This window comes from Ewingella allii (assembly GCF_044430645.1).
GTDB classification, from domain to species: Bacteria; Pseudomonadota; Gammaproteobacteria; order Enterobacterales; family Enterobacteriaceae; genus Ewingella; species Ewingella allii.
Genome location: NZ_JAWUDN010000001.1, coordinates 288358 through 346028, shown reverse-complemented (window position 1 = coordinate 346028; position 57671 = coordinate 288358). Strand labels below are relative to the sequence as shown.

Annotated in this window: 54 protein-coding genes, 4 tRNA genes and 3 other RNA genes (1 of these 61 running past the window's edge); 19 read left to right on the top strand and 42 right to left on the bottom strand. The window is 54.2% G+C overall.

Annotation, left to right across the window (positions count from 1 at the left end):
* The first annotated feature begins 52 nt into the window (after positions 1-52).
* From SBO83_RS01655 to SBO83_RS01640, 4 genes are all read left to right on the top strand, one after another.
* On the top strand, positions 53-1096 hold the full coding sequence (locus SBO83_RS01655) for a zinc-binding dehydrogenase (RefSeq protein WP_396130251.1): 1044 nt from the start codon (positions 53-55) through the stop codon (positions 1094-1096).
* Between the two features lie 56 nt (positions 1097-1152).
* Positions 1153-1845 (top strand): DJ-1/PfpI family protein, encoded by a 693-nt coding sequence (locus SBO83_RS01650; RefSeq protein WP_396130250.1) that lies wholly within the window; start codon positions 1153-1155, stop codon positions 1843-1845.
* A 57-nt stretch (positions 1846-1902) separates the two neighbouring features.
* Positions 1903-2385: a kinase inhibitor gene (locus tag SBO83_RS01645; RefSeq protein ID WP_396130249.1), complete on the top strand. Its 483-nt coding sequence runs from the start codon at positions 1903-1905 to the stop codon at positions 2383-2385.
* 106 nt (positions 2386-2491) lie between these two features.
* On the top strand, positions 2492-3805 hold the full coding sequence (locus tag SBO83_RS01640; protein ID WP_396130248.1) for a putative acyl-CoA thioester hydrolase: 1314 nt from the start codon (positions 2492-2494) through the stop codon (positions 3803-3805).
* A 71-nt stretch (positions 3806-3876) separates the two neighbouring features.
* On the opposite strand, the gene SBO83_RS01635 is transcribed toward SBO83_RS01640, so the two are convergent.
* Positions 3877-5397 carry a methyl-accepting chemotaxis protein gene (locus SBO83_RS01635; RefSeq protein ID WP_353501390.1) on the bottom strand — a complete coding sequence of 507 codons (1521 nt, stop codon included), beginning with the start codon at positions 5395-5397 and terminating at the stop codon, positions 3877-3879.
* A 271-nt stretch (positions 5398-5668) separates the two neighbouring features.
* Positions 5669-6670, bottom strand: coding sequence for a 6-phosphogluconolactonase (gene pgl, locus SBO83_RS01630; RefSeq protein WP_396130247.1), 1002 nt, complete (start codon positions 6668-6670; stop codon positions 5669-5671).
* Between the two features lie 193 nt (positions 6671-6863).
* Between pgl and SBO83_RS01625 the strand changes: the two genes are divergently transcribed.
* Positions 6864-7685: a pyridoxal phosphatase gene (locus SBO83_RS01625; protein WP_396130246.1), complete on the top strand. Its 822-nt coding sequence runs from the start codon at positions 6864-6866 to the stop codon at positions 7683-7685.
* A gap of 15 nt (positions 7686-7700) precedes the next feature.
* On the opposite strand, the gene SBO83_RS01620 is transcribed toward SBO83_RS01625, so the two are convergent.
* The 5 genes from SBO83_RS01620 to SBO83_RS01600 all read right to left on the bottom strand — a co-directional run bounded on the left by SBO83_RS01620 (position 7701) and on the right by SBO83_RS01600 (position 12045).
* Entirely contained in the window at positions 7701-9065 is a 1365-nt protein-coding gene (locus tag SBO83_RS01620; protein WP_396130245.1) for a Fic family protein, read from the bottom strand.
* Positions 9066-9139: 74 nt separating this feature from the next.
* On the bottom strand, positions 9140-10201 hold the full coding sequence (gene modC, locus SBO83_RS01615; protein WP_396130244.1) for a molybdenum ABC transporter ATP-binding protein ModC: 1062 nt from the start codon (positions 10199-10201) through the stop codon (positions 9140-9142).
* On the bottom strand, positions 10201-10890 hold the full coding sequence (gene modB, locus SBO83_RS01610; RefSeq protein WP_034788571.1) for a molybdate ABC transporter permease subunit: 690 nt from the start codon (positions 10888-10890) through the stop codon (positions 10201-10203). Before modB ends, modC begins: the two co-directional genes overlap by 1 nt.
* Positions 10887-11660, bottom strand: coding sequence for a molybdate ABC transporter substrate-binding protein (modA, locus tag SBO83_RS01605; RefSeq protein WP_396130243.1), 774 nt, complete (start codon positions 11658-11660; stop codon positions 10887-10889). Before modA ends, modB begins: the two co-directional genes overlap by 4 nt.
* 214 nt (positions 11661-11874) lie before the next feature.
* A complete protein-coding gene (locus SBO83_RS01600) occupies positions 11875-12045 on the bottom strand; it encodes an AcrZ family multidrug efflux pump-associated protein (RefSeq protein WP_396130242.1) in 171 nt (56 codons plus the stop codon).
* A 192-nt stretch (positions 12046-12237) separates the two neighbouring features.
* Between SBO83_RS01600 and modE the strand changes: the two genes are divergently transcribed.
* The 8 genes from modE to gpmA all read left to right on the top strand — a co-directional run bounded on the left by modE (position 12238) and on the right by gpmA (position 20552).
* A complete protein-coding gene (gene modE, locus SBO83_RS01595; RefSeq protein WP_396130241.1) occupies positions 12238-13020 on the top strand; it encodes a molybdenum-dependent transcriptional regulator in 783 nt (260 codons plus the stop codon).
* Positions 13021-13144: 124 nt separating this feature from the next.
* Entirely contained in the window at positions 13145-14614 is a 1470-nt protein-coding gene (modF, locus tag SBO83_RS01590) for a molybdate ABC transporter ATP-binding protein ModF (protein WP_396130240.1), read from the top strand.
* Between the two features lie 242 nt (positions 14615-14856).
* Positions 14857-15873: a UDP-glucose 4-epimerase GalE gene (galE, locus tag SBO83_RS01585; protein WP_396130239.1), complete on the top strand. Its 1017-nt coding sequence runs from the start codon at positions 14857-14859 to the stop codon at positions 15871-15873.
* 30 nt (positions 15874-15903) lie between these two features.
* Positions 15904-16953, top strand: a complete 1050-nt coding sequence (gene galT / locus SBO83_RS01580) for a galactose-1-phosphate uridylyltransferase (RefSeq protein WP_396130238.1) — start codon at positions 15904-15906, stop codon at positions 16951-16953.
* Positions 16953-18101, top strand: a complete 1149-nt coding sequence (galK, locus tag SBO83_RS01575; RefSeq protein ID WP_396130916.1) for a galactokinase — start codon at positions 16953-16955, stop codon at positions 18099-18101. Before galT ends, galK begins: the two co-directional genes overlap by 1 nt.
* Positions 18095-19141 carry a galactose-1-epimerase gene (galM, locus tag SBO83_RS01570; protein WP_396130237.1) on the top strand — a complete coding sequence of 349 codons (1047 nt, stop codon included), beginning with the start codon at positions 18095-18097 and terminating at the stop codon, positions 19139-19141. The genes galK and galM overlap by 7 nt, the downstream gene beginning before the upstream one ends.
* 171 nt (positions 19142-19312) lie before the next feature.
* Entirely contained in the window at positions 19313-19645 is a 333-nt protein-coding gene (locus tag SBO83_RS01565) for a PsiF family protein (protein ID WP_353501380.1), read from the top strand.
* 154 nt (positions 19646-19799) lie between these two features.
* Positions 19800-20552, top strand: a complete 753-nt coding sequence (gene gpmA / locus SBO83_RS01560) for a 2,3-diphosphoglycerate-dependent phosphoglycerate mutase (RefSeq protein WP_185688281.1) — start codon at positions 19800-19802, stop codon at positions 20550-20552.
* An 87-nt stretch (positions 20553-20639) separates the two neighbouring features.
* On the opposite strand, the gene aroG is transcribed toward gpmA, so the two are convergent.
* Complete coding sequence (gene aroG / locus SBO83_RS01555) at positions 20640-21692, bottom strand: 3-deoxy-7-phosphoheptulonate synthase AroG (RefSeq protein WP_396130236.1); 1053 nt, start codon at positions 21690-21692, stop codon at positions 20640-20642.
* A 226-nt stretch (positions 21693-21918) separates the two neighbouring features.
* Here aroG and SBO83_RS01550 point away from each other — a divergent pair, with 226 nt between their 5' ends.
* The 4 genes from SBO83_RS01550 to zitB all read left to right on the top strand — a co-directional run bounded on the left by SBO83_RS01550 (position 21919) and on the right by zitB (position 27155).
* Positions 21919-22257 carry a protein YbgS gene (locus tag SBO83_RS01550; RefSeq protein WP_396130235.1) on the top strand — a complete coding sequence of 113 codons (339 nt, stop codon included), beginning with the start codon at positions 21919-21921 and terminating at the stop codon, positions 22255-22257.
* 151 nt (positions 22258-22408) lie between these two features.
* Positions 22409-23017: a response regulator gene (locus SBO83_RS01545; RefSeq protein ID WP_396130234.1), complete on the top strand. Its 609-nt coding sequence runs from the start codon at positions 22409-22411 to the stop codon at positions 23015-23017.
* A complete protein-coding gene (locus SBO83_RS01540; RefSeq protein WP_396130233.1) occupies positions 23014-26202 on the top strand; it encodes an ATP-binding protein in 3189 nt (1062 codons plus the stop codon). Before SBO83_RS01545 ends, SBO83_RS01540 begins: the two co-directional genes overlap by 4 nt.
* Before the next feature lie 8 nt (positions 26203-26210).
* A complete protein-coding gene (gene zitB, locus SBO83_RS01535; protein ID WP_396130232.1) occupies positions 26211-27155 on the top strand; it encodes a CDF family zinc transporter ZitB in 945 nt (314 codons plus the stop codon).
* Positions 27156-27220: 65 nt separating this feature from the next.
* Here zitB and pnuC read toward each other — a convergent pair whose 3' ends face one another.
* The 28 genes from pnuC to sdhC all read right to left on the bottom strand — a co-directional run bounded on the left by pnuC (position 27221) and on the right by sdhC (position 49848).
* Positions 27221-27943, bottom strand: coding sequence for a nicotinamide riboside transporter PnuC (pnuC, locus tag SBO83_RS01530; RefSeq protein ID WP_396130231.1), 723 nt, complete (start codon positions 27941-27943; stop codon positions 27221-27223).
* Between the two features lie 37 nt (positions 27944-27980).
* Positions 27981-29042, bottom strand: a complete 1062-nt coding sequence (gene nadA / locus SBO83_RS01525; protein ID WP_396130230.1) for a quinolinate synthase NadA — start codon at positions 29040-29042, stop codon at positions 27981-27983.
* Positions 29043-29307: 265 nt separating this feature from the next.
* Positions 29308-29429, bottom strand: a non-coding RNA gene (locus SBO83_RS01520) — RtT sRNA.
* A 14-nt stretch (positions 29430-29443) separates the two neighbouring features.
* Positions 29444-29519, bottom strand: a tRNA-Lys gene (locus SBO83_RS01515).
* 78 nt (positions 29520-29597) lie between these two features.
* Positions 29598-29719: non-coding RNA, RtT sRNA (locus SBO83_RS01510), on the bottom strand.
* 14 nt (positions 29720-29733) lie between these two features.
* Positions 29734-29809, bottom strand: a tRNA-Lys gene (locus SBO83_RS01505).
* Positions 29810-29854: 45 nt separating this feature from the next.
* Positions 29855-29930: transfer RNA gene (locus SBO83_RS01500), tRNA-Lys, on the bottom strand.
* 45 nt (positions 29931-29975) lie between these two features.
* Positions 29976-30097, bottom strand: a non-coding RNA gene (locus SBO83_RS01495) — RtT sRNA.
* A gap of 14 nt (positions 30098-30111) precedes the next feature.
* A tRNA-Lys gene (locus SBO83_RS01490) sits at positions 30112-30187 on the bottom strand.
* Between the two features lie 184 nt (positions 30188-30371).
* Positions 30372-31166, bottom strand: a complete 795-nt coding sequence (cpoB, locus tag SBO83_RS01485; RefSeq protein WP_396130229.1) for a cell division protein CpoB — start codon at positions 31164-31166, stop codon at positions 30372-30374.
* A 9-nt stretch (positions 31167-31175) separates the two neighbouring features.
* On the bottom strand, positions 31176-31685 hold the full coding sequence (pal, locus tag SBO83_RS01480) for a peptidoglycan-associated lipoprotein Pal (RefSeq protein WP_140470458.1): 510 nt from the start codon (positions 31683-31685) through the stop codon (positions 31176-31178).
* Positions 31686-31730: 45 nt separating this feature from the next.
* The gene (gene tolB, locus SBO83_RS01475; protein WP_353501371.1) at positions 31731-33023 is read right to left on the bottom strand and encodes a Tol-Pal system beta propeller repeat protein TolB; all 1293 of its coding nucleotides are present in this window, start codon (positions 33021-33023) and stop codon (positions 31731-31733) included.
* Positions 33024-33155: 132 nt separating this feature from the next.
* Positions 33156-34430: a cell envelope integrity protein TolA gene (gene tolA / locus SBO83_RS01470; protein WP_353501370.1), complete on the bottom strand. Its 1275-nt coding sequence runs from the start codon at positions 34428-34430 to the stop codon at positions 33156-33158.
* Between the two features lie 128 nt (positions 34431-34558).
* Positions 34559-34987: a colicin uptake protein TolR gene (gene tolR / locus SBO83_RS01465; RefSeq protein ID WP_034788505.1), complete on the bottom strand. Its 429-nt coding sequence runs from the start codon at positions 34985-34987 to the stop codon at positions 34559-34561.
* A gap of 11 nt (positions 34988-34998) precedes the next feature.
* On the bottom strand, positions 34999-35688 hold the full coding sequence (gene tolQ / locus SBO83_RS01460; RefSeq protein WP_034788502.1) for a Tol-Pal system protein TolQ: 690 nt from the start codon (positions 35686-35688) through the stop codon (positions 34999-35001).
* On the bottom strand, positions 35685-36089 hold the full coding sequence (gene ybgC / locus SBO83_RS01455) for a tol-pal system-associated acyl-CoA thioesterase (RefSeq protein ID WP_396130227.1): 405 nt from the start codon (positions 36087-36089) through the stop codon (positions 35685-35687). Before ybgC ends, tolQ begins: the two co-directional genes overlap by 4 nt.
* A 150-nt stretch (positions 36090-36239) precedes the next feature.
* Positions 36240-36533: a cyd operon protein YbgE gene (gene ybgE / locus SBO83_RS01450; RefSeq protein ID WP_353501369.1), complete on the bottom strand. Its 294-nt coding sequence runs from the start codon at positions 36531-36533 to the stop codon at positions 36240-36242.
* Positions 36533-36652: a cytochrome bd-I oxidase subunit CydX gene (gene cydX, locus SBO83_RS01445; protein WP_072009860.1), complete on the bottom strand. Its 120-nt coding sequence runs from the start codon at positions 36650-36652 to the stop codon at positions 36533-36535. Before cydX ends, ybgE begins: the two co-directional genes overlap by 1 nt.
* A gap of 27 nt (positions 36653-36679) precedes the next feature.
* Entirely contained in the window at positions 36680-37819 is a 1140-nt protein-coding gene (gene cydB / locus SBO83_RS01440; RefSeq protein ID WP_353501368.1) for a cytochrome d ubiquinol oxidase subunit II, read from the bottom strand.
* A 14-nt stretch (positions 37820-37833) separates the two neighbouring features.
* Positions 37834-39402 (bottom strand): cytochrome ubiquinol oxidase subunit I, encoded by a 1569-nt coding sequence (gene cydA, locus SBO83_RS01435; RefSeq protein ID WP_396130226.1) that lies wholly within the window; start codon positions 39400-39402, stop codon positions 37834-37836.
* 692 nt (positions 39403-40094) lie between these two features.
* Complete coding sequence (gene sucD / locus SBO83_RS01430) at positions 40095-40967, bottom strand: succinate--CoA ligase subunit alpha (protein WP_396130225.1); 873 nt, start codon at positions 40965-40967, stop codon at positions 40095-40097.
* The gene (sucC, locus tag SBO83_RS01425; protein ID WP_034788478.1) at positions 40967-42133 is read right to left on the bottom strand and encodes an ADP-forming succinate--CoA ligase subunit beta; all 1167 of its coding nucleotides are present in this window, start codon (positions 42131-42133) and stop codon (positions 40967-40969) included. The genes sucD and sucC overlap by 1 nt, the downstream gene beginning before the upstream one ends.
* 89 nt (positions 42134-42222) lie before the next feature.
* Entirely contained in the window at positions 42223-43449 is a 1227-nt protein-coding gene (gene odhB, locus SBO83_RS01420; RefSeq protein ID WP_034788475.1) for a 2-oxoglutarate dehydrogenase complex dihydrolipoyllysine-residue succinyltransferase, read from the bottom strand.
* Between the two features lie 21 nt (positions 43450-43470).
* A complete protein-coding gene (gene sucA, locus SBO83_RS01415; RefSeq protein WP_396130224.1) occupies positions 43471-46278 on the bottom strand; it encodes a 2-oxoglutarate dehydrogenase E1 component in 2808 nt (935 codons plus the stop codon).
* Between the two features lie 333 nt (positions 46279-46611).
* Positions 46612-47328, bottom strand: coding sequence for a succinate dehydrogenase iron-sulfur subunit (locus tag SBO83_RS01410; RefSeq protein ID WP_034788470.1), 717 nt, complete (start codon positions 47326-47328; stop codon positions 46612-46614).
* 19 nt (positions 47329-47347) lie between these two features.
* Positions 47348-49114, bottom strand: coding sequence for a succinate dehydrogenase flavoprotein subunit (gene sdhA, locus SBO83_RS01405; RefSeq protein WP_034788466.1), 1767 nt, complete (start codon positions 49112-49114; stop codon positions 47348-47350).
* A 3-nt stretch (positions 49115-49117) separates the two neighbouring features.
* The gene (gene sdhD, locus SBO83_RS01400) at positions 49118-49465 is read right to left on the bottom strand and encodes a succinate dehydrogenase membrane anchor subunit (protein ID WP_396130223.1); all 348 of its coding nucleotides are present in this window, start codon (positions 49463-49465) and stop codon (positions 49118-49120) included.
* Positions 49459-49848, bottom strand: a complete 390-nt coding sequence (sdhC, locus tag SBO83_RS01395) for a succinate dehydrogenase cytochrome b556 subunit (RefSeq protein WP_034788669.1) — start codon at positions 49846-49848, stop codon at positions 49459-49461. Before sdhC ends, sdhD begins: the two co-directional genes overlap by 7 nt.
* 914 nt (positions 49849-50762) lie before the next feature.
* Here sdhC and SBO83_RS01390 point away from each other — a divergent pair.
* Positions 50763-52049 carry a citrate synthase gene (locus tag SBO83_RS01390; RefSeq protein WP_353501366.1) on the top strand — a complete coding sequence of 429 codons (1287 nt, stop codon included), beginning with the start codon at positions 50763-50765 and terminating at the stop codon, positions 52047-52049.
* Positions 52050-52106: 57 nt separating this feature from the next.
* Here SBO83_RS01390 and nei read toward each other — a convergent pair whose 3' ends face one another.
* From nei to pxpB, 5 genes are read right to left on the bottom strand one after another with little or no spacing between them, the layout of a single operon-like run.
* Entirely contained in the window at positions 52107-52901 is a 795-nt protein-coding gene (gene nei / locus SBO83_RS01385) for an endonuclease VIII (RefSeq protein ID WP_396130222.1), read from the bottom strand.
* Positions 52901-53551 carry a pyroglutamyl-peptidase I gene (pcp, locus tag SBO83_RS01380; protein WP_396130221.1) on the bottom strand — a complete coding sequence of 217 codons (651 nt, stop codon included), beginning with the start codon at positions 53549-53551 and terminating at the stop codon, positions 52901-52903. Before pcp ends, nei begins: the two co-directional genes overlap by 1 nt.
* Before the next feature lie 19 nt (positions 53552-53570).
* On the bottom strand, positions 53571-54317 hold the full coding sequence (gene pxpA, locus SBO83_RS01375) for a 5-oxoprolinase subunit PxpA (protein WP_396130220.1): 747 nt from the start codon (positions 54315-54317) through the stop codon (positions 53571-53573).
* On the bottom strand, positions 54307-55236 hold the full coding sequence (gene pxpC / locus SBO83_RS01370) for a 5-oxoprolinase subunit PxpC (RefSeq protein WP_353501362.1): 930 nt from the start codon (positions 55234-55236) through the stop codon (positions 54307-54309). The genes pxpA and pxpC overlap by 11 nt, the downstream gene beginning before the upstream one ends.
* Positions 55230-55886, bottom strand: coding sequence for a 5-oxoprolinase subunit PxpB (gene pxpB, locus SBO83_RS01365; RefSeq protein ID WP_396130219.1), 657 nt, complete (start codon positions 55884-55886; stop codon positions 55230-55232). The genes pxpC and pxpB overlap by 7 nt, the downstream gene beginning before the upstream one ends.
* 246 nt (positions 55887-56132) lie before the next feature.
* On the opposite strand from pxpB, the gene SBO83_RS01360 reads away from it, so the two are divergent.
* Positions 56133-57584, top strand: coding sequence for an MFS transporter (locus SBO83_RS01360; protein WP_396130218.1), 1452 nt, complete (start codon positions 56133-56135; stop codon positions 57582-57584).
* Positions 57585-57600: 16 nt separating this feature from the next.
* Here SBO83_RS01360 and SBO83_RS01355 read toward each other — a convergent pair whose 3' ends face one another.
* Positions 57601-57671, bottom strand: partial view of a type 2 GTP cyclohydrolase I gene (locus tag SBO83_RS01355; RefSeq protein WP_396130915.1) — the end only. 673 nt of this gene lie beyond the right edge of the window; 71 of the gene's 744 nt are visible here — the last part of the coding sequence; its start codon lies beyond the right edge, outside the window — the gene reads right to left on this strand; it ends in the stop codon at positions 57601-57603.

Below are 57671 nucleotides of genomic sequence, written 5' to 3'. Positions count from 1 at the left end.
GTTGCCATTTGGTAGTGGTTTTCACCAAACAATCATCAGAATAGGAGTTTGTATGTCTCAGAATTCAGCAGTAAACCGCCGCTTTGTGCTGGCTTCGCGCCCGAAAGGTGCCCCGACGCCAGAGAACTTCCGTCTGGAAGAGCAACCAGTACCTGAGGCCAAAGAAGGCGAGCTGGTGCTGCGCACCCTCTACCTCTCTCTCGATCCCTATATGCGTGGCCGCATGAGCGACGCCCCCTCTTACGCCGCGCCGGTACAAATCGATGCGGTAATGACCGGCGGCGCGGTATCTGAGGTTGTCAGCTCGAAAAGTCCTGACTTTAAGCCTGGCGATATCGTTTTGGGCAGCACCGGCTGGCAAGACCATCCGGTGGTCAAAGCCAAAGAGGTGAAAAAGCTCGAAGGCCCGGCAGAAAAGCACCCTTCTCTGGCACTGGGCGTTCTGGGTATGCCAGGCTTTACGGCATTTATGGGGTTACTGGACATTGGCCAACCTCAGGCCGGCGAAACCGTGGTCGTCGCGGCCGCCACTGGGCCTGTGGGTTCACTGGTGGGCCAGATTGCTAAAATTAAGGGCTGTAAAGTGATTGGTATCGCCGGCGGCGAGGATAAATGTCGCTACGCGGTCGAGCATTTTGGCTTTGATGAGTGCCTCGATCATCGCGCACCGGATCTGGATAAACGCCTGAAAGCCGCCTGCCCGGACGGTATCGACGTCTATTTCGAAAACGTCGGTGGCGCGGTCTTCGACGCCGTACTGCCCCTGCTCAACACCAAAGCGCGCATTCCAGTCTGCGGGCTGGTTTCCCAATACAATGCGACGGAGCTGCCTGATGGCAAAGACCGCGTTTCACTGCTCGCCAGCACGATTTTAAGAAAGCGTATTCGCATGCAGGGCTTCATCATCTTTGATGACTATGGCCATCGTTATCCAGAATTTGCCAAGCAGATGGGCGAATGGTTTGCAGCCGGAAAAGTGAAATTCCGCGAAGACGTGGTGGATGGCTTAGAGAATGCGCCTCAGGCGTTTATCGGCCTGCTGGAAGGTAAAAACTTCGGCAAACTCGTGGTTCGCGTCGCGAAAGACAAAGCGTGATAGCGAAGTAATGACCATAGCCGGGCCACGGCGTGACCGGACCCGCAGGAGGTAACATGAAATTACTGATTGTATTAACGTCACACGACAGGCTCGGCGATACCGGCAAGAAAACCGGTTTCTGGCTGGAAGAGTTCACCGCCCCCTATTACCAGTTTCTGGATGCAGGGGCCGAGCTGACGCTGGCGTCGCCAAAGGGCGGGCAGCCGCCGCTAGACCCGAAAAGCGATGAGCCGGAGGCGCAGACAGAAACCACCGACCGGTTTCGTCAGGATAAATCAGCCCAGCGCGCGCTGGGCAATACGGTGAAATTATCCACGGTGAAAGCCGATGATTTTGATGCAGTGTTTTATCCCGGCGGCCACGGCCCGCTGTGGGATCTGGCTGAAGATGCTGATTCCGTGAAGCTGATTGAGTCTTTTTGGGCGGCGGGCAAGCCCGTTGCCAGCGTGTGCCACGCGCCCGGCGTGCTGCGTGATGTAAAAGACCAGCACGGGCTGCCGCTGGTGAAAGACAAACGCGTCACCGGTTTCAGTAATAGTGAAGAAGACGCGGTTGGCCTCACTGACATCGTGCCGTTTTTGGTCGAAGATGAATTGAAGAAAAACGGCGGCGATTACAGCAAAGCGGCCGACTGGCGGCCTTACGTGGTGACTGACGGCAATCTGATCACCGGGCAAAATCCGGCCTCCTCGGCCAGTGTCGCGCAGGCGCTATTGAAGCTGCTGGGTGGCGAAATCGCTAAATGAGCCAAGGCCGGGTCATGCCATTTTTAGGCTTTTTATCATCAAGAACAGGAGGAACGTATGACCTTTACTCTAACCAGTAACGACCTGAAAGATGGCGAGAAAATGCCGGAAGCTCAGGTGTTCAACGGCATGGGTTATCAGGGACAAAACATCTCGCCACACTTGGCGTGGAGCGGCGCACCGGAAGGCACCAAAAGCTTCGCCATCACCTGTTATGACCCGGACGCTCCTACCGGCTCCGGCTGGTGGCACTGGGGCGTGGCGAACATCCCCGCCGACGTGAGCGAACTGGCGCAAGGCGCGGGTTCCGGCAAAGCGGAATTGCCTCACGGCGCGGTGCAAACCCGCACTGACTTCGGCAAAGCGGGCTACGGCGGCGCGGCACCTCCGCAGGGCGAGAGCCATCGTTATCAGTTCACGATTTATGCCTTAGACGTCGACTCGCTCGAAGTGGACGAAAACGCCAGCGGCGCCTATCTCGGCTTCAATATACACTTCCATACAATAGGCAAATCTTCGCTGACGGTGTTATATAGCTGAATTGTGGTACATTGCGCTGTTGCCCAGAATCACTCGAGTTGCATCAGGCAGTTTGAAGGTTGACGGGTAGAAAATATGAGTAACTTTTATCAAGGAGTCAGACCCAGTGAAATTAACTACCCTGTCGCGCGCCTGCGCTATTTTGTCAGCCAGCCTGGTTCTGGCCGCTTGTAGCAGCAGTCACGAAGGTGTTTCAACCCAAGTTGCTCCGGGCACAGCCGCCAACCCAATTCTTAGCCCAGACGAAGCGGCGAACTTTACCGCCAAAAACTATCTGGCCTTCGGCGGGCGCTCTCTTCAGGTTCAGCAGCAGGGTTGGTTCCCGTCTGTCAGCGATATTTCTGCCGCGAAAACTAACTTCGTGGTAGGTACCCAGATGGGCGCCGACGGCGCAGCTTACACCAGCATTCAGCAAGCCGTTGAAGCCGCCCTGCGCGTGCGTAACCACGGCGAGCGCGTGTTCATCAAAATCCTGCCAGGCACCTACACCGGCGCGGTTTACATCCCGGCTGGCTCACCGCCAATCACCCTGTTCGGTGCTGGCAACAGCGCGGGCGACGTGGTGATCCAGCAAGGTCTGGAAGCATCGGCTACCCCTGCGGTGTACCGCGCGACGGTCAACCCGAATGGCCAGTTCATTCCCGGCAACCGCAGCGAATACATGTTCAAAGATTGTAGCGATCAGCAGTCTGACACCATCGGCGCGGGCTGTACGGCCACCGTCTGGGCACAGAGCAGCAGCCTGCAATTGCAGAACCTGACCGTGACCAACAGCCTGTTGGATACAGTAGACGCGGGTGACCATCCGGCGGTGGCTCTGCGCACCGACGGCGACAACATCGTGCTGGACAACGTGCGCATCATTGGCCGCCAGAACACCCTGATGCTGACCACCGCGAACATCAAAAACCAGCCTAACAACAGCCGTTATAGCCGTGCTTACGTGCATAACAGCCTGATTGAAGGTGACGTGGATTACGTGATTGGTCGCTCAAGCGCGGTATTCGATCGCGTTGAGTTCCACACCGTGAGCAGCCGTGGCGTGAAGCAAGCCTCCATCTTCTCTCCAAATACCCCGGCCAACGTGCCTTACGGCTTCCTGGTGACCAACAGCACCCTGACTTCTGATCGCGGTTTTGAAGGTCAGGCGGCGAAAGCCCAGTTGGGACGTGCATGGGATCAAGGCGCTGAAAACGGCGGTTATGTGCCGGGCACCACGCCAAACAGCCAGGTTGTTATCCGCGATAGCCAAATCGACAGCGGCTACAACCAAGTCAACCCGTGGGGCGATGCCGCCGTGTCTGGCCGCGCCTTCGCTGGTAACGTGCCGAAAGATGAAAAACAGGCGCGTGACCTGAATGACGTGAACTTCAACCGTCTGTGGCAGTTCAACAACGTGATCACCGCGCCGGCTAAATAAGCCCGCGAGGATCGAAAAAAGCCGCTGAGTAGATGCTCAGCGGCTTTTTTATTGGCAGAATTCAGAAGAAATTAGGCTTGGGCGACCGGCTCATTGCCGAGGCGGAAGATAGCCACCGTCTCCTCGAGATTTACCGCCTGCTCGTCCAGCGACGCGGCGGCGTTGGCCGACTGCTGCACCAGCGCCGAGTTCTGCTGGGTCACGGTGTCCATTTCCGCCACCGCAAGGGCAATTTGGCCGATGCCGCGGCTCTGCTCTTCCGACGCCGAGGCAATCTCATGAATGATGCTGGTCACGTGGCTCACCGACTGGACAATCTCTTCCATGGTGTCCCCGGCCTTGCCCACCAGCGCCGAGCCGCTGTTGACTTTGCTCACCGACAGGCCAATCAGGGTTTCAATCTCTTTTGCCGCCTGCCCGCTGCGCTGTGCCAGATTGCGCACTTCGCTGGCTACTACGGCAAAACCGCGCCCCTGCTCTCCGGCGCGCGCGGCCTCAACGGCAGCATTCAGCGCCAGAATATTGGTCTGGAAGGCGATGCTGTTGATGACCGAGGTGATTTCAGAAATCTGCTTCGAGCTGACGGCGATGTCCTTCATCACCCCCACCACGTCGCTGACCAGCTTGCCACCGCGCCCTGCCGTGTCGGCGGCGGAAGAAGCCAGTTTGCTGGCCTGACTGGCGTTATCGGCGTTTTGCTTCACCGTCGCGGTCAGCTCTTCCATGCTGGCTGCCGTCTGCCCCAGCGCCGACGCCTGCTGCTCCGTTCTGGCAGAAAGGTCAATGTTGCCCGCCGCGATTTCACTCGAGGCGCGGGTCACTTGGGTCACGCCATTGCGGATATCCCCAATGATGCCGCGCAGGTTCTGGTTCATCCCCTCCACGGCGCGGGTGAGCTGCCCCACTTCGTCATTGCTTTGGCTGCGAATGTGCGCGGTTAAGTCGCCCGCCGCGATGCGCTGGGCCACGTCCAGCGTGTGGCGCAGCGGCACGGTGATTTGGCGCGTCATGCGCCACGACAGCAGCGCCCCGGTCAGAATGGCAATGGTGATGATGATCAGCATCTCTTTGATGGTGCGGCTGACTTCCTCTTGGGTGTAGGCCATTTCGTGGTTGAGAAGCTGGTCCGACGCCGAGGTCAGGGCCAGTCCGGCTGCCGCCAGGCTGTCACTGATTTGCTGCGGATCGCTGCCCGCTGGCGGGTTCAGCGTGTGCTGCCAGTTTTCACGGTAACGGCGGATATTCTCCGGCATGGCGTCAACCTGCGCCTGATCGACCGGCTGCCAGTGGTAGGTTGCCACTTCTGCCAGTCGCACTTCTAACTTGTCGAGCGCCTGACGGTTTTGCTCGACAAACTTCTGGTCATGATTCGCCATATACGAAAGCCGGGTGTATTTGGCTTCGGCCAGTAAATCATTCACTTTCTTGAGCAGCGTGGCCTTTTCGGCTCGCTCGCTAATGCTGGTGAGATGGTAAATGCCTGAGGCGGCAATCGAGGAACCGAGCAGCAGAACCAGCGTGAATCCTGCGGCTAGCTTGGTAGCGATGTTGGCGTTATTGAAAATGCGGGTGATCCCTGAAAATAAACTCATCCTGCTCTCCCTGTTTATTATTGTTAATAAATAACTGTTTGCGCCCAACCTATCCTGTGACACGAAATATGATGGGAACATTCGGTGTTGGTAACGGGGAGAGTTATCGACAAGGAGGCCACAATGTTTAGAGGGAGATGAAAATAATTCTAATCAATGGCACGAAGTGTCTTTTTAACAAAAAAGTAATAAAAAACCCCGACTTGTCAGGGTCGGGGCAGTTTTTTGCAGCACTTGAGTTCGCCGAAAAAATGGCGACTCATTAGCGGGCTTAACTTCTCACGTCAAGAATGCTCACCCACATTGGGCCTTTGCCCACCGGGTACTCTTTCAGCGTGGTCAGCGCACCGCTGGTTTGGTCAATCTTCGCTACTTCGATGCCGTTAGATTTTTGACCTGCCGTGATAACAAACTGGCCCTGATGGTCAATGTTGAAGCCGCGCGGCTGAGTCTGGGTGGCGTGATGCCCCAACAGCTCCAGCACGCTGCCATCTTCGGACACGCTGAGCACGGAGATCAGGCTGGCGGTACGGTCGCAGGCGTAGAGGAATTTGCCGTTTGGCGTGATGTGAATGTCCGCCGCCCAACGCGTGTCTTTGAAATCAGCCGGCATGATGTTCAGTGACTGAACATTGTGGTATTCGCCGCTGGTCACGTCTTTCTGATAGACATCGACGCTGCTGTCCAGCTCGTTAATGCAGTACGCAAAGTGCTGATTCGGGTGGAAAGCCATATGACGCGGGCCCGCGCCGGTCTTGGTTTTCAGCGCCTCGACGTGGTGTGGGGTCGCGGCACCTTGCAGGCTGAAGTCAAACAGGCGGATGCGGTCTTCTTTCAGCGCCGGGATCATCAGCAACTGGTTGGTCGGGTCGATATTGGCCGAGTGCGGCGCCTGAATATCCTCCAGCACGTGAATTGGCGCGGTGACGATGCCTTCTTCATTGATGGGATGAATGCTGACATTGTTGAAGCTGTAAGACGCCGAGAACAAGAAGCGGCCCTGTAGGTCAGTGCCGACGTGGGTCGGGCTGCCCGGCAGCGGCGCCATGCCTGCCTGTTCCAGCTTGCCTTCGTGGTCAATGCGGTAGGTCAGAATGCCAAACTCTGGGCGCACGCCGACATATAAACGATGACCATCAGGATGAATAACCATTGGCTGAACCTGACCAGGCACGTCAACGATTTGCAGCGGGCTCAGCTCGCCGTTTTCGCCCAGACGAAATACGTGAATTTGCTGGCTCTCAGGGCTGGCAACGTAGACAACTTGCTTCATTACATCTCCTTATTAACACCGGATTAATTTTTATTCGGGCATACGTTAAGTCATTCAAGCGTAGCTCAGGTTACCACGATAACCCAGCCTGTGGAGGTGGCCTTTATGCTCTTCTCCAAGGTTTTATCAGCGGTTTTTAAGGTGTAACATGGGCGAAATTTCTTCAATTCTCTGAAAACCTTACGAGCTAACTATGACCTATCGCGTAATTGCGCTTGATTTAGACGGCACCCTGCTGGACCGTCAAAAACGTATTCTCCCTGAATCTCTGGCCGTGCTGGCCGAAGCCCGCGCACAGGGTGTGAAAGTGATTGTGGTCACCGGCCGCCATCACGTGGCGATCCACCCGTTCTATCAGGCCTTGCAGCTTGATACTCCGGCCATCTGCTGTAACGGCACTTACCTGTATGATTACCACGCGCGCAAAGTCATCACCTCTGACCCAATGGATAAAATCAAAGCCAAAAAAGTGGTGGATCTGCTCGAGCATCACGGCATCCACGGTTTGCTCTACATTGACGATGCCATGCTGTATCAGCATTTAAACGGCCACGTCAGCCGCTCTATCGTTTGGGGTGAAGCGCTGCCGGAGGGCCAGCGGCCGAATATCGTCAAAGTCGACAGCCTGCGTGACGCCGCCGATCAGGCTAACTCGGTGTGGAAATTCGCCACGTCCCATGAAGATCTCAACGCGCTGCGCGCCTTCGCCAAGCAGGTGGAAGATGATTTAGGTCTGGCCTGCGAATGGTCGTGGCACGATCAGGTAGACGTCGCGAAACAGGGCAACAGTAAAGGCCGCCGCTTGCAGGAGTGGGTGGAGTCGCAAGGTATGAGCATGGCCGACGTCATCGCCTTCGGCGACAACTATAATGACCTGAGCATGCTGGAAAATGTCGGCCTCGGCGTCGCCATGGGCAACGCCGACGACGCCATCAAACAGCGTGCCGGTCTGGTCATCGCCGACAACGAACAGCCCGGCATCGCCGAGGTGATTCGCACGAAGGTGTTGGGTTAATCCCGCGCCAGACTATTACCAGGCGCTGCCTTTGGGCCGTGCCTGATTTTTCCACTGACTGACCTGCGGCAGACTTTTTGGCGAAACGTAAACCGTCTCTTTACCGTCTTTGTGAGTTCGCAATAAACCCAGCTCCGCCAAGACAGTTAAATCCTTCCTCGCCGTGTTGTCGGACACGCCCAGCCGCTCCCTGACTTCCGCCACGGTAAAGATATTTTCCGGCCGGGCAAAAGCCACGTTGAGCAGGTTTTTCTGGCGTTCGTTTAATGTTGCGCCAATGTCTGACTCATACAAAAACCTATTCAGCTCATCCCGCACCTTCACCATGTGGTGAATGTAATCCACGTACTCATTCAAAGCCCGCCCAACAATACTGCATTGATAATCAACGAAATAGGTCAAATCCATGTCATCCGTCTCGGAATAACAATAGGACTTGGCGTAGGCCGTTGAAGCATTTTTCAACAGCTTACTGATTGAGATATGGCGGAAGGCCGAATAGCCGCAGCGCAGCATGTACCAATAGAACAACGCCCTTGCCGCGCGGCCATTGCCATCATTGAACGGATGAATAAACCCAATCATGAAATGCAGGATGCAGGCTTTGATTAACGGATGAAGGTACTCTTTCCCCTCCAGCCGCTCGTGGGACTGGTTAGCCCATTTGAAGAGCAGCGACAGCCTGAGTTCGACCTCGGTATAGGTCGGCGGGTTATGAATGATTTCATTTTGAATATCCGCAACCACCACGTCGTCTGAATGGCGAAACTCCCCCGGGCGATATTTTTGGTCATTAATCTCCCCCACGGCGATGGCGTGTAACTCCTTAAAATTTGCCAAACTGAGATCTTCTGAACAATGGGCATTGACGTATTCCATCATGTGGAAATTCCCCATGATCATTTTTTCGCTCTCATCTCGCGGCGCGCGATTCACTTTAATCATCTCTAGCGCGACGCGGCTGGTGGTGGCCGCCCCTTCTAACTGGCTGGATGAAATCGACTCTTCAGCACGCAGCTCCTCAAGCAAGTGGCGCGAGGCGAACAGGGGCTCCAGCAGTTCGCTCTCGCCGCCCGACGTCGCCAGCCTATCGACCATCGAGATAGTCTGCTGCATTTGCGGCGTGATATTGAGGAAAGCCAACTGGTTGAAATTGTAACCATTAAGGGTCAGCAAACGCCCGTTGGCGCGACGCACAATGGTGGTGAGTGACCAGAAGATTTGCGGGTTAATCCCAGCAGGAATGCGATGCCTTAGGGCATCCCAATGTAGATATTGGCCCTTTTCATTGACTATAGAGACGAGGGGAAAGGTGGCGGTAAGCGCATCGCCGGGTATTTGACCCACGGCGAGCAGCTCTGGAGGACGTTTGACCTTCATCTTTCACCTCAAAAAATTGAATTATTGAGATGAATGATGTTCTGCTTTGGCTTAATTTGCAAGCAATCTGGGTTTTATCGACTCAGCGACACACTCTTGATCTGCGCGTAGAGCCACTGGCCGGGGCGGATCATCAGCTCGTCTCTGGCCCACGGGGTGATGCGCGCCCAGATGATATGATCGGCCATGGCCAGCTTCACTTCCACCTGAGAACCGATCTCCAGACACTCCAGCACCTTGGCGGGCAGAATGTTGCGAATACTGCTGTTGTTGGCGGTGGGTTGCAGCACCAGCGAGACGTCGGCGGCGTTCACCCGCACACGCATCGAGGTGCCTTCGGCGGCATCCACTTTGCCAATCCACAGACGCTGGTCGCCGATAGCCAAGGCGGTCATGTCGTAGCGCGGATGATGCTCGAGCACGCTGACGTTGAGCACGCTGCTCTGCTCTTCGCGCGGCAGCCACGGGCGCATGATATTGCTGGCCCACACCTCTTCCAAATCGCCCATCGCCAGCACGCTGCCGTTATCCAGCACCAGCACTTTGTCGGCCAAACGCAGGATCTCATCCAGACTGTGAGTGACATAGAGAATCGGGATATTGACCTCTTTCGCCAGCTTCTCCAGATAAGGCATCAGCTCGCGTTTACGCGGTAAATCCAGTGCTGCTAATGGCTCGTCCATCAGCAGAATTTCAGGGGCGGTGAGCAAGGCGCGGCCAATCGCCACTCGCTGTTTTTCGCCACCGGAGAGCGTCAGCGGAAAACGGTTGAGCAGTGGTCCAATGCCGAGGAGCGCCACAATGCTGTCGAACTGCCCACGCATCGAGGCCGCCATGCCGTACTGCAAATTGCCCTGCACCCGATAGTGCGGGAACAGGCGCGCGTCCTGAAATACATAGCCAATGCGGCGTTTTTCTGGCGGCAGGCAGATACCTTTGTCGGCGTCGAACAGTGGCCGATTGTTTAGCGCGATGCGCCCGGTATCAGGCTTTGTCAGCCCGCCGATGGCGTTAATCAGTGAAGTTTTCCCCGCGCCGGACAGGCCAAAAATCGCCGTGATGCCTTGCGCAGGCAAGTTTTGCGTCACCTGTAGGGTCAGGTTGCCAAGCTGCTGGCTGAAGTCGAGTTCTAACATCAGCCCCCCAGCCGAATGCGGCTGCGTTTCGCCAGCCAGTCGGAAATCATCAAGGAAGCCAGTGACAGAATGATCGCCAGCACGCAGAGCCGCGCCGCCGCGCCTTCTGCGCCGGGGGTTTCAATCAGGGTGTACATCGCCAGTGGGATGGTCCGGGTTTCGCCGGGAATATTGGAGACAAAAGTGATGGTGGCGCCAAACTCGCCGAGGGAGCGGGCGAAGGCCAGCACGATGCCGACGATGATCCCCGGCACCGAGAGAGGCAGCGTGATGGTGAAGAAGACGCGCCACGGCGACGCGCCGAGGGTGCGGGCGGCCAGCTCCAGCTTGGTGTCCACCGCCTCCAGCGCCAGCCGGATAGCGCGCACCATCAGCGGAAAGGCCACCACCGCCGAGGCCAATACCGCGCCATGCCAACTGAAGCTAAAGCTGAAGCCAAACCAGTGGTAGAGCCATTCGCCCACCACGCCGCGCCGTCCCATCACCACCAGCAGCAAATAGCCAATCACTACCGGCGGTAGCACCAGGGGTAAATGGATAATACTGTCTAGCAGGGATTTGCCGGGAAAACGGCAGCGGACCAACACCCACGCCATCAGAATACCAAGCGGCAAGCTGCACACTACGGCCAGACTGGACACCTTCAGACTTAAAAGTACCGCCTGCCACTCATATTCACTCAGCATCATTCTTTGGGCGCAAATCCATATTGTTTGAAAATGGCTGAGGCCGCTGGCGTTTTCAGATAGTCATAAAACGCGCGAACTTCAGGCTTTTCGTGATCTTTAACAATGGCCATTGGGTATTCGACCGGCTTGTGGCTGGATGCCAAGAAGGTACCCACCACTTTGACTTTTTTACTGGCAATGGCGTCTGAGCCATAAACAATTCCCAGCGGGGCTTCTTCACGCTCGACTAAGGCCAGTGCGCCGCGAACATCGCTGGCGCGCGCCAGTTTCGGCTCAAGGGTGCTCCAGGCACCCAGCTTTTGCAGGGCTTCTTTGGCATAGATGCCCGCCGGGACGTGGTCAGGGTCGCCCACCGCCAGACGGCTATCGCCCAGCAACTTGGTCCACTGGGTTTTGTCATCAATCTCGACGTTGTCGATTTTACTGGTTTTAGCTGCCACCAGCACCAGCTCGTTACCCAGCAGAGTATAGCGAGTATTTTCAACAATTTGCTGCTTGCTGATGCTGTAATCCATCCACTGCTGGTCGGCAGAAATAAACAGGTCTGCCGGCGCGCCCTGCTCAATCTGGCGAGCCAGCGTCGAGGAGGAAGCAAAGGAGGAAACCACCTGCACGCCCTTCTCTTTCTGATACTGGGCGGCAATGTCCTGCATCGCGTTAGTTAGCGAAGCGGCGGCAAACACGGTGACTTTATCCGCAGCCTGGGCCTGAGCTGCCAGGCCCGCCACCAGCACGGAACCGGCGATTAATTTACCCCAAAAAGTACTCATTTTATGTTTCCTCGTTGATAGAACGCATCGTTATATAGGCGTTAATATAGCGTGGAAAACAGTCTTGTCATTCGATTTATCGGCAGGGCTTTGAGGAACTTAAAGGTTTTTGATCTGGGATAGAAAGAAAGGGTGCAGAAGGGTGTGTGGTTTACATAAGGAATAAAAAAACCCGATGTTAAAATCGGGTTCTTTAGAGAATCTTGCCACCAGCTTAACGATGCTGTTGCTCTTGTTGCTGCTGATTACGGCTCTCTTTGGAGTGACCGATATTGGAAAGCACGTTGAACACTTCGCCCAAACCCCAAATCAGCCCAAGAATCACGGCAATAAAGATAGGCACCATGACCACGGCAAAAACCAAACTTCCTAAAAGTTCTAACATGATAGCCTCACTTAACTGGCTGACACGCACCCAAGTGGCGGTGTTAAAAGCATAACTGTTGTCGATAATAGCAGCCATAACAGCAGAATACTTTAGCTTTTAACCAACTTAGCTCCGCAAAAAGCCCTCACACCGCTATATGTCAGTTAGAGGATAGGCGACAATAGCCGAAACGCATTCTAAGGAACCCTTATGCAAGCTGAAATCTTATTAACCCTGAAATTACAGCAAAAGCTGTTCGCCGATCCGCGTCGAATTGAACTCTTAAAGCAGATCAAGGTGACAGGCTCGATTAGTCAGGGGGCGAAGCTGGCGGGCATTAGCTATAAAAGCGCCTGGGATGCGATTAACGAAATGAACCAACTGGCCGACGAGGTGCTAGTAGAACGCAGCACCGGCGGCAAAGGCGGCGGCGGCGCGCTGATCACCCGCTACGGTGAGCGGCTATTGCAACTCTATGATCTGCTGGCACAAATCCAGCAAAAAGCCTTTGACGTGCTGAAGGATGACTCCCTGCCCCTCGACAGCCTGCTGGCCGCCATTTCGCGCTTCTCCCTGCAAACCAGCGCCCGCAACCAGTTCTTCGGCAAAGTGGTTGAGCGCGACCACCTCTCCGTCCAGCAGCATATTGAAGTGCTGCTAAATGATGAAAAGACCCGGATTCGCGTCGCGCTGACCGAGCAAAGTGCCGACCGACTGGCCCTGACACCGGGCAAAGAGGTGTTGGTGCTGATAAAAGCGCCTTGGGTCAACCTGAGTCCTGAAGCCACCCACGCCGATAACTCTCTCTCCGGCGAGATACAGAGCATTCAACAGGGAAAAGAGAGCAGCGAAGTGCTGCTACGCCTGGCCGATGGTGACATTCTCTGCGCCACGGTGCCCAATGCCGCTGTCACACAACTGTCATTAGTCGAGGGCCAGAATGTGTTTGCTGAATTCGACGACGACAAAGCAATCATAGCCACCCTATGCTAGAAAGAGTTTATTTATCATCATCTTGCACAATAAGATTTGATAGTTTGCAGAATCGTCAATTGACTTCATTTTGTTCCGGGATTATCCCTAGGAAAAGAATATCACTGCAATTTATGGATGAGACATGGCTTCGTTGCATATCTCGCAGGGCGTTTTTCGCCTGAGCGACACCCGCACCCTTACTCTTTCTGATTTACGCATTCAACAAGGCGAAAGCTGGGCCTTTGTTGGCTCCAACGGCAGTGGGAAATCGGCGCTGGCGCGTGCTCTGGCGAGCGAACTAGTCCAGCTGCAAGGTGAAAACCAAAGCGATTTCAAAAACATCGTGCGCCTGTCATTCGAACAGCTACAGAAGCTGGTGGAAGAAGAGTGGCAGCGCAATAACACCGACCTGCTCAGCCCGGACGAAGACGACACTGGCCGCACCGCCGCCGAGATAATCCAAGAGCAGGTAAAAGACCCGCAGCGCTGCGCCAGTTTGGCCGCGCAGTTTGGCATTACCAAGCTGCTCGATCGCCGCTTCAAATACCTCTCCACGGGGGAAACCCGCAAGACGTTGCTCTGTCAGGTGTTGATGCAGCAGCCCGATTTGCTGGTGCTGGACGAGCCTTTCGACGGGCTGGACGTCAATGCCCGTGCGCAGTTAGCCGAGCTACTGGCCGGGCTTGCCCAACAGGGGCAGACCTTGGTGCTGGTGCTCAACCGTTTTGACGACATCCCCGCCTTTGTTCAGCACGTGGGCGTTCTGGCGGATTGCACGCTAGCGACCATTGGCCCGCGCGAGAAAGTCATGGCAGACGCGCTGGTGGCCCAGTTGGCGCATAGCGAAAACCTGCAAGGCATGGCGCTGCCTGAGCCGGAAGACCCGGCACAGCGCGCCCGCCCGGCCGACGGCCCGCTGATCATTCTGCGCAACGGCGTGGTGGAATATAATGACCGCCCTATCCTGCACGGCCTGAGTTGGCAGGTGGATCAAGGCCAGCACTGGCAAATCGTCGGCGAGAACGGCGCGGGCAAATCCACCCTGCTGAGCCTGATCACCGGCGACCACCCGCAGGGCTACAGCAATGACCTGACGCTATTTGGCCGCCGTCGCGGCTCTGGCGAAACCATCTGGGACATCAAACGCCACATCGGCTATGTCAGCAGCAGCTTGCATCTGGATTACCGCGTCAGCTCCAGCGTGCGCAACGTCATCACCTCAGGCTTCTTCGACTCAATCGGCATTTATCAGGCCGTCTCAGACCGCCAACTGTTCCTCACCAACCAGTGGCTGGAGCTGCTGGGCTTGGGCGGCAGCAAGGGCGACACGCCATTCCATAGCCTGTCGTGGGGGCAACAGCGTCTGGCGCTGATAGCTCGCGGATTGGTCAAGCACCCGGCGCTGTTAATCCTCGACGAGCCGCTACAGGGGCTGGACCCGATTAACCGCCAGCTGGTGCGGCGTTTTGTCGACGTGCTGATTAGCGAGGGCGACACCCAACTGCTGTTTGTCTCGCACCACGCGGAAGACGCGCCGGAGTGCATTACTCACCGTCTCTCCTTCGTGCCGGATGGCAATATCTACCGCTACCAGCTCGATGCCTTGAAGTAAAAACGCCCTAAATCCCCAAATAGTCGTCGTGATATTTGGGGAATTTTTCTCGTGTAAACGATTACACTCCAATCCCTCTGTGCTTCCTTCCTGATTTGTCCCCGCATGTGCGCCTCGCTGTATTAAGGCGGATACTGGTGCTAGACTGTGATGTAAGCGATTCCATGAACTTGAGCATAGATCACCTTTTTCAGCCTCGCTGCATGGTATCTTAAGCTCAACATGACTCTCAGGGAGCAATTATGTACGTCTTAGTTACGGGTGGTAGCGGTTACATTGGTAGTCATACCTGTGTGCAATTGATTGCAGCGGGTTACACGCCAATCATTTTAGATAATCTGCACAACAGCAAAGCCAGCGTGCTCGAGCGTATCACTACGCTGAGTGGCAAAACGCCGCTGTTCTATCAGGGCGATATCCGCGATCGCGCCATCCTCGATAAGATTTTCAGCGAGCACGCCGTGCATTCGGTAATTCACTTTGCAGGCTGGAAAGCCGTGGGGGAATCCGTCGCCAAGCCGCTGGCCTATTACGACAATAACGTGAGTGGCACGCTGGTGTTGGTGGAAGCCATGCGCGACGCGGGCGTTAAGAACCTGATTTTCAGCTCTTCCGCGACGGTTTACGGCGACCAGCCGAAGACGCCTTATGTGGAAGACTTCCCGACCGGCAACCCTTCCAGCCCGTATGGCCGCAGCAAGCTGATGGTCGAGCAAATCCTGCAAGACGTGCAGCGCGCCGAGCCGGACTGGAGCATCACCCTGCTGCGCTACTTCAACCCGGTGGGGGCACATCCGTCAGGTTTGATGGGCGAAGACCCGCAGGGCATCCCGAACAACCTGATGCCGTTTATCGCGCAGGTCGCCGTGGGCCGCCGTGAATCCCTGTCGATTTTCGGCAATGATTACCCGACCAAAGACGGCACCGGCGTGCGCGACTACATTCACGTGGTGGACCTGGCCGACGGCCACATTGCCGCGATGAAAACCCTGCATAACCGCGCTGGCGTGCACATTTATAACCTCGGCGCGGGCTTTGGCCACAGCGTGCTGGAAGTGGTTAATGCCTTCAGCAAAGCCTGCGGCAAGCCGGTGAAGTACCACTTCGCCCCGCGTCGCGACGGCGACCTGCCAGCCTACTGGGCTGACCCAAACAAAGCCGCCAATGAGCTGAACTGGCGCGTTACCCGCACGCTGGAAGATATGGCTAACGATACCTGGTTATGGCAGTCCAAAAACCCGCAGGGTTATCCAGACTAATCGCGCCAATGCCCGAATAAAGGAATTAACATGTCAGAATTCAACCCAATAGATCATCCACATCGACGCTATAACCCGTTGACTGACCAATGGATTTTGGTCAGCCCGCACCGGGCGAAACGTCCGTGGCAGGGACAGCAGGAAACGCCGTCGCAGGAGACGCTGCCACAGCATGATCCTGACTGCTTCCTTTGTCCGGGCAATACCCGCGTGACGGGCGATGTGAACCCGGATTACCACGGCACCCACGTGTTTACGAACGACTTTGCCGCCCTGATGCCCGACACGCCGTTCGCGCCAGAAAGCGACGATCCGCTAATGCGCATCCAGAGCGCGCGCGGCACCAGTCGCGTTATCTGTTTCTCGCCAGATCACAGTAAAACTCTGCCGCAGCTGTCGCTCAGCGCGTTAGAGGAAGTGGTTAAAACCTGGCAGGAACAGAGCGCGGACTTGGGTAAAACCTACCCGTGGGTGCAAGTGTTTGAGAATAAAGGCGCGGCCATGGGCTGCTCTAACCCCCATCCGCACGGCCAAATTTGGGCCAACAGCTTCCTGCCGAACGAAGCCGAGCGAGAAGACCGTTTGCAGCGCGCCTATCTGGAGCAGCAGGATTCGCCGATGTTGGTGGATTACGCCAAGCGCGAGCAGGCCGACGGCAGCCGCACCGTGGTAGAAACCGATCACTGGCTGGCGGTGGTGCCTTACTGGGCGGCGTGGCCGTTCGAAACCTTACTGCTGCCAAAGGCCCACGTGCAGCGCATCACCGAGCTGAGCGACGCCCAGCGCAGTGATCTGGCGCTGGCGCTGAAAAAGCTCACCAGCCGCTACGACAATTTGTTCCAGTGCTCCTTCCCCTACTCCATGGGCTGGCACGGTGCGCCGTTCACCGCAGGCGATCAGGCACACTGGCAGCTACACGCCCACTTCTATCCGCCGCTGCTTCGTTCGGCGTCGGTTCGTAAATTTATGGTTGGCTACGAAATGCTGGCCGAAACCCAACGCGACCTGACCGCCGAGCAAGCCGCCGAGCGCCTGCGCGCCGTCAGTGATGTGCACTATAGTGAAGCCGGAGTGAAATGATGAAACTGAAAAATAAAACCTTAGAAATCTTCGAACAGAAATTCGGTTATCCGGCGACGATCACCATTAAAGCACCGGGCCGCGTTAACCTGATTGGCGAGCACACCGATTACAACGACGGCTTTGTGCTGCCTTGCGCCATTGATTATGAAACGGTGATCGCCTGCGCCCAGCGTAATGACCGCCAGATCCGCGTGGTGGCGGCAGATTACGACAATCAGGAAGACCTGTTCTCCCTCGACGATCCGATCCTGAGCAGCAAAACCCTGCCGTGGGCCAACTATGTGCGCGGCGTGGTGAAACACCTGCTGCAGCGCAACAAAGATTTTTCTGGCGCGGACATGGTGATCAGCGGCAACGTGCCGCAGGGCGCGGGCCTTAGCTCGTCGGCCTCGCTGGAAGTGGCGGTCGGTCAGGCACTGAAATCACTGTATGACCTGCCGCTGGACGGCGTGGCGCTGGCGCTCAATGGTCAGGAAGCCGAGAACCAGTTCGTCGGCTGTAACTGCGGGATCATGGATCAGCTGATTTCCGCCCTCGGCAAGCAGGATCACTCGCTGCTGATTGACTGCCGTTCGCTGGAAACCCGCGCGGTGTCGATGCCGAAAGACGCCGCCGTGGTGATCATCAACTCCAATGTGAAACGCGGCCTGGTGGATAGCGAATACAACCAGCGTCGCGAGCAGTGCGAAACCGCCGCCCGCTTCTTTGGTGTGAAAGCCCTGCGCGACGTGACGCAAGAGCAGTTTGACGTGGTGGCTAACGAGCTGGATCCGCTGGTTTCCCGCCGCGCGCGCCATGTGATTTCCGAAAACGCCCGCACCTTGGCGGCGGCAGATGCTCTGGCCGCCGGTGATTTGAAGAAAATGGGCCAGCTGATGGCCGAGTCCCACGCCTCCATGCGTGACGACTTCGAAATTACCGTTCCGCCAATCGATAAATTGGTCGACATCGTGAAAAACGTGATTGGCGATAACGGCGGCGTGCGCATGACCGGCGGCGGCTTTGGCGGCTGTATCGTGGCGCTGATCCCTGAATCTTTGGTTGACGACGTACGCAGCGCGGTGGCCCGTGAATACCCTGAGCAAACCGGGCTGAAAGAGACATTTTACGTCTGCACCGCGTCTCAGGGAGCGGGCGTATGCTAAAACCGGAAAACACCCAGTTAGCCCCGGACGGTGACCCGTTCGAGCTAATAACCATTCAGAATGCGGCGGGCACCACCGCCACCTTCATGGATTGGGGCGCGACTTGGCTTTCGCTGGAATTCCCTCTCGCCGATGGCAGCAAGCGCGAGCTGCTGCTGGGCTGCGAAACGCCGCAGGGCTATGTCAATCAAAGCGCCTACCTTGGCGCCACCGTTGGCCGCTACGCCAATCGTATTGCTAAATCTCAGCTGACGATTGACGGGCAAACCTATGCGCTGGTGCCGAATCAGGGCGAAAACCAGCTGCATGGCGGCCCAGAGGGCTTTAACGCGCGGCGCTGGACGCTACTGTCACGCAGCGCGCAGGCGGTGAGCTTCCAACTGCTCTCCGCCGATGGCGATCAGGGTTATCCGGGCAATATGACGGCGGAGGTTCACTATCGCCTTACTGACGATCATCGTCTGGAAATTCGTTATCAGGCAACGGTCGACAAACTCTGCCCGATTAACCTCACCAACCACGCCTATTTCAATCTGGATGGCGAAGGTCACGATGCGCGCAAACAGAAACTGCAACTGTTCGCCGAGCGTTTCTTGCCGGTCGACAGTGACGGCATTCCCAGTGCTGATCTGACCCCTGTCGAGCACACCGGGCTGGATTTCCGCGCGCCAAAAACGCTGGCCGAGGATTTCCTGCGCGACCGCGAGCAGCAGCGAGTGAAAGGCTATGACCACGCGTGGTTGCTCAATCGCACCTGTAACAGCGCGGAGCATCCGGCGGCGCACCTATGGTCAGCCGACGGCAAGGTTAAAATGAGCCTGTTTACCTCAGCCCCGGCGCTACAGGTTTACACCGGCAATTTCCTGCGCGGTACGCCGAATCGCTCAGGCGGGGAATATGAAAACTATCAGGGCGTGGCGCTGGAAACCGAGTTTCTGCCCGACAGTCCGAATCACCCTGAATGGCCGCAGCCTAGCTGCTGGATAAAACCTGGCCAGGGCTACCGTTCGCAGACGGTTTATCAATTTTTCGCATTATAAACCGCCAGATTGATTCCACACTCAGGGCCGCAAGGCCCTGTTTTCTTTGCGCTCTCTCCCCTTTTCATCACTTTCTGCGCCAGCTGTTACGCTTTTTTAATGCTAAAGCGCAAAGGCCGATCTACGCTTAGGGGGTGTCCCGTTAGGGGGACGTCTGAAAAGGAATCCGTTATGCGTTTATCTGTGGTTTTACCTCTGCTTACTACGCTATTAATTGGCGGCTCTGCGCTGGCCGCTGATGCTGTAAAAGCCCCTTCCGCCGCACAGACGGCACAACGTCAGAAAATGACTGATTGTAATCAACAGGCCACCACGCAGTCGCTGAAAGGCGATGAGCGTAAGACCTTTATGAGCCACTGTTTGAAGGCTGAAACCAAGCCGGATCAGAAGTTGACCGATCAACAAAACAAGATGAAAACCTGTAATGCCGACGCAGCCAAAAAAGAGCTGAAAGGTGATGCTCGTAAGACGTTCATGAGCACGTGCCTGAAAAAAGCAGGCTAAGCGGCTGAACTGAACTCTTAAATTCGCTATGGTGAGTGACCAATGCGCGCCGCAGGCAGCATGAGATGCAACAATCAGATTGCCGTCTGCGGCGCACAGACCCTATAATGATAACAGTTATCATTGAATATTCAGTTAATTGAGGAGTTTAGCTATGGCTGTAACCAAGCTGGTTCTGGTAAGACACGGCGAAAGCCAGTGGAACCAAGAAAACCGCTTTACCGGTTGGTACGATGTTGACCTGTCCGAGAAAGGGCAGAAAGAAGCTAAAGCTGCGGGTAAACTGCTGAAAGACGAAGGCTTCCAGTTCGATTTCGCCTACACCTCCGTGCTGAAGCGCGCTATCCACACGCTGTGGAACGTATTAGATCAACTGGACCAGCCTTGGCTGCCGGTTGAGAAATCCTGGAAACTGAACGAACGTCACTACGGCGCGTTGCAGGGTCTGGATAAAGCTGAAACCGCCGCTAAATATGGCGACGAGCAAGTTAAACAGTGGCGTCGCGGCTTCGCGGTAACCCCACCAGAATTAGACAAGAGCGATGAGCGTTTCCCAGGGCACGACCCGCGTTACGCAAAACTGCGCCCTGAAGAGCTGCCAACCACTGAAAGTCTGGCTCTGACCATCGATCGCGTTATCCCTTACTGGACTGACGTTATCAAACCACGCATTGAAAGCGGCGAGCGCGTGATCGTTGCAGCTCACGGTAACTCCCTGCGTGCACTGGTTAAATACCTTGATGACCTGAGCGAAGACGAAATTCTGGAACTGAACATCCCTACCGGTGTTCCATTGGTTTACGAATTCGACGAAAACTTCAAACCTATCAAGCGCTACTACTTAGGTGATGCAGACGAAATCGCAGCGAAAGCCGCGGCCGTTGCTAACCAAGGTAAAGCGAAGTAATTAGCCTCGGCTAAACTTCAGATAGCAAAACGGGGCCAATCGGCCCCGTTTTTTATGTCTGCTTTTCAGCGAGCAGCATGTTAAAACTTAACCGCGACGCGCTTTCACCGCATCCGCCAGCTGGCGCAGCAGCACTTCAGTGTCTTCCCAACCAATGCAGCCGTCGGTGACGCTTTTGCCGTAAACCAGTGGTTCGCCGCTGTCGAGGCTCTGATTGCCTTCCACCAAGTGGCTTTCAACCATCACGCCAATAATCGACTGCTCGCCGTTTGCCAGCTGGCTGCAAACGTCAGTACAGACTTCCATCTGCTTTTTATACTGTTTACTGCTGTTGGCGTGGCTGAAGTCGATCATGATTTGGGCTGGCAGTCCGCCTTTTTTCAGGCCTTCTTTCACGGCTTTCACATCGTCAGCGCTATAGTTTGGCTCTTTGCCGCCGCGCAGGATGATATGGCAGTCGTTGTTGCCGCTGGTGCTGACAATCGCCGAGTGGCCCCATTTGGTGACCGACAGGAAGCAGTGTGGCGCGCCCGCCGCGTTGATAGCGTCGATGGCCACTTTGATGGTGCCGTCGGTGCCATTTTTGAAGCCAACCGGGCAAGAGAGCCCAGACGCCAGCTCGCGGTGTACCTGAGATTCAGTGGTACGCGCGCCGATAGCGCCCCAACTCATCAAATCCGCTAAATATTGCGGCGTGATCATATCGAGGAACTCACCAGCAGCCGGCAGGCCGGTGTCATTAATATCCAGCAACAATTTACGCGCGATGCGCAAACCATCATTAATCTGGAAGCTGTTGTTCATGTGTGGGTCGTTGATTAGACCCTTCCAGCCCACGGTGGTACGCGGTTTTTCGAAGTAAACGCGCATCACGATTTCCAGATCACCGCGTAGTTCTTCGCGCAGGCTGAGTAAACGTGCAGCGTATTCTTTCGCGGCTTTGGGATCGTTAATCGAACAAGGACCAATAACGACGAGTAAACGATCATCGTTCCCTTTCAGTATCTTATGAATGGCATTACGTGCCTGAGATACCGTTTTTGCGGCTTTATCGGTAGCGGGAAATTTCTCTAACAGGGCTACAGGCGGCAAAAGTTCCTTAATGTCTTTGATGCGTAAGTCGTCGTTTTGATAGGTCATAGCTGTTCCAATGGGTATTTCAAAATAAAGGCGTAGCAGAATGCTGAACGCATCCAATCTAGCTGCAATGTCTGCTGGTGTAAATGCACTTTAAGCCAGTATGGCTATTGCGATTAATCTCAATAATCCTTCGACCTGTCTAACTTAAGCTAATCTTTAGATATGGCGTTTTTTGTACAGCCCTACAACAAATGAATATTCACAACCATGAGATGGAGAGTCAGGTATGAAGAAGATCATTATGATGGTATTTGCTGCTTCAATGGCGATGGGTACGGGTGCAGCCTTTGCAGAAGATTCAGGCTCTAACAATGGCGCGGCGAATCAGGCGAACGACCCGGGTTCAATCCAGAAAATTGCCCCGAACAATGTTGATAACAGCAAAATCAACACTACTGACCAACCCGTGAATGAAGTGCACAAAGACAAAGCGCACAAAGACACGACCAAGAAACACAGCGAAGCACACAAAAAATCGGTAGATCACAAAAAGGCCATGTGTAAAGACGGCCGCTGCCCAGACCAGGTTCCGGGTACCAACCAATCTAAAGCGACCGGTAACTAAGGTGTTATGACGGAAAGCAAAGATTCCGTCAGTCAATTACCTCGTTAACCGCCCAAAGGGAGCCTCGGCTCCCTTTTTTATCGGCGTTTGCAAGCGATCCGGCTTCGGTTATGCTGAAAGTCCTTTTGGCCACATGCAGTGAACGTATTTTATGCCAGCCTTGCTCCTCGTTGACGATCATCCCTTAGTTCAGGTTGCCCTGGAAGCTGCCCTGCAAAAATCGAATTTTTCATGGCAGATGACCAGCGTCTCGGACGACGTTCAGGCGATGGCGTCTCTGGCGGAGGAGCAATTTGCCCTAGTGGTGCTGGATATTGGCTTGCCGCAGGTGGACGGTTTACAGCTTATGCGCCGCATGCTGCGCCATTATCCCAACCTCACCGTGCTGATTTACACTGCTCAGGAGGAAGAGGTTTACGCCCGCCTGGCCTTTAACGCCGGTGCCTGCGGATTTGTCAGCAAGGGTCAGCCGATGTCGCAGCTTATCGCCGCCATTGACGCGCTGAGTCAGGGCGAGCGCAGTTTCCCCGACTTCATCAACCCTTGCCTGCAAGAAGAGGTGGAAGAGACGCTGGCGCTGACGCCGAAAGAGTTGCAGGTCATCGGATTGCTGGCGCAGGGGCTGTCGAACGTGCAAATTGCCGACATGCTCAACATCAGCAATAAAACCGTCAGCACCCATAAAAATACTATTCTGCGTAAAACCGGCGCCAAGAATCTGTTCGAGCTGGCAGCGGTTTATAAAGAGTTACAGCAGTGAGAAAGGCTCTTCACGGCCTGTGGCTGACTCTGTTCTTGCTGCTGGCTTCTCCCCTTCAGGCTGCGCCGACCACCCTGCATTTAGTGAATAATCTCAGCCTGCCCACCGACGTTTTACTCAACGGGGTTAACAATCCGTGGCGCGGAAAAACGCTGCGCATTGGCATTCTCAGCGACAATACCAGCCCCTATAACATTCTGATCAACAATGATTTTTATGGGCTAAACGCCGACTATCTAAGCTATGTCCAGCAGGCATTAGGTATCACACTGGACCTGCGCGGCTACCCTTCCCTGCCCGCTTTGCAGAGCGCGCTGGCTCAGGGGGAGATCGACCTGTTTTATGGCATCCCGCTAAACGCCCTGCCTTCGGGGATGTGGGCGTCAAAACCTTATTACGTCAGCCCGCTGCGTGTCCTGCGCAACCGGCAAAACGGCCGTCAGGTCATGGTCAATTCCCACGACGCCCAAATCGCCATTAGTAAGATGACCGGCATGCAGGCTTTTGATCGTATTAGAAAATTAACCCCTGACGTCCACCTGTTCGACAACAACCTGCAGGCCATTTACTCCCTGCTTAATGGCAAAAGTGATTACCTGATTGCCGATGAGGCCAGCGCCAGTTTCATTTTGGATCAGCTGCAACTCGGCCAAATCTATCGTATTGAAAGCGCGCTGGATTTTGGCAATCTCTCCTTTGTTTTCGTCAGTAGAAACCCGGCCCTGCTCGAGGTGCTCAACCAGACCATCACCACCACGCCGATGGAGGTGATGAACACCCTGCAAGGCCGCTGGAATAAGCCGATCCCTAGCTATTTAGACGCCGGAAACGCCTCGCTGACGGCGATGGAGCAAGAGTGGGTTCATCAACATCCGCAGGTCACCTATGCCGCGACGGAGAACAATTATCCCTTCGTTTATCGCGGATCCGACGGGCTGCCGCACGGCTACGTGGTGGATATTCTCAACATCATCGCGCAAAACACCGGGCTGAAGTTCGAACCAGTTTGGGGAAGCAACCCGCAGCGCGCCGATGCTCAGGTGCGTCAGGGGCAGGCGCTGTTCCGCGCGGTGCTGCCACTGTCGGCGAATTCACGCGAGAACTACCTCAGCAGCATGCCTTTCCATCGCTCGCTGTGGGGCGTGTATGTCCGCCAAAGCAGCGAAGGTGTCTCCACGTGGCAGAATCTGGCTGGTAAAAAGATTGGCGTCATGCGCGGGGATCTCGCCGCGTCTCTGCTTCCCGCGGACGTCCAGCAAATTGCCTTCGACGATACTCAAACTCTGTATGACGCTCTGGCTAATGGGCAAATCGACGCGCTGATCGATAATATTGTTTCGGCCAACTTCATCTCGCTTTCGCGCTATTCCGGCCAGATAAAGCTGGCTTTCGCCGCCAATAATATCTCCTACCCCATCTCCTTTGGCGTCGACGCGGCCTCTCCGCTGCTGCTGTCAATTTTGGACAAAAGCCTACAGCAGATCCCGCCGCAGACGTTGCAATCGCTGCGCGATGACTGGACCAGCGATCGCCGCAATGTGATTGATGCGGTCAATGACAATCGCATGCCGCCGCAAACGACGTGGCTCCTCGGCCTGCTTGCCAGCGTCGTGGCGGTGCTGCTGGTGATCCTCGCGCGCCGCCAGTGGCTACAGCGCCGCGAGCAGCGTAAAGAGCAACAGGAAAGGCAGATGATTGAACTGGCGCGCCAGCAGGCGGAGGAGGCAAACCGCAGCAAGAGCCAATTCCTCGCCACGCTGAGCCACGAACTGCGCACGCCGATGCACGCCATTCTCGGCCTGCTCGAACTGGAACTTCAGCGCCAGCCCGCCACCAGCGAAAATCTGCCGGTGATTTACAGCTCCGCGTCGTCGCTGATGAACCTGCTGAATGACCTTCAGGACCACGCCCGCCTCGACAGCGGCATTCTGACGCTGGCACCCAAGCCGATGTCGCCTACTGAGTGGATTGCCCAGCTCAGCCGCCTTTATCCGCCGCTAATGGGTAAGAAACCGGTCGATTTTCAGGTCATCGCCCTCTCCTCTCTGCCCGCAAGATGGATCATTGATCCCGACCGATTGATGCAGGTGATGAATAACCTGATTGGCAATGCGATCAAATTTACGGCGGAAGGGGAAATCCGGGTTGAGGTGCGCTGGCAGCAGGGTGAGCTGGATATTCGCGTGCTGGATACCGGGTGCGGCATTGATCCCGACGAGGCCGAACTGCTTTTCCATCCCTATTACCGCGCCAAAGGTGCCCAGCGCTTCTCGGTTCAGGGCAGCGGGCTGGGCCTGTCGGTGTGCAAAGAGATTGTCGATAAGATGTCCGGCAAGATTGAACTGCTCTCGCGTGCGGATGCGGGAACTGAGGTGCGGGTGATGCTTCCGGCGGCAGAAACCCACGAGCCAATTCTCGCCCCGCCGCCAGCGCCTTCGGCTCCCAGCCTGAGCCAGCTTCGCGTGGCGGTGATTGATGACCACCCGACCAATCTGCTACTGATGCAGCGCCAGCTCTCGGCATTGGGCATCACCGCGACCCTGTTTGATGATGGCCGTGCGCTGTTGCGGTCGCACGTCGAGCGCCCATTTGAACTGCTGTTTATTGACTACAACATGCCCCGCCCCGACGGCGTGCTGCTGACCAAGTTGATCCGACGCCGCGAGCGCCAGCATCCACAGCTTGCTGCCAGCCAAATCGTGCTCTGCTCGGCGGATGTGCAGGAGTTCACCCGCCTGCCGCTGCAACAGCTTAAAGTCCCGCACTGCCTGACCAAGCCGATTTTACTGGAGGATATCCGCCAACTGCTTCCCAGCAATAGCTCGCTATTTCAAGATATTGGCGAGCGTTTGGCCCTGACGGGCGATCACGAACCGAGGCTAATTGAGAAGTTGCGCGAGACGCTGCTTCACACCCTGCGGGTCGACCAGCAGCGCGCGGCTCAGGCTTACGCCGTGGAAGATAGGGAAACTCTGAAAGATGCGGCCCATAGAATGAAGGGCAGCCTGCTGATTCTGGGCTATTCGCAGCCCGCAGAGGCATTTCAGGCGGTGATCAACGCCTGCCAGCAAGGCAAGACTGCGCCCGAAGCCTATACTACAATGCATCAACTGTTGCAGGATTTGCTTCAGCAGCTTGATAGACAAGTCAATCCGGCTGCTGAAAACCGGCAAATCATTACTTAAGGAAAGCTATGTCATTTTTACCTCAGGATAAAAATAGCCGTCGGTTATTGTTAGCCTTTTTGGTTACCGTCGTTTTCATGGTTGTCGAAGTTATTGGCGGGCTGATCTCCGGCTCGCTGGCCCTGATCGCCGATGCTGGGCATATGCTCACCGACGCCGCGGCCCTGCTCATTGCACTCTTGGCCGTGCATTTCGCGAAACGCAAACCGAGCGCCAGCCACACTTTCGGCTATCTGCGTCTGACCACCATGGCGGCCTTCGTCAACGCTGCCGCCCTGCTGGTTATCGTCATCCTGATAGTGTGGGAGGCCATCGTCCGCTTCGCCAACCCACAGCCCGTGATGGGCGGCACCATGCTGGCGATTGGTATTGCCGGCCTGATTGCCAATCTGTTCTCATTCTGGTTACTGCACCAGGGCGAGGAGAAAGCCAATATTAACGTGCGCGCCGCGGCGCTCCACGTGCTGGGTGATCTGCTCGGATCGATTGGTGCCGTGGCGGCAGCCATTATCATCATGAAAACCGGCTGGACGCCTATTGACCCGATTCTGTCGGTTCTGGTTTCCTGTCTGGTGCTAAGCAATGCGTGGCGCTTGATGAAGGAGAGTTTCCACGAACTGCTGGAAGGCACGCCGCAGGAAATTGATATTGAGAAACTGCGCAAAGACTTGTCGGTCACTATTCCCGAAGTGCGCAGCGTTCATCACGTTCACGTCTGGCAAATCGGCGAGAAACGCCTGATGACGCTGCACGTGCAGGTTGTGCCACCTCACGACCACGACGCGCTGTTAGGCCGGATTCAGGCTTACTTGCTGGATAAATATCGTATCGGCCACGCCACGATTCAGATGGAATATGGTACCTGCAGCACGCCAGACTGTGTGATCAGCGACAGCGTTGCAGATGACGGCCATAGCCATCTTGGTCACAGCCACGCGCATCACCATCATTAATCCCACCTTAAACGCCAAGAGCCTCCCACTGGGAGGCTCTTGAGTAAATCGTATTAACTTACTGTTTAAACGCGCTGTAGCGGCTTAGAGCCATTCTGAGCGGCGCTCTTAATCCATAGCCAAGAACCGTTCAGCGCAATCAGCGTTAACAGCACATATTCCAGCGCCATGGCATACACGCCCTGATAAGCGAAAATCGCCACGCTAATCACATCAATGACCACCCATACCAGCCAGTTCTCCACATATTTGCGGGTCATCAGCAGCATGGCAATAATCGACAACACCATCATTGACGAGTCCCAGAACGGGAAGGCGTCGGGTTGTAGCTCAGGCATATGCACATTCAGCCCCAGCCCTTGCATCAGGTTGACGGCGACCAGACTGAGTGCCGCAAATACTCGGTCGATGTTGAACGTCATAAACAGAATGCCAATCACACAGACCGCGCCCCACACCAGCGCTTTACCACGGGGAAGCCAGCGAATTTGCAGCTTGGCCTGTTTATCCTCTGTCTGACGGCTCCACGCGTACCAGCCATAGATGTTTGCCGCGAAGAAGAATATCTGCAGTAGCAGGCTGGCATAAAGCTGGATCTGGAAGAAGATCACCGCGAACAGCGTGACGTTTATCAGGCCGAACGGGTAGTTAATGATTTTCTCTTTGCTGGCAAACCAGATGCACAACAGACCAAACAGCGTGCCGATAGCTTCAATCCACGACAGGTCATAGCCGCCTTTACCGAGCGGGATATGAACCAGAATATTGCTGGTGCTGAAAAAATCCATCGCGATTCCCTTCTGTAGCTTTCGTTAATGAAAATGTTTAAGCGTTACCCTGCACTCGCAGCTTAAGCTGCGCGGCGAAGTCCAGCATGCGGTTCAGTGGAATCAATGACTTCACGCGAAGGGCTTCATCCACTTCAATCGCGTGCTGGGCACCGCCCAACTCTAACCCTTCGGCAATGGCTTTCAGGCCGTTCATTGCCATCCACGGGCAATGCGCGCAGGTTCTGCAACTTGCCCCTTCACCGGCGGTTGGCGCTTCGAACAACTCTTTATCCGGCACCGCCTGCTGCATTTTGTAAAAAATACCGCGATCGGTGGCCACAATGAGTTTTTTGTTAGGCAAGCTCTTGGCCGCCTGAATCAGCTGGCTGGTAGAACCCACGGCATCGGCCATATCCACAATCGCCTGCGGAGACTCAGGATGCACCAGCACCGCCGCGTCAGGGTACAGCGCCTTCATGCGCGACAATGCCTGCGTCTTGAACTCGTCATGCACAATACATGCGCCCTGCCAGCACAGCACGTCGGCCCCCGTCTGCTTGCGCACATAGTTACCGAGGTGGCGGTCAGGAGCCCAGATGATTTTCTCACCCAGACTGTCGAGATGCTCGATTAACTCCACCGCGATACTGGAGGTTACCACCCAGTCTGCACGGGCTTTTACTGCCGCCGAGGTATTGGCGTAAACCACCACGGTGCGATCCGGATGGCTGTCGCAAAAATCAGAAAACGCCTGCTCAGGGCAGCCAAGATCTAAAGAACACTCGGCATTCAGAGTTGGCATCAACACGGTTTTCTCTGGGCTGAGGATTTTCGCCGTCTCGCCCATAAAGCGCACGCCTGCGACCAGCAGAGTTGAAGCCGGATGATGGCTGCCGAAGCGCGCCATCTCCAGCGAGTCGGCCACACAGCCGCCCGTCTCCTCAGCTAGCTGCTGAATCTCAGGATCAGTGTAGTAGTGCGCAACCATTACGGCATTACGCTGCTTCAGCAGAGTTTTAATCTTGGCTTTATAGAAGGCTTTTTCATCCTGGCTTAACGGCACAGGCTTCGGGGGAAATGGATACACCGCGGCGTTCAGATCTAAAGTCTCGCTCATCGCTCATCATCTCTTGTCGTCAGGGGCTCAGTCTGACAAAGGCACCAATAATGGGATAAAACACCCATTTGTTTTGTATGCTAAACAAAATAGCGCAGATATAGAAAAAAGTCGCTTGGATTTTGTGCTTTAAGATAAAAGTGTTTAAGGGACTTAAAAAAGGTGACGAGATTGGAGGTTTAGGAGGGCTAGAAACGAAAAAAAACGCCTTGAGGCGTTTTAGTCTGCTTCTTAGGAAGCGAAATTTTACTTTTCCCACTTAAAGTGGTGGGCCGTGCTGGATTGATTCGTTCTTCGACCTCACCCTGCGGGCAGCGCGTTCGCGTTGTCGTCTCGCTTCGCTCGGCTCGAACCAGTGGTTCTCATCCTGCACTGCTTTACTCTGAGTCCCACTTAGAAAGTGGTGGGCCGTGCTGGATTCGAACCAGCGACCAATTGATTAAAAGTCAACTGCTCTACCAACTGAGCTAACGGCCCGCGGTATGTCGCGATACTTCTTACTGCTGCGCAATTCGTTGAAAACGAATCACTCCCTATGCTGCCACTTATCTAAAGTGGTGGGCCGTGCTGGATTGATTCGCTCTGCGAGCTCACCCTACGGGCAACGCGTTCGCGTTGTCGTCTCGCTTCGCTCGGCTCGAACCAGTGGTTCTCATCCTGCACTGCTTCACTACGAGTTCCACTTTAAAAGTGGTGGGCCGTGCTGGATTCGAACCAGCGACCAATTGATTAAAAGTCAACTGCTCTACCAACTGAGCTAACGGCCCGCGCTGTGTTGCGGTACTACAAATATCTATCGAGCGACTAAGAAGTGGTGGGCCGTGCTGGATTCGAACCAGCGACCAATTGATTAAAAGTCAACTGCTCTACCAACTGAGCTAACGGCCCACGGTCTACTTCTTAATACTCAACGTTAAATCACTTAAGGTTTAGTGGTGGGCCGTGCTGGATTGATTCGCTCTGCGAGCTCACCCTACGGGCAACGCTATTGCGTTGTCGTCTCGCTTCGCTCGGCTCGAACCAAAGGTTCTCATCCTGCACTGCTTTACTCTGAGTTCCACTTCGAAAGTGGTGGGCCGTGCTGGATTCGAACCAGCGACCAATTGATTAAAAGTCAACTGCTCTACCAACTGAGCTAACGGCCCGCTCAAACACTAAATCTCTCGATGCTTTAACGCGTTACAGTTGCCTAGGCAACGGCGGCATATATTACTTATATAACTTTTCAGTGCAACGTTTAATTGAAGAAAAAACTCTGACTGCTTGTTCTTCACGCATTCAAGCCCAGAAAACCATCGAAATGGATGTTTTCTGGGCCTGAATAACGAATTACTGTGAAGACAAGCGTTTTTGAGCTTGTTTGGCCGCATCGGTATTTGGGTACTGTTTTACGACCTGCGAGAAGACAGCCTTGGCTTTATCAGCCTGCCCTTTCTCTTGCATGATCACCCCAACCTTATACATCGCGTCCGAACTTTTTGGAGATTTTGGATAGCTTTTAACCACCACGGCGTAGAAATAAGCCGCGTCATCTTTCTTACCTTTGTTGTAATACAACTGACCTAACCAATAGTTGGCGTTAGGCAGGTAAGTCGATTTCGGGTATTGCTTGATGAACGCCTGGAAAGCTGAAATAGCCTGATCGTACTGTTTCTTTTCCAGGGCAAGTGCAACGGCAGCATTGTAGTCAGTGTTTTCATCACCCGTGCTCGCAGGAGCCTGCGTAGGGGCAGGAGTGGATGAATCAGTGGCTGCGCCGGCAGCAGCTCCAGCAGCAGCGCCTGAGGCGGCAGCATTCGCATTACCTGAACCCTGGCTGCTAAGACTGTCCATCTGCTGATAAATTTGCTTTTGGCGATCAACAATCTGGCTTAACTGATATTGGTTTTCCTGAATTTGACCACGGAGAGAATCAATATCACGTTGGGAGTCAGAGAGTTGTTGCTGAAGTTGAGTTAATAGTTGGCTGTGAGCGTTAGAAATACGCTCCAGAGAGGTGACTCGATCGTCTATCGAGCCTGAGCCGACATTACTGATTGGCGCTTGGGCAGTAGCGGCCCATGGGACCGCTACGCCAACCAGTAACGACAGACCCAACAAGTGATGTCTGAAGTTACTGCTCATGCGACTCTCTTAGTATACCAGTACGGCACGACGGTTTTTAGCGTAAGCCGCTTCGTCGTGGCCCAGTACAGCTGGCTTCTCTTTACCGTAAGAAACGATAGAGATCTGGTCAGCAGAAACGCCTTTGCCTTGCAGGTACATTTTAACTGCAGTAGCACGACGCTCACCCAGAGCGATGTTGTATTCCGGAGTACCACGTTCATCCGCATGACCTTCAACAGTCACTTTGTATGAAGGGTTGCTGCGCAGGAATGCAGCATGCGCATCCAGCATTTGAGCGAAGTCAGAAGCGATATCGTACTTGTCCAGACCGAAGTAAACGATATTGTTCTTTTGCAGCTCTTGCATCTGCAGACGCGCTTGCTCTTCAGAAGACATGTTGCCGCTCTCTGCACCAGTGCCAGCGCCAGCGCCCATACCAGATTGGCCATTGTCTGCGCTTTTGTGAGAACTACACGCGGCGATTGCCAGTACAGGCACAGCCAGCAGCAGCCCTTTAAGCACTTTGTTCAGTTGCATCTCGTTGATCCTTTTATAATTTTTGCCATACATAGTTTATATGCATCACAGGTACGGCGACCAGGCAGGGAATTTTACCTGTCCATCAGTTGCCGGAAGACGCGCTTTGAAACGCCCATCAGTCGAGACCAACTGCAACACGGAACCCAGACCTTGAGAGGCGCTGTAAATCACCATGGTGCCATTTGGGGCGATACTAGGCGTTTCATCCAGGAACGTGTCCGTCAATGTTTGAACGGCTCCCGTTACTAGATCTTGTTTAGCGATGTGCTGCGAGCCATTGTTGCTGCTCACCATAACCAGGAACTTACCATCCGAGCTGATATCAGAGTCCTGATTCTGAGAACCTTCCCAGGTCAGACGCTGAGGCGCACCGCCATTAATACCGACTTTATAAAGCTGTGGACGACCGCCCTGATCCGAGGTGAAAGCCAGAGTCTGGCTGTCTGGGAACCAGGTTGGTTCGGTGTTGTTGCTACGTCCATCAGTAACTTGGGTAATTTGACCCGAGCCAAGATTCATTACATAAACGTTCAGACTGCCGCCTTTAGACAAGGCAAAGGCCAGTTTGCTGCCGTCTGGAGAGAACGCTGGAGCACCGTTGTGACGCGGGAATGATGCGATCTGTTTGATTGCGCCATTAGCCAGAGTCTGTACAACCAGAGCAGAACGCCCACTTTCGAATGTTACGTAAGCCAGTTTGCTACCGTCTGGAGACCAAGCCGGAGACATCAAAGGCTCTGGTGAACGGTGAACCACGAACTGGTTGTAGCCATCGTAGTCAGCAACGCGTAATTCGTACGGGAATTTACCGCCGTTGGTCTGCACGATGTAAGCAATACGAGTACGGAAAGCACCCTTAATGCCGGTTAATTTTTCAAACACTTCGTCACTGGCGGTGTGTGCGGAATAACGCAGCCACTGCTTAGTGATTTGGTACTGGTTTTGTGCCAGAACAGTACCTGGTGAACCAGAGGTATCAACCAGCTGATAAGAAACCAAATACTTGCCGTCAGCACTTGGCTGAACCTGACCAACCACTACGGCATCAATACCCAGCGCCGTCCAGGCAGCAGGGGTGACTTCTGATGCGCTTGTCGGTTGTTGAGGCATGCGTGATGCATCAATTGGATTAAATTTACCGCTGTTACGTAAGTCAGCAGCAACAATAGCACCGATATCTTCCGGTGGATTACCAGGACCAGCCCATTTAAAAGGCACCACGCCAATTGGGCGCGCGGTGTCGACCCCTTGGGTAATTTCAATGCGAACTTCTGCGTGTAACACAGACGCCCACAGTATCAAAAGGCCAAACGCTACTCGAAATGCCTGCTTCATTGTATCTCCCTTATCTGGACCGATCTGCCCGCGATAAATTAGCAGAATTTTAACAAACCAACGCACACAAAACTATAAGTTGACCACATTTACCTTCGTAATAATCCGAAAAACGATAACTTTCGACTATTACTATGGTTTGAAGTCCAATGGCGCATTTTTAAATACTTCGTAAACAGCTTGTGACGGTGGTTTCGGGAATTTGGCCTGTCGAGCTGCTGCAAGAGCCGCCTGACAAAGTGCCGGATCGCCGCCTTCCGCTTTCACATCAATTAACAATCCATCTGGCGCCATTTTCACCCGCAGAGTACAGGTTTTGCCTGCATACGAGGAAGCATCATAGAACCGGCTTTCGATAGCTGCCTTAATCTGACTGCCATAGTTAGCGATATCTGCACCAGAAGCACCGGCCGCCTTATTCTTGCCCTGCCCTGCTGGCGCGCTGGCTCCCCCACCACCTTTCGGCGCGTTTTTAGAGTTAGCCAAACCACCAAACAGGTCATCAACAGACTCAGACTCTTTCGCCGCAGCGGCGGCGGCAGCTTTCTTGTCAGCAGCCGCTTTTTTAGCAGCAGCGGCAGCTTCGGCTTTCTTCTCAGCGGCGGCATCAGCTTTCGCTTTTGCCGCAGCATCGGCCTTAGCCTGAGCAGCGGCCTCTGCTTTTTCTTTCGCTTCTGCGGCTGCGGCGGCTTTTGCCTCAGCAGCAGCTTGTTTCTTCGCGTCAGCTTCGGCCTGTTTTTTGGCGTCTGCTTCAGCTTGCTTCTTAGCAGCTGCCGCAGTGGCAGCGGCTTCGGCTTCAGCCTGTTTCTTCGCTTCAGCGGCGGCTTTCTTCTGTGCGTCAGCCTGAGCTTTGGCGACTTTGTCAGCTTCGGCTTTCGCTTTGGCAGCGGCATCAGCCTGTTGCTTCGCGGCTTCGGCTTTCGCCTTGGCTGCGGCATCTGCGGCGGCCTTCTGCGCCTGCTCCTGAGCTTCTTTCTGTTGCTCGGCAGCAGCTTGCTTTTGTTGCTCAGCAGCCTGTTTTTGCTGCTCTTTGGCATCTTCCTGCGCCTGCTTAGCATCTTCCTGTGCTTGCAAACGCTCTTTCTCTAATTCTTTCAGTCGCTGCTGCTCTGCTGCCTGCTTTTGCTGAAGTTCTTCAGCCTGCTGCTCGGACTTTTTCTGACGGGATTGTGCAGCACGTTGAGCATCGGCTTGTTGCTGCTGCTGGCGATTGTACTGATCAACCACCGCGCTTGGATCAACCATAACGGCTGAGATATCACTCCCGCCGCCACCGCCACTCATGCTGGTATCTTCGTCCAGCGATCCCCAGATAAGCAGGGCAATTATGATGATATGCAGAACGACCGAAACAATAACGGCGCGTTTGAGCTTATCGTTTTGTTCAGTTGCAGTTGCCTTTACCAAAATAGATTTCCCAACACAGGATTGCCAAAAACCCGGATTTCTTCTGCACCAGTTATCGCTTTGCAGACAACTGTTTTATCAGGCCAAGAAAAGCCGGGTTTCCAATAAGTGTTACAAATTACCTATCGTTAAATAGGCTGTGTCATAAGTCCGACAGATTTCACACCTGCCTGATGGAGCATGTTCAGCGCCTTGATGATTTCATCATAAGGAACATCTTTTGCACCGCCGATCAGGAAGACTGTCTTCGGATTGGCTTGGATACGGCTGGTTGCTTCCGCAATAACCTGCTGTTCCGGCAACTGCTCCATACGCTGATGATCCACCACGATGGTGTATTGACCAACACCGGAAACTTCAACAATGACCGGCGGGTTATCATCAGTAGATACCGTTTTAGAATCTGTCGCATCAGGAAGATCAACTTCCACGCTTTGCGTGATGATTGGCGCTGTAGCCATAAATATCAGCAGCAGTACCAACAGCACGTCGAGCAGCGGAACAATGTTAATCTCTGACTTTAATTCGCGACGATGGCGACCACGTACTCGAGCCATGCTATCCCCCTTTAGTTACTGCTTGTTTCGCGAGAGAAAGCCTGACGGTGCAGGATAGCCGTAAATTCTTCCATAAAGTTGTCGTAGTTTTGCTCGAGCTTGTTCACGCGCTGGTTCAATCGGTTGTAAGCCATAACTGCTGGAATTGCAGCGAAAAGACCGATTGCTGTCGCGATCAAGGCTTCGGCGATACCCGGCGCAACCATCTGTAAGGTGGCCTGCTTAACAGAACCCAAACCGATGAACGCATGCATGATCCCCCAAACAGTACCGAACAGACCAATGTATGGGCTGATAGAACCAACGGTGCCGAGGAAAGGAATGTGGGTTTCGAGGGTTTCCATTTCACGGTTGAAGGAGATACGCATGGCGCGAGAGGAGCCGTCGATGACCGACTCTGGCGCATGGCTGTTTGCACGGTGCAAACGAGCGAACTCTTTGAAACCTGAATGGAAAATTTGTTCTGCGCCAGTGAGAGTCTCACGACGGCCCTGGCTTTCCTGGTAAAGGCGTGAAAGCTCGATACCGGACCAGAATTTATCTTCAAACGCTTCTGCCTCACGCGTAGCAGCATTCAACACTTTGGTGCGCTGAATGATGATTGCCCAAGACGCGACAGAGAAGCACACCAGAATAAGCATGATCAGCTTAACCAGGATGCTGGCCTTTAAAAATAAATCAAGAATGTTCATGTCAGTCACTGCTTAAACTCCGCGACAAAAGACTTAGGAAGCGCTCTTGGCTTCTTTTGGTGTGGATCGATACATGCAATCAACACTTCTACAGTACTCAGAAGGTTGCCACGTGCATCAAGAATTCGTTGTGCAAAGGTAAGTGAGGCCCCCCGAATAGACGTTATCTCACTTTGGACATCCAGCAAGTCGTCGAGACAAGCAGGAGCCAAGTATTCGACCGTCATGCGGCGGACAGCAAAAGCGACGTGTTCATCCAACAACTGTTGCTGGTGAATATTGCGTTGGCGCAACATTTCTGTGCGAGCCCTTTCATAAAAGGCGATGTACTGGGCGTGATAGACCACCCCACCAGCGTCTGTGTCTTCGTAATAAACACGGACCGGCCATCGGAACAACGAATTACTCACTCTACATCCCGTAATGCAATTTGACGGGCCTACTATACGCAAGAGATTTCTTGATGGGAATGGGTTGCAAGTCAGGAACGAAAATAATTATGGGCCTGAATGGCCCATAGGAAAAGTAGTGTAAATATCTATCAATATTAGATAAACAAACTAGCTAAAAAAGTAAACCAGCCCCGCCAGCAGAATAATCATCGCCGGGAGTGGTGAAAAGAACGCTTTCCATACAGAGCGATGGGGACGGAATCCAAAGCCGTGAATTAGGCCTGTGCAAACGGCCCAAATCAGAATGATCCCATGCCAGACTTCCAACTGACTGGTGGAAGAAGCGAATTCACCCGGTTGCCAAAATACGCATCCAGCTAATACGAGCGCCATCACTAATGAAAGGGCCCGCAAGGGGCCCTTGTCAGTCACGGCATAAACTCTATCCGCGAGCGCGCTCATTATTCGCGCTCTTTCGCCGCAGCGGCTTTATTCTCTTCACTGTGCTCGAAAGCCAGTGCAGTAATAATGCCGAATGAGCACGCTAACAGAGTCCCGAGGATCCACGCAAAATACCACATAGTGTTATCTCCCGTTCAGTTGAACGATTAATACAAAGAGTGTTTGTTGTTTTCGATGTAAGTTTTGTCGAGACGACCAAACATCTTGTAATACGCCCAACTGGTGTAGATCAGAATGATCGGCACGAAGATACAGGCCACCACGGTCATCACTTTCAAGGTCAGCAATGTCGAGGTTGCATCCCACATGGTCAGGCTGGCGTCAGGGTTAGTGATCGACGGCATGACGAACGGGAACATGGTGATCCCAGCAGTCAAAATAACGCAAGCGATGGTCAGTGAGTTACTGACGAAAGCCAGTGCGCCTTTATTAATGCGTGAGAACAGGATGGTGAACAGTGGCAAGATAACGCCCAGTGCCGGAATAGCCCACAGGCTCGGCATATTGTTGAAGTTCACCAACCATGCACCAGCCTGATGTGCGACGGTTTTATGCAGTGGGTTCGATGGACCTGCGTGATCCAGCGTCGACGTCACCAGATAGCCATCAATCCCTTTCACCAGCCAAACGCCCGCTAACAGGAAGCACACCATCATCACCAAGGCTGAGATCTGCGATGCCGTGCGAGTGCGTAAATGCAGCTCGCCGGTGGTACGCATTTGCAGGTAGGTCGCGCCCTGAGTGATAAGCATGGTCAGGCTCACGATACCCGCCAACAGGCCAAACGGATTCAGCAACTCGAACAGGCTGCCGGTGTAGAACAGGCGCAAGTCATTGTCGATGTGGAATGGCACGCCCAACAGCAGGTTGCCGAACGCCACGCCGAACACCAATGCAGGCACGAAGCTACCGATGAAGATGCCCCAGTCCCACATGCCACGCCAGCGCGCGTTTTCCAGCTTCGAACGGTAGTCGAAACCTAATGGGCGGAAGAACAAGGCGCAGAGCACCAGGATCATCGCACCATAGAAGCCGGAGAATGCGGCGGCATAGACCATTGGCCATGCGGCGAACAGCGCACCACCCGCGGTGATAAGCCAGACTTGGTTGCCGTCCCAGTGCGGAGCAATGGAGTTGATCATCACGCGGCGGTCAGTGTCGGTTTTGCCAATGATGCGCAGCAAGATGCCCACGCCCATGTCGAAACCGTCGGTTACGGCGAAGCCAATGAACAGCACGCCGATCAATGCCCACCAGATGAATCGTAATACTTCATAATCAAACATAGCTAGACTCCCTATTACCGAGCTTGTTCAAGCGGTGCTGAAGGTTGTTCAAAGTGGTAGCGGCCGGTTTTCAGGCTACTTGGCCCCAAACGGGCGAATTTGAACATCAGGAACATCTCAGCGATAAGGAACAAGGTGTACAGACCGCAAATCAGCCCCATCGACATCAACACGTCAGCGCGAGTCAGCGAAGAGTTAGCGATAGCCGTCGGTAAGACTTCACCGATAGCCCAAGGCTGGCGGCCATATTCGGCAACAAACCACCCTGCTTCGACGGCGATCCATGGCAGCGGTAAGCCCCACAGCGCCGCGCGGTGCAGCCAACGCTTCTGACCAATCTTGCCGCGAAGTACCATGAAGAACGACAGACCGATAATCGCCAGCATCAGGAAGCCACAGGCCACCATAATACGGAAAGCGAAGTACAGCGGCAGAACGCGAGGAATGGAGTCTTTGGTCGCCTGCTGGATTTGCGCTTCAGTGGCATCCGCCACGTTCGGCGTATAGCGTTTCAGTAGTAAACCGTAGCCGAGATCCTGCTTGGTTTTCTCGAAGTCGCTACGCACGGTTGGGTCAGTATTGCCTGAGCGCAACTCTTCCAGCAGCGTGTACGCCTTCATACCATTGCGAATACGCACTTCATGCTGCGCCATCAGGTCTTTCAGACCCGTCACTGGCGTATCCACGGAGCGCGTGGCAATCAGGCCAAGCAGGTAAGGAATTTGGATGGAGTATTCGTTTTCCATCTTGTCCTGATTTGGCAAGCCAATCAGCGTGAAGTTGGCCGGTGCAGGTTGGGTGTCCCACTCTGCTTCGATAGCCGCCAGCTTGGTTTTCTGCACGTCACCCATTTCGTAACCGGATTCATCACCCAGCACGATAACGGAGAGCGTGGCAGCGAGACCGAAGCTTGCTGCGATGGCGAATGAACGCTTAGCGAAGCCTACGTCACGACCTTTCAACAGGTAGTAAGAGCTAATAGCCAGAATGAACATCGCGCCGGTGACATAGCCTGCCGCCACGGTGTGAACGAATTTAACCTGTGCAACCGGGTTTAAGACCAGCTCGGAGAAGCTGACCATTTCCATACGCATGGTTTCGTAGTTGAAGTCCGAGGCAATCGGGTTTTGCATCCAGCCGTTGGCAACCAGGATCCAGAGTGCGGATAAGTTCGAGCCGAGCGCGACAAACCAGGTTACCGTCATGTGCTGGACTTTCGATAAACGGTCCCAGCCGAAGAAGAATAACCCGACTAACGTGGATTCAAGGAAGAACGCCATTAAACCTTCGATGGCCAGCGGGGCCCCAAAGATATCACCGACGTAATGTGAGAAATATGACCAGTTGGTTCCGAACTGGAATTCCATGGTCAAACCCGTGGCCACACCCAGAGCAAAGTTAACTGCAAATAACTTGCCCCAGAATTTGGTCATATCTTTATAGATTTGTTTGCCGGAAAGTACATATACCGTTTCCATAATTGCCAGTAAAAACGCCATACCTAGCGTTAATGGGACAAATAAGAAATGGTACATGGCAGTTAAAGCAAACTGTAAACGCGACAGTTCAACGATATCAAACATCTTGACCCCTTGCTCCTCGGAGGAAGACTCCAACTTGCGACTCTCTGACGAACCGATTGCCGGAACGCCTCATGACTTCCAATTTCAAAACCTGCAAAACAAGTAAAACTGTCAAATACGCCACTGATAACAGTAGCGTTTGACGCCCAATCTCACCGCATGCGTAGGCAAAAACTCTGCAAAAAAGGCCGCAGCGCTAAGGGATGTGAAGATTGGAAAAGTTAGCAACCTAGATCTGTTCTTGGGTACTGATGCTACAGGTTGATAATGTTACGCCACTAATCCCACACAATAAATAGGTTTTTGCGTGAGCTAAATCGTATTTCCATTTACAGGTCAATTAATGGCTGAAACATCAGGATCCCCTGATATTGATCTGCAACAATTTAAGCCTATCTGGCTATTTATTTCTATATTGTTCTTAGGCTTTCTACAAAAAATCTTAGACATTGTTAATTATTGGTTTCATTCGGTTTTATTGAAAGCCAATGGGTTAATTATTTGTGAATTTATGGTGAAACAAATATCATTTCCGCCACATTATAAATTCAATTACGCCTATTTATTTTCGAATTAACCCAACGCTTAATTGTTAAAAATAATCATCTAAATGGATAATTGTTAAATATTATAGCAGCAATAAAAAAGGCCACTCGAAAGTGGCCTTAATTTAAATAATAACGCGAAGTTATTTAGTTTGGCAGAACCGCTTTTACTGCGTCGCCGATGTCAGCCAGGCTGCGAACAGTCTTCACGCCAGCGGCTTCCAATGCAGCAAATTTATCGTCAGCAGTACCTTTACCACCGGCAATGATGGCGCCTGCGTGGCCCATGCGTTTGCCTTTAGGTGCCGTCACGCCCGCGATGTAGCCCACAACAGGCTTGGTCACGTGATCTTTGATGTAAGCAGCTGCTTCTTCTTCTGCGTTACCACCGATCTCACCGATCATCACGATAACTTCAGTCTGTGGATCTTCCTGGAACAGTTTCAGGATATCGATGAAGTTAGAGCCTGGGATCGGGTCACCGCCGATACCCACGCAGCTTGACTGGCCGTAGCCATTGTCAGTGGTCTGCTTAACGGCTTCATAAGTCAGGGTACCAGAGCGGGAAACGATACCCACTTTGCCCGGCTTGTGAATGTGACCCGGCATGATGCCGATTTTGCATTCGCCCGGTGTGATAACGCCCGGACAGTTTGGCCCGATCATCACTACGTCAGTTTGCTCAAGCTTAGATTTCACAATCAGCATATCCAGCGTTGGGATACCTTCAGTGATACAAATGATAAGCTTAATACCTGCATCGATAGCTTCCAAGATGGAGTCTTTGCAGAACGGAGCTGGAACATAGATCACAGAAGCCGTAGCGCCTGTAGATTCCACGGCTTCGCGCACAGTGTTGAACACTGGCAGACCCAGATGCTCGGTGCCGCCTTTGCCTGGCGTTACGCCGCCAACCATTTTGGTGCCGTAAGCAACCGCTTGTTCAGAGTGGAAAGTACCCTGGCTGCCGGTGAAGCCTTGGCAGATAACTTTGGTGTTCTTGTTGATTAAAATCGACATTATTTCCCCTCCACTGCCGCGACGACTTGTTGAGCCGCATTGGTCAGGCTGGTCGCTGCAATGATGTTCAAACCGCTGTCCGCCAATTTCTTAGCGCCCAGCTCGGCATTGTTACCTTCAAGACGTACCACGACTGGCACGTTGACGCCCACTTCTGCTACTGCGCCGATGATACCGTCGGCAATCAGGTCACAGCGCACGATGCCGCCGAAGATGTTAACGAATACCGCTTTAACTTTTTCATCAGACAAGATGATTTTGAACGCTTCAGTTACGCGCTCTTTGGTTGCGCCACCGCCTACGTCGAGGAAGTTAGCTGGCTCGCCGCCGTGCAGTTTAACGATGTCCATAGTCCCCATCGCCAGACCCGCGCCGTTAACCATGCAACCGATGTTGCCGTCGAGAGCAACGTAGTTCAGTTCCCACTGCGCAGCCTGAGATTCACGGGCATCTTCTTGGCTGTGGTCGCGCATTTCGCGCAATTCTGGCTGACGGAACAGTGCGTTGCCGTCTGCGCCCAGTTTGCCGTCGAGGCAGATCAGGTCGCCAGCAGTGGTCACAACCAGTGGGTTGATTTCGATCAGCGCCAAGTCGCGCTCAAGGAAGATAGTCGCCAGACCCATGAAGATCTTGGTGAACTGCTGAACTTGCTTACCGGTCAGACCCAGTTTGAACGCCAGTTCACGGCCTTGGTAAGGCTGTGGACCTGCCAGTGGATCCAGAGCAACTTTGTGGATCAAGTGTGGCGTTTCTTCTGCCACTTTCTCGATTTCCACGCCGCCTTCGGTAGAGGCCATGAACACCACGCGACGGGAGCTACGGTCAACCACTGCGCCGAGGTACAGCTCTTTGTCGATGTCAGTCGCTGCTTCAACCAGAATCTGGTTTACCGGCTGACCCTGTGCGTCTGTCTGGTAAGTAACCAGGCGTTTGCCCAGCCAGTTCTCAGCAAAAGCACGGATCTCTTCTTTACTTTTAACCACTTTCACGCCACCCGCTTTACCGCGGCCGCCAGCGTGAACCTGGCATTTAACTACCCACGGGCCAGCACCGATTTTTGATGCTGCTTCTTCCGCTTCGCGCGGAGTGGAACAGGCGAAGCCTGATGGTGCTGGCAGGCCGTAGCGTAGGAACAGCTGTTTCGCCTGATACTCGTGTAAATTCATGATGTTCTATCCATTCAGTAGTAAGGCATCTCTATGGCACGGCGCACCGCGCCATAGACTTTTCGATCTCTTTTCTTGACCCGCTTGGACTAGACGTCCAGCAGCAGACGAGCCGGATCTTCCAGCATTTCTTTGATGGTCACCAGGAAGCCTACTGACTCACGGCCGTCAACCAGACGATGGTCATAGGACAGCGCCAGATACATCATTGGCTGAATAACAACCTGACCATTCACCGCCATTGGGCGATCTTTAATGGCGTGCATGCCAAGGATCGCGCTCTGCGGTGGGTTGATGATTGGTGTAGACATCAGCGAGCCGAATACGCCGCCGTTGGTCACTGTGAAGTTACCGCCGGTCAGTTCTTCTACTTTCAGCTTACCGTCGCGACCTTTGATGGCCAGCTCTTTGATTTGCTTCTCGATGTCAGCCATACCCAGCGTGTCAACGTCGCGTAGCACTGGCGTTACCAGACCGCGTGGAGTTGAAACGGCAATGCTCACGTCGAAGTAGTTGTGGTAAACCACGTCATCGCCATCGATAGAAGCGTTAACTTCTGGGAAGCGTTTCAGTGCTTCAACCACGGCTTTCAGGTAGAAGGACATGAAGCCCAGACGCACGCCGTGACGTTTCTCGAACGCTTCGCCGTACTGCTTACGCATGTCCATGATTGGCTTCATGTTGATTTCGTTGAACGTCGTCAACATGGCGGTGCTGTTTTTCGCTTCCAGCAGACGCTCGGCAACGCGTTTGCGCAGACGAGTCATAGGAACGCGTTTTTCGCTACGCGCGCCGATTGCCGGAGCAGCCGCAGTTTCAGCTTTCGCCGGAGCTGCGTCAGACTTAGCGTCTTTGCCAGACTTAGCCAAGTGCGCTTCGATATCTTCGCGAGTCAGACGACCACCCACACCGCTGCCTTTGATAGCGCTGGCGTCAAGGGAGTGCTCAGCAATCAGGCGGCGAATAGCCGGGCTGAGTGCATCGCTGCTTTCGTCATCCAGTGCCGCAGTGTGGCGCTGTGAAGGCGTGGATTCTTTATCAGACGCTTTCTCTTGGCTTGGTTTGCCAGTGCTGTTGCCCGGACGCAGGCGCGCCAAAATCTGCTTAGAAACCACGGTTGCACCTTCGTCTTCGAGGATGCTGTCCAGAATACCGGCTTCACTTGCCGGTACTTCCAGAACCACTTTGTCAGTTTCGATTTCAACCAGAACTTCATCACGTTCTACACTGTCGCCCGGCTTTTTGTGCCAGGTGGCAACCGTGGCGTCTGCTACGGATTCAGGGAGGTCAGGGACCAAAATATCTACGCTACTCATTCTCAATCCTTCTAAAATTCGTTAATTAACGTTTAACGCGTCATTGACCAGATCTTGCTGCTGCTTCTGGTGAACGGACATATAGCCAACTGCCGGAGAGGCAGATGCCGGACGTCCTGCGTAACGTAAAGAAGCCCCGAAAGGAATCACTTCACGGAAATTGTGTTGGCTACAGTACCAGGCACCCTGGTTCAGTGGCTCTTCCTGACACCAAACGAAATCATGAACGTGTGAGAATTTCTCAAGCACTTCCTGAATTGCTTTGTGCGGGAATGGATACAGCTGCTCGATACGAACGATGGCGACATCAGTTTGCTCGTTCTTACGACGTTGCTCCAACAGGTCATAGTAGACCTTACCGGAACACATCACGACGCGCTTAACTTGCTTCGGATCCAGCTCGTCAATCTCACCGATTGCCGGCAGGAAGCTACCGTTTGCCAGTTCATCCATGGTCGAAACGGCCAGAGGATGACGCAGCAGAGATTTAGGCGACATCACTACCAGCGGACGGCGCATACCGCGCAGCGCCTGACGGCGGATCATGTGGTAAACCTGCGCCGGGGTCGACGGGATACAAACCTGCATGTTCTGCTCAGCGCAGAGTTGCAGATAACGCTCCAGACGTGCGGATGAGTGCTCTGGACCCTGCCCTTCGTAGCCGTGTGGCAGCAGCATCACCAGACCACACATGCGGCCCCACTTCTGCTCACCGGAACTGATGAACTGGTCGATAACCACCTGAGCACCGTTGGCGAAGTCACCGAACTGCGCTTCCCAGATAGTCAGGGTGCGCGGCTCAGCCGTGGCGTAGCCATATTCGAATGCCAGAACAGCTTCTTCAGACAGCACGGAGTCCCAGACGTTGAACTCGCCCTGGCTGTTATGAATGTTAGACAGCGGCACGTAGACAGAACCGTTTTTCTGGTTGTGAACGACGGCATGGCGGTGGAAGAAGGTGCCACGGCCGGTATCTTCACCGGAAATACGGATAGGAATACCTTCGTCAACCAATGTTGCGTAAGCCAGGTTCTCGGCGCCGCCCCAGTCAAACTTCTTGTTGCCTTCGGCCATTTCAATACGGTCGGCGTAGATTTTCGCCACGCGAGCCTGCATTTCAATCGCTTCTGGAACATGGCTGGCGCGGCGAGCAAGTTCTTGCAGACGCTTAGGATCAACCTTGCTCGGGTACTCTTCATCCCACTCGTGGTTCAGGTACGGAGACCAGGTGAAGGTGTGCATGTCATTTTGACGCCACTCTTCGACCACGCAGTCGCCCGCGTCCAGCGCGTCACGGTAGAGATTAACCATTTCGGTCGCATCTTCCGCACTGGCGACATTCTGCTCAGCCAGAATATCGGCATACAGTTTGCGCGGCGTAGGATGTTTTTTGATTTTCTGGTACATCAGCGGCTGAGTTGCACTTGGCTCATCGGCTTCGTTGTGGCCATGACGGCGATAACAAACGAGGTCGATCATCACATCACGTTTAAAGGTGTTGCGGAAATCCAGTGCCACACGCGTAACAAAAGCCACGGCTTCCGGATCATCTGCGTTGACGTGGAAAATAGGTGCCTGCACCATTTTCGCGATGTCAGTACAGTAATCAGTAGAACGCGCGTCTTTCGGGTTAGAGGTGGTGAAACCAACTTGGTTGTTGATAACGATACGCACGGTACCGCCCACTTCATAACCGCGAGCCAGTGACATGTTCAGGGTTTCCTGAACGACGCCTTGGCCAGTGATAGCAGCGTCACCGTGAATGGTGATTGGCAGAACCATGTTACTGCGCGCTTCGTCCAGACGGTCACGACGGGCTCGAACAGAACCAATAACCACCGGGCTAACGATTTCCAGATGCGACGGGTTAAACGCCAGCGCCAGATGAACCATGCCGCCTTCGGTTTCCACGTCGGAGGAGAAGCCCATGTGGTACTTAACGTCACCTGTGCCCAGATGTTCTTTATGCTTACCAGCAAACTCGTCAAACAGGTCCTGAGGTTTTTTACCCAGCACGTTGATCAGCACGTTCAAACGACCGCGGTGTGCCATACCCAGCACCACTTCACGCGTACCGTTTTTACCGGCGTGACGAATCATCTCTTTCAGCATCGGCACCAGCGCGTCGCCACCTTCCAGCGAGAAGCGTTTTGCTCCCGGGAATTTAGCGCCGAGGTAACGTTCCAGACCTTCAGCAGAGGTCAGCTCTTTGAGGAAGGTTTTCTTCTCTGAATCGCTGAAGTTAGCGCGCCCTACCACGGATTCGATACGCTGTTGGATCCAGCGTTTCTCTTCAGTGTTAGTGATGTGCATGTATTCAGCGCCGATAGAGCCGCAATAGGTTTGCTTCAGTGCTTTGTACAGCTCGCCGAGCTGCATGGTTTCTTTACCAATGGCAAAAGAACCTACATTGAAGGTTTCCTGGAAATCAGCTTCAGTCAGATTGTGGAAAGCCGGATCCAAATCAGGCACGTCGTCAAGTTTCCACAAGCCGAGAGGATCAAGATTTGCATTCTGGTGGCCGCGGAAGCGGAAGGCGTTAATCAGCTGCAACACTTTAACTTGCTTGGCATCCGTTTCCGGATCGCTGATAGCGGAGTTATAGCGAGAAGCGTCTTTTGCCAGACGTCGGAAATAATCGCGTGTTTGAGAATGGAGTTGCTCTGGTTTGACACCCACTGTCGGAAGCTGTTTAAAAATTGAACGCCAGCTATCGTCAACGGAACCAGGATCGGTTAAGTAGTCTTCATAGAGTTGTTCTATGTAAGACTGGTTTGCACCCGCCAGATAGGAGGAATCCAGCCAGGCCTTCATTGCGCCGTTCTGCATCGTGATCCCTTAAGCATTGAAGCTTTAGTTTTCGCCGTGGTTAATAATATTGACCGTGATACACCGTGGTAAGACGGTTTTCCATACATATTCAGTTCATTGGTCTGGAGCCTGCGGCTCTGTCAAGGAACCTCCAAAAATCAACTTGCTGCCTCGTGTTGCATGTTGGCTTTTGGCGCTACCCTGCGTTATCCGACCTTATTATTTTCTCCTGTTCTTATACTACTCCAATCGGGGGCAACTTTGTTGCACCTTGTTGCGAATATGTTACCAATAACTCACTTAATGTTAGCGGGAACCTGAGTTCCCGCTATTGAACATCATCTTACTGACTCAGGCACCGCGCTGAAGCAGCATCGATTTGATGTGACCGATAGCCTTGGTAGGGTTAAGGCCTTTAGGACACACGCTGACACAGTTCATGATGCTGTGGCACCGGAATACACTGAAAGCGTCGTCCAGATTATCCAGACGAGATTGCGTTTCTGTGTCACGGCTGTCGATCAGGAAGCGATAAGCCGCCAGCAAACCGGCCGGACCAACGAATTTGTCCGGGTTCCACCAGAACGACGGGCAAGAAGTCGAGCAGCAGGCGCAGAGAATACATTCGTACAATCCGTCCAGCTTTTCGCGTTCTTCCGGCATCTGCAAGTGCTCGCGCGCCGGAGGATTCTTCCCATCATTCAACAGGTAAGGTTTGATTTTCTCATACTGCTTGTAGAATTGCCCCATATCCACAACCAAGTCACGCACAACAGGCAGACCCGGCAGAGGACGGATAACAATCTTCTTACTGCCTTTCTGTAAAGCCGAAACTGGCGTGATACAAGCCAGACCGTTTTTACCGTTCATGTTGATACCGTCTGAGCCACACACGCCCTCACGGCAGGAGCGACGGAAAGAGAGGGTTGGGTCCTGCTCTTTCAGCTGGATTAACGCGTCCAGCACCATCATGTCGCGCCCTTCTTCCGCTTCCAGTACGTAATCTTTCATGTACGGTGCGTCGTCAACATCTGGGTTATAGCGATAAATCGAAAATTCGAGTTTCATAATCTGTCTCCGCAACGCCCTAGTAAGTACGCGCTTTCGGCGGGAACGCCGCGCGAAGCTTAGGCTGCATGTTCACCTCACGGCGAGTCATGCTCTCAGTTTCCGGTTGATAAAGCGTGTGGCAGAGCCAGTTAGCATCATCACGATCTGGGAAGTCGAAGCGGCTGTGTGCGCCACGGCTTTCAGTACGGTAGTTTGCAGAAACGGCGGTGGAGAATGCGGTTTCCATCAGGTTATCCAGCTCCAGACATTCAACGCGCTGGGTGTTGAATTCTGTTGAAGTGTCATCCAGACGGGCATTTTTCAGACGCTCACGGATCTCTTTCAGCTCTTGCAGACCTTTCGCCATCGCATCGCCTTCGCGGAATACCGAGAAGTTGTGCTGCATACAGGATTGCAGGTCTTTACGAATCGCCACCGGATCTTCACCTGAACGGGTGTTGTTCCAACGGTTCAGACGCTCAAGGGCGTGGTCGATATCATCTTGCGATGCATCGCGGCTGTCGCCTTGCTCGTTGATGGATTCTTGCAGATGCAGACCCGCCGCGCGCCCGAAGACCACCAGGTCGAGCAGTGAGTTACCCCCCAGACGGTTTGCACCGTGAACGGATACGCAGGCAATTTCGCCTACCGCGAACAGACCTGGGATCACCACGTCTTCGCCTTTCTCATTCACGCGCAGCGCCTGACCGGTCACCTTGGTCGGAATACCGCCCATCATGTAGTGACAGGTTGGGATAACCGGGATTGGCTCTTTGACTGGGTCAACGTGAGCAAAGGTACGAGACAGCTCAAGGATGCCCGGCAGGCGAGATTCCAGAACGTCTTTACCCAAGTGGTCGAGTTTCAGCTTGGCATGTGGGCCCCAAGGACCGTCACAGCCACGGCCTTCGCGGATTTCGATCATGATGGAACGCGCCACCACGTCACGACCCGCCAGGTCTTTAGCATTAGGTGCGTAACGCTCCATGAAGCGCTCGCCGTCTTTGTTCAGCAGGTAACCACCTTCACCACGGCAGCCCTCTGTTACCAGCACGCCCGCGCCCGCGATACCCGTCGGGTGGAACTGCCACATTTCCATATCCTGCACTGGAACGCCTGCACGCAGTGCCATACCTACGCCGTCGCCGGTGTTGATATGTGCGTTAGTGGTGGATTGATAAATACGGCCTGCACCGCCGGTCGCCAGCACGGTGGCTTTTGCTTTGAAGTAAACAACTTCGCCGGTTTCAATACAGATGGCAGTACAACCGACTACCGCGCCGTCTTGGTTTTTCACTAAATCCAGTGAATACCATTCGGAGAAGATAGTGGTGCCGTTTTTCAGGTTCTGCTGATAAAGGGTGTGCAACAGGGCGTGACCTGTACGGTCAGCCGCTGCCGCAGTACGTGCCGCCTGCTCGCCGCCGAAGTTCTTCGACTGGCCACCAAACGGACGCTGATAAATTCGGCCGTCGTCAAGACGGGAGAAAGGCAGACCCATATGTTCCAGCTCAAGAATCGCTTCCGGGCCGGTTTTACACATATATTCAATCGCGTCCTGGTCACCGATATAGTCGGAGCCTTTCACGGTATCGTACATATGCCATTCCCAGTCATCCTCATGGGTGTTACCGAGGGCTACGGTGATACCGCCCTGCGCTGACACCGTATGGGAGCGGGTTGGGAATACTTTAGAAATTAGGGCGCAAGTTTGGCCCGTTTGTGAAATCTGTAATGCGGCACGCATACCAGCGCCACCTGCACCGATAACGACAGCATCAAACTCTCTGACTGGCAGACTCATTGACTACGCTCCCCAAACAACAATTGTTCCATAAAGTAGATAAACCACTAACGCCACGACGATAGCCAGTTGCAGCACCAGTCGCACAGCCAGAGGCTTGACGTAGTCCGTTAACACCTGCCACATGCCAATCCACGCGTGGATCAGAATCGAAAGCAGCGTCAGCAGGGTAAATACTTTGGTAATGGAGGAAGCAAAAAAGCCTTGCCAGACATCAAAAGTAATGTCCTGAGCCATCACAACGAAGCCCAGAATATAAAGGATATACAGCGTGATAACGATCGCCGATGCGCGCAGCAGCAGCCAGTCGTGGACACCATTGCGTCCTAATGCCGAAACATTGTTTACCATACGAAGACTCCAGCCAGAATTGACAGCACGACGGTGAGGCCGATCACCACTTGGGCTGAACGGGTACCGACAGCTAAACTCTCTTCGATATAGCCGAAATCCATCAGCAAGTGACGAATGCCACCGCAGACGTGATAGGCCAGTGCGGTGAGTATTCCCCAGAAGATGAATTTCACAATGAAGCCATTCATGATTTCAGCTGCGTGTGCAAACCCTTCAGGCGAAGAGAGTGACATGCCGAGCAGCCAGAGGAGGATACCGACAGCGACGAAGGTAATGACGCCGGAGACACGGTGTAAGATGGACGCTATTGCAGTTACGGGAAACCGGATCGTTTGCAGATCCAGATTGACAGGTCTTTGTTTTTTCACGGTTTTGCCCACACACCTCATAGAACCTTTTCGTGATCGCGGCAATCGCGTTGATGACGAAGGTCTTATTATTTTCCTTCCTCCGGCCTTGGCGGTGTTCAGACAACTCATCCTCTTCTTGAGTGATGCCGCAGATGCGTTGGCTGCACTCGTTCACCCGAATCACTTACCAACGTAAGCTCATCGTGTTCACTCAATTGCCGCCTTCCTGCAACTTCACTCACTTCGAGCATGAATGAGCGCTATGCTCTTCAGGTCGTACGCTCAAACAACGACATCCATTGTAATCAAGACGCGTAGACTGAATTTCATGTTTCAAAGGCTTTTAAATCACTGCTAAACGGCGAAAAATCAGCCACCAAGGCAGAAATTTGAAAGACAAAGAAGATGTGCTGGGTGCTCCTACTTCGGGTTACCCGGAGACCTGGCGCAAAGTATAGGTTGATCACATTCCTATTACAATTCCCCTACAAACGCTTTGGTCACATTTCTGCGAAACAGTGATTAGGCTCCCATTTTTCACAATCCAAACAAAATAAATTATGTAGTTTGACATTGGATCAACATTTCCATTACATATTAGCCATTCGCTCACATCCGTGATGACTACGACAGACACATCCACCCTTCCCTGTTACGCCAAGTTATGCAAAAGTGGGGATTGTGTTATATCCATAACCTTGTCGTAAGTACTGATCCACCGAAAGCTGAGTAACAGAATTGTAAGATCTATCGAATCTTTAACAACGATGAAGTGTCGCCTGTCCGTCAAATCGTGATCCAAGGTCACAGCCGATTGGCTCTACGTTCCCTTTCTAAAATCGATCGCAGAGTCCGCCGAAATAATAATGACGGGGATTGAGGTGATATTTTAGGCTGTTCAGTTGTTGACGATTTTTAAAATAAAGGCGCTAAGGAGACTGTAAATGGCTGATAAGAAAGCGACACTTACCCTACAAGGTCAAGACCCAATTGAACTCGACGTGCTATCCGGCACCTTGGGTCAGGACGAAATTGACATTCGTACCCTCGGCTCCAAAGGCTTGTTCACCTTTGACCCCGGCTTTACCTCTACCGCATCTTGCGAATCCAAAATTACTTACATCGACGGTGACGAAGGCGTTCTATTACACCGCGGTTTCCCGATTGATCAGTTGGCGAAAGAGTCAACCTTCCTGGAAGTGAGCTATTTGCTGCTGTACGGCGAAGCGCCAACTCAGGCTCAATACGAAGATTTCAAAAAAATCGTTGAACGCCACACCATGGTTCACGAGCAGATCACTCGCCTGTTCCACGGCTTCCGCCGTGACTCGCACCCAATGGCCGTGCTGTGCGGCGTGACCGGTGCTCTGGCGGCGTTCTACCACGACTCTATCGACGTGGAAAACGAGCGTCACCGCGAAATCGCTGCTTACCGTCTGCTGTCCAAAATGCCGACCGTTGCCGCCATGTGTTACAAGTATTCCATTGGCCAACCGTTCGTTTATCCGCGCAATGACCTCTCCTACGCTGGCAACTTCCTGCACATGATGTTCGCAACCCCTTGCGAAGAGTATGTGGTGAACCCAGTGCTGGAGCGCGCCATGGACCGTATTCTGATCCTGCACGCTGACCACGAACAGAACGCATCGACCTCTACCGTGCGTACCGCAGGTTCTTCTGGCGCTAACCCATTTGCCTGTATCGCGGCGGGTATCGCTTCTCTGTGGGGACCGGCTCACGGCGGCGCCAACGAAGCTGCACTGAAAATGCTCGAAGAGATCAGCAGCGTCGATCACATCCCAGAATTCATCAAACGTGCGAAAGACAAAAACGATTCGTTCCGTCTGATGGGCTTCGGTCACCGTGTTTACAAAAACTATGACCCTCGTGCCACCGTAATGCGTGACACTTGCCACGAAGTGCTGAAAGAGCTGGATCTGAAAGACAACCTGCTGGAAGTGGCGATGGAACTTGAGCACATCGCGCTCAACGACCCGTACTTCATCGAGAAGAAACTCTACCCTAACGTAGACTTCTACTCAGGCATCATCTTGAAAGCCATGGGTATTCCATCTTCCATGTTTACCGTTATCTTCGCGATGGCGCGTACCGTGGGTTGGATTGCACACTGGAACGAAATGCACCAGGACGGCATCAAAATCGCCCGTCCACGTCAGCTTTACACCGGCTATGACAAACGGGATTTCAGCTCTCAGGTGAAAAAGAAATAAGTCTGTCACCAGACGAGAAAAAGGCACTCAATGAGTGCCTTTTTTATTGCTCAAAACCTAGTGCTGACAGCCGGGACAGAAGAAAAATGGCCGGGTAGACACCGAGGTTTTGACAATGGTTTCGCCGCAGCGCTTACACGTCTTGCCTGCCCGACCAAATACCCGAAAGCTGAACAGCGCGCCGTGATGTTTGTTCTCCTGCACCTGCCCGCGCGTGGCGTAGGATAAACGCGCAATGGACAGACAGGCCTCGGCCAGATCGTCTAGCTGCTGATCATTCAGATCTTTAGGCTTATGCTCGGGAGCCAGCTTGGCCTGCCAGAGAATTTCCGCGCGGAGATAATTGCCCAGCCCGGCTAAGAAGGCCTGATCCAGTAGCATGCCGCCCAGCTGGCGGTTGCGGAATTTGGCTGAGAGTAGCCGCTCGCGCACCTGCTCCACCGTCAGCGTTTCGTCGAGCACGTCAGGGCCAATGCGCTGCAAAAACGGGTGATTTTCTATCTCATCGCTCGACCACATCTCAATCTCAGACGCGCTGTAGAGCAAAATAGTGCCGTCGGTGCTTTGCAGCTTCACCCGCAGTGAACGCTTGCTCTCCTTCGGCGCCTGACCCGCCTCAACCACTCGCCAGACGCCGTACAGTTGATTATGGCTGTAGAGGGTCAATCCGTTGGAGAAGTGCGTCAGCAGCGCCTTACCGCGCGTTTCAATCGCCGTAATGTGCGTGCCAATCAGCGCCGACTGGTAGGGTTGCAATTCGGGAAAGGCAAACCAGACGTCGGTCAGCGGTTTGTTGACCACCGCGCGCACTAACTGGTCAGCGGCGCGGCGAATTTCAGGACCTTCAGGCATCAGTGCGTCGCGCCTCCCGCCACCCTCAAATCTTCCTCAGTATGCAGAGCAATGGCGATGGTCAGCTCGAGCGCCTCAAGCACGGTTTTCACCGACATACTCGGCTGGCCGGGGTGCTTTGCCGCTTGTTCAGGTAAATAGGGGATATGAATAAACCCGCCCTTCACCACCTTGCAACCCGGCTGCGCCAGGCGATGCAGTAGGCCATACATGATGTGGTTGCAGACGTAAGTCCCCGCCGTTTGCGACACCGAGGCCGGAATGCCCGCCTCGCGCAAACCGCTGACAATCGCCTTGATCGGCAACAGTGAGAAGTAAGCCGCTGGGCCATCGGCGACGATGGCCTGGTCAACCGGCTGATTGCCGTCATTGTCGGGAATTCGCGCGTCATCGACGTTAATCGCTACCCGTTCGACGCTAAAGTCAGTCCGCCCGCCCGCCTGCCCCACGGCGATCACCATCGCCGGGTCCACTTCATCAATCGCGGCATTCAGCGCGTCAATGGCTTTGCCGAACACGCAAGGCAGCTGGCGAATCAAAATGCGCGCGCCCGATAACTCCAGATCTTCTAGTTTCTTCACCACTTCCCAAGATGGATTTAGACGTTCCCCGTCAAAGGGCTCAAAACCGGTTACCAGAACTTTACGCATAAGAGATCCTTTTATTGATTCAGGCTGAAACCTGAATATTCTGCTGACGAAACGCCTCGCGCAGACGGCGGGCGAAGGCCAGAGCGTGCTCGCCGTCGCCGTGCAGGCAGACAGTATCGGCCCGCACTGGTACTGCGACACCCTCGCGGCTGACCACTTTTTGCTGTTGAACCATCATCAGGGTCTGTTGCAGCGCCAGCTCGTCACTTTCAATCAGCGCATCTGGCTGGCTGCGCGGCACCAGATTGCCACTGCTTTGGTAGCGGCGATCGGCAAACACCTCTTGCGACGTCGCCAGCCCCAAACGCGCTCCGGCGCGAATCAGCTCGCTACCAGCCAGCCCCACCAGCTTCAAAGCAGGATCTACACTGTGCACCGCGCGGGCAATGGCGTCGGCCAAGGCCGGATCCGTCGCCGCTTGGTTGTAGAGCATGCCGTGCGGCTTGACGTGCACCATCTTGCCGCCCTCAGCGCGGGCAATCGCCGCCAGCGCCCCAAGCTGATACACCACCTGCGCATAGACCGTTTCCGGCGGCAGCTGCATCGCCATGCGGCCAAAGTTTTCGCGATCAGGGAAGCTCGGGTGCGCGCCAATCGCCACGCCGTATTGCAGCGCCCAGCGCACCGATTGCAGCATGGTTTGGGCGTCACCGGCGTGGAAGCCGCAGGCAATATTGGCCGAACTCACCAGCTGCAGCAGGGCCTGATCGTTGTCGCAGCCTTCGCCGAGATCGGCGTTTAAATCCACCCTGAGATCAGCGGCCATGCAGCCCCCATTTTATCTGTTCGATAAAGCGTTCCTGCTCTTTCGACGCCAGTTGCGCCTCTTCCAGCGAGCATTTGACGAAATGCACCGGCTCGCCGAGGCGGATTTGCGCCAAGTTATAGAGGTCAGCTTCAATCACGCAGGCGATGCGCGGATAGCCGCCGGTGGTCTGCGCGTCAGCCATCAGCACGATGGGCTGGCCGCCGTGCGGCACCTGCACCACGCCTGGGATCAGGCCGTGGGACAACATTTCGCGATTGCTTTCCCGTTTCAGACTATGGCCGTGCAGGCGATACCCCATGCGATTGCTCTGCGGGCTAAGCTGCCAAGAGGTGCGCCAAAACGCCTCGCGCGCCTCTTCACTAAATTCCAGATATTCCGGCCCCGGCAGGGCGCGAATGCGATTACCGAACAGCAGCTGTTTGATGCCGGTCGACTGCTGCGGGGTCTGGCCTTTCTTGCCGATCGGTAGCTTATCGCCGTCGCGCAGCGGGCGGCCCTCTAAGCCACCAAAGGCCGTTTTAAGATCGGTGCTGCGCGAGCCGAGCACTTCCGGCACGTCGATTCCGCCCGATACCGCCAGATAGCTGCGCATGCCGCGCGCGGGGGTTTTGAGGGTGATGACCTGCCCGGCTTTTACCGGATAACGCCAGCCGGTCCACAGCACTTTGCCGTCCAGCTCGGCGTGGCAGCCCGCGCCGGTCAGGGCTATCCAGCCCGCGCGTTTAAATTCGGCGCTGAACTGCCCGAGGGTGATTTCCAGCCCGGCGGCGTTTTGGTCATTGCCCACCAGCAGGTTGGCGATGCGCAGCGCGGGAGCGTCCAGCGCGCCGGTCTGGCTGACGCCCAGTTGGCGGTAGCCGCTGCGGCCTAAATCCTGCACCGTGGTAAAAATACCTGCGCGAATAATGCTTAACATACCCCCTCCTTTTGCGGCACAAAGCGCACTTTATCTCCAGGACGCAACAAGCTTGGCGGGGACTGGCGCGCGTCAAACATCGCCAGCGGCGTATGGCCAATAATTTGCCAGCCGCCGGGGGTGATCAGTGGGTAAATGCCGGTTTGGCTGCCGCCAATGCCCACAGAGCCGGCAGGTACCGCCAGCCGAGGCTCCGCGTGGCGCGGGGTATTGAGCTTCTCCGGCATGCCGCCGAGATAAGGAAAACCGGGCTGGAAGCCGAGGAAGTAGACGATGTACTCGGCACTGGCATGGCACTCCACCACTTTGCGCGGTTTCATGCCAGTGTGCTGGGCAACAAATTCCAAATCGGGACCGTGCTTGCCGCCGTAAATCACTGGGATTTCAACCACTCGCGACTCAAGCTCCACCGACTCACTCTCTTCCCACCACTGCTGTAAACGCTCAATGGCGTCCAGCACAAAGCTTTCCGGGTCGGTCAGTAATACTGTGAGATTATTCATGCCGGGGATCACTTCCCGCACGCCGGGATAGTCCTGCAAACGCTGGGCAAGTCCCCAAATGCGTTGCTGGCTGACTAATGAAACTGGCGGTTCAAGCTCCAGAACCACCGCGCGTTCGCCCAACAGGTAACACCGTGCTCGTTGCACTCAAACACTCCTCAAAAAAGCCGTTGTTGATGCAGCCGCAAAAGCAGCTGTTAAATAAACTGCAGAAAGAAAATCGTTAGACTGGAAACAGTTATGCGTGAAACGGACGGAGGATGTCAACTCAACAACCGCCAGTTTCGGACCCCTTTCAGGTTTCGCCTCCCGTGTTCTACTGCTACTCTCAATCTATTGCTTTATTTTTGTGCTTTCGGATAAAGCCTTTTTAGAAACACCAAGGGAGATGATTTGAAAAAGCCGCTGGCATTATTCTTTCCGCTATACACCACCACCCTGCTGATGCTGCTCGGCTCGGGCCTGCTCACCACTTACATCTCTCTGCGGCTGTCGGCTATCCACGTCAGTGGCGCAATGATTGGTGCCATCATCGCCGCCAACTACATCGGGCTGGTGATTGGCGGCAAAATCGGCCATATCCTTATCGCCCGCGTCGGCCATATTCGCGCCTATGTCTCCTGCTCGGGGATCATCACCGCCGCCGTGCTAGGCCACGGCCTGACTGAGATGATCCCGATTTGGGTGGTGCTACGTTTAATCATCGGCCTGTGCATGATGTGCCAATACATGGTACTGGAAAGCTGGCTGAACGATCAGGCGGAAGCCGCCCAGCGCGGCGTGGTGTTTGGCTTCTATATGGTCGCCTCTTATCTCGGCATGGCGCTGGGGCAGGTGGTATTGATGATTAACGACGGGCTGGGGGTCAGCACGCTGATTATCATCGCGCTCTGCTTCGCCCTTTGTCTGGTGCCGATTGCTCTAACCACCCGCACCAATGTCAGCCATATGTCCCCCGCGCCGATGGAGCTGAAGTTCTTTATTGGCGCTATTCCTAAGGTGCTCGCTACCACCCTGCTGATTGGCATGGTGGTCGGGTCGTTCTACGGTTTGGCGCCCATTTACACCAGCCAGCAAGAGCTAACCACTCAGCAAACCGGCCTGTTTATGGCGCTGGCGATTTTCGCCGGGCTGCTGGCGCAGTTCCCGCTGAGCTGGCTGTCGGACCACTACAACCGCAACATGTTGATGCGCATTAACGCCGTGCTGCTGGCGGTCACCGCGCTGCCGCTGGCGATCTTCACCCATATCTCTTTCCCGGTGCTGCTCGTCGTCGGCTTTGTGGTCAGCCTGATGCAGTTCACCCTCTACCCACTGGTGGTGGCGTTAGCGAATGACATGATTGAGCCGGAGCGGCGCGTTTCCCTTTCCGCCTGTCTGTTGATGGCCTTTGGCGTAGGTGCCTGTATCGGCCCGCTGGCGGTGGGTGCGCTGATTGAACCTCTGGGCGGCAACATTCTGTATGCCTTCTTTGCCCTGTGCGGCGGCGGGATTGTGGCCCTGAGCCGAACTTCGGCTAAAGAGGAAGAGACGGTGATGGCGGTGGATGCACCACTGCCGCATATCGCCATGCCGGATAGCTTGAGCAGTTCTCCGCTGTCGCCAGCCTTGAACCCAGCCTTTGATGAGCAGCTGATTCAGGAGACCATGCCCGCACCGGAAATGGCCAATGAAGACGCGGCCGCCAATGATGATATAGAGAAGGAAGAAGAGGAGGAGCCGAGCGCCTTCGCGCCACAGGGGGCAGACCCCGACGCCGATACCGGCTTACAGCGCGCCTTCACCCTGCTGGAAGATAGCGCGCCTGAGGAGCCGCCCGAAGATAAAGAGCGGCGCGTGCTTTAATGGCTAAAAATAGCCTTTAAGCTGGGTTATCGATATCTATAAACGTGACTTCTAATTTGTGTTCTTTCTCCAGCCACTCCCCCAGCG

Coding starts and splice junctions, on each gene's coding strand:
- sdhD (WP_396130223.1), bottom strand. CDS start 49,465: ATGGTAAACAATGTTTCGGCATTAGGACGCAATGGTGTCCACGACTGG.
- odhB (WP_034788475.1), bottom strand. CDS start 43,449: ATGAGTAGCGTAGATATTTTGGTCCCTGACCTCCCTGAATCCGTAGCA.
- cydB (WP_353501368.1), bottom strand. CDS start 37,819: ATGTTTGATTATGAAGTATTACGATTCATCTGGTGGGCATTGATCGGC.
- SBO83_RS01565 (WP_353501380.1), top strand. CDS start 19,313: ATGCGTTTATCTGTGGTTTTACCTCTGCTTACTACGCTATTAATTGGC.
- pal (WP_140470458.1), bottom strand. CDS start 31,685: ATGCAACTGAACAAAGTGCTTAAAGGGCTGCTGCTGGCTGTGCCTGTA.
- ybgE (WP_353501369.1), bottom strand. CDS start 36,533: ATGAGCGCGCTCGCGGATAGAGTTTATGCCGTGACTGACAAGGGCCCC.
- modC (WP_396130244.1), bottom strand. CDS start 10,201: ATGTTAGAACTCGACTTCAGCCAGCAGCTTGGCAACCTGACCCTACAG.
- galE (WP_396130239.1), top strand. CDS start 14,857: ATGTACGTCTTAGTTACGGGTGGTAGCGGTTACATTGGTAGTCATACC.
- SBO83_RS01550 (WP_396130235.1), top strand. CDS start 21,919: ATGAAGAAGATCATTATGATGGTATTTGCTGCTTCAATGGCGATGGGT.
- tolB (WP_353501371.1), bottom strand. CDS start 33,023: ATGAAGCAGGCATTTCGAGTAGCGTTTGGCCTTTTGATACTGTGGGCG.
- modB (WP_034788571.1), bottom strand. CDS start 10,890: ATGATGCTGAGTGAATATGAGTGGCAGGCGGTACTTTTAAGTCTGAAG.
- pxpC (WP_353501362.1), bottom strand. CDS start 55,236: ATGTTAAGCATTATTCGCGCAGGTATTTTTACCACGGTGCAGGATTTA.
- cydX (WP_072009860.1), bottom strand. CDS start 36,652: ATGTGGTATTTTGCGTGGATCCTCGGGACTCTGTTAGCGTGCTCATTC.
- SBO83_RS01645 (WP_396130249.1), top strand. CDS start 1,903: ATGACCTTTACTCTAACCAGTAACGACCTGAAAGATGGCGAGAAAATG.
- pcp (WP_396130221.1), bottom strand. CDS start 53,551: ATGCGTAAAGTTCTGGTAACCGGTTTTGAGCCCTTTGACGGGGAACGT.
- zitB (WP_396130232.1), top strand. CDS start 26,211: ATGTCATTTTTACCTCAGGATAAAAATAGCCGTCGGTTATTGTTAGCC.
- SBO83_RS01600 (WP_396130242.1), bottom strand. CDS start 12,045: ATGTTAGAACTTTTAGGAAGTTTGGTTTTTGCCGTGGTCATGGTGCCT.
- sucC (WP_034788478.1), bottom strand. CDS start 42,133: ATGAATTTACACGAGTATCAGGCGAAACAGCTGTTCCTACGCTACGGC.
- galM (WP_396130237.1), top strand. CDS start 18,095: ATGCTAAAACCGGAAAACACCCAGTTAGCCCCGGACGGTGACCCGTTC.
- nei (WP_396130222.1), bottom strand. CDS start 52,901: ATGCCTGAAGGTCCTGAAATTCGCCGCGCCGCTGACCAGTTAGTGCGC.
- pgl (WP_396130247.1), bottom strand. CDS start 6,670: ATGAAGCAAGTTGTCTACGTTGCCAGCCCTGAGAGCCAGCAAATTCAC.
- sucA (WP_396130224.1), bottom strand. CDS start 46,278: ATGCAGAACGGCGCAATGAAGGCCTGGCTGGATTCCTCCTATCTGGCG.
- sucD (WP_396130225.1), bottom strand. CDS start 40,967: ATGTCGATTTTAATCAACAAGAACACCAAAGTTATCTGCCAAGGCTTC.
- galK (WP_396130916.1), top strand. CDS start 16,953: ATGAAACTGAAAAATAAAACCTTAGAAATCTTCGAACAGAAATTCGGT.
- SBO83_RS01390 (WP_353501366.1), top strand. CDS start 50,763: ATGGCTGATAAGAAAGCGACACTTACCCTACAAGGTCAAGACCCAATT.
- SBO83_RS01650 (WP_396130250.1), top strand. CDS start 1,153: ATGAAATTACTGATTGTATTAACGTCACACGACAGGCTCGGCGATACC.
- SBO83_RS01625 (WP_396130246.1), top strand. CDS start 6,864: ATGACCTATCGCGTAATTGCGCTTGATTTAGACGGCACCCTGCTGGAC.
- SBO83_RS01410 (WP_034788470.1), bottom strand. CDS start 47,328: ATGAAACTCGAATTTTCGATTTATCGCTATAACCCAGATGTTGACGAC.
- pnuC (WP_396130231.1), bottom strand. CDS start 27,943: ATGGATTTTTTCAGCACCAGCAATATTCTGGTTCATATCCCGCTCGGT.
- SBO83_RS01620 (WP_396130245.1), bottom strand. CDS start 9,065: ATGAAGGTCAAACGTCCTCCAGAGCTGCTCGCCGTGGGTCAAATACCC.
- nadA (WP_396130230.1), bottom strand. CDS start 29,042: ATGAGCGAGACTTTAGATCTGAACGCCGCGGTGTATCCATTTCCCCCG.
- sdhA (WP_034788466.1), bottom strand. CDS start 49,114: ATGAGTCTGCCAGTCAGAGAGTTTGATGCTGTCGTTATCGGTGCAGGT.
- pxpA (WP_396130220.1), bottom strand. CDS start 54,317: ATGGCCGCTGATCTCAGGGTGGATTTAAACGCCGATCTCGGCGAAGGC.
- galT (WP_396130238.1), top strand. CDS start 15,904: ATGTCAGAATTCAACCCAATAGATCATCCACATCGACGCTATAACCCG.
- gpmA (WP_185688281.1), top strand. CDS start 19,800: ATGGCTGTAACCAAGCTGGTTCTGGTAAGACACGGCGAAAGCCAGTGG.
- modA (WP_396130243.1), bottom strand. CDS start 11,660: ATGAGTACTTTTTGGGGTAAATTAATCGCCGGTTCCGTGCTGGTGGCG.
- modE (WP_396130241.1), top strand. CDS start 12,238: ATGCAAGCTGAAATCTTATTAACCCTGAAATTACAGCAAAAGCTGTTC.
- SBO83_RS01545 (WP_396130234.1), top strand. CDS start 22,409: ATGCCAGCCTTGCTCCTCGTTGACGATCATCCCTTAGTTCAGGTTGCC.
- cydA (WP_396130226.1), bottom strand. CDS start 39,402: ATGTTTGATATCGTTGAACTGTCGCGTTTACAGTTTGCTTTAACTGCC.
- aroG (WP_396130236.1), bottom strand. CDS start 21,692: ATGACCTATCAAAACGACGACTTACGCATCAAAGACATTAAGGAACTT.
- cpoB (WP_396130229.1), bottom strand. CDS start 31,166: ATGAGCAGTAACTTCAGACATCACTTGTTGGGTCTGTCGTTACTGGTT.
- SBO83_RS01635 (WP_353501390.1), bottom strand. CDS start 5,397: ATGAGTTTATTTTCAGGGATCACCCGCATTTTCAATAACGCCAACATC.
- SBO83_RS01655 (WP_396130251.1), top strand. CDS start 53: ATGTCTCAGAATTCAGCAGTAAACCGCCGCTTTGTGCTGGCTTCGCGC.
- modF (WP_396130240.1), top strand. CDS start 13,145: ATGGCTTCGTTGCATATCTCGCAGGGCGTTTTTCGCCTGAGCGACACC.
- tolR (WP_034788505.1), bottom strand. CDS start 34,987: ATGGCTCGAGTACGTGGTCGCCATCGTCGCGAATTAAAGTCAGAGATT.